Raw genomic sequence first — 55,155 nt, 5'->3', positions numbered from 1 at the left:
CGAACTCGGAAGTGAAACGCAGCTGCGCCGATGGTAGTGTGGCTCAAGCCATGCGAGAGTAGGTCATCGCCAGGGTTTACACCCAAAACCCCGCTGCTCACGCAGCGGGGTTTTTCTTTGTGCTCAGGAAATACCGGTAGTGCCGGCCGCTGGCCGGCAGGCGCGTTGATGAAACCGCCGCGAGCGGCGGCGCCAACCAAGGTTGGCGACTACCGATGGCAGAGTGCCAACCAAGGTTGGTACCCACCAATGGTGTGGAGCGCAAAAAAAGCGGCGCCCTGTCGGGCGCCGCTCAGGCTTGAACCATGATCAGTCGAGCATGGCTCGACTTACTTGGCCGGGGCCTTGTCCTTCATCATCGCGTCGCGGGCAGCCTTGAACGGGTTGCCTTCGTACCAGTTCGGCCAACGATCACCACCGGCCAGTTCCTTGCCCACGCCGTACATCAGCTGCAGGTCTTCCACGGTGCCGTCCAGCTTCCAGGTGGCCGCATCGAACTCGTCCTTCGGGCCGTGGTAGCGGTTGGCGCCGTAGTCGGCTGCAGCCTTGCGGCCCGCGTCCACGCCACCCTCGCGCAGGTCTTCGCCACCATCGGCGTACAGGGCCGGAACGCCTGCCTTGGCGAAGTTGAAGTGATCGGAACGGAAGTAGAAGCCGCTCTGCACCGAGGTCTCGCCGTGCAGGGTACGGTCCTGGGCGGCAGCCAGCGGCTTGAGGATGTCCTCCAGCTCCGAGCTGCCGAAGCCGGTGACGGTCACGTCCTTGGCACGGCCGGCTACCGACATCGCGTCGATGTTGATCACACCGGCGATCTTGTCCAGCGGGAAGGTCGGGTGGGCGACGTAGTACTTCGAACCCAGCAGGCCGGACTCTTCCAGGGTCACGGCCAGGAACACCACCGAACGTTCCGGCTTCGGCTCCTGGTGGGCCATGGCTTCGGCCACTTCGAGAATGCCGGCCACGCCGGTCGCATTGTCGACCGCGCCGTTGTAGATGTTGTCGCCGGTCTCACCCTCATGCTTGCCCAGGTGGTCCCAGTGCGCCATGTACAGCACGGCCTCGTCAGCCCGCTTGCTGCCCGGCAGCACGCCCACCACGTTGCGCGACTGCTTCTGCGCGATCTGGCTCTTCAGGTCGACCGCAGCGGTCGCCTTCAGCGGCACCGGCTTGAAGCCACGCTTGCTGGCGTCCTTGTAAGCCTGTGCAAGGTCCAGGCCGGCACCGGCGAACAGCGCCTTGGCGGCGTCGGCACTCAGCCAGCCCTGCACCGGGATACGTGCTTCCGGGTCATCCTTGGCCGGCAGGTCGTACTGCGGGCCGGCCCAGGAGTTCTTCACCACGTCCCAACCATAGGAAGCGCCGGCGGTGTCGTGCACGATCAGTGCAGCAGCGGCACCCTTGCGCGCGGCCTCCTCGAACTTGTAGGTCCAGCGGCCGTAGTAGGTCATGCGCTTGCCGTCGAACAGCTTCGCGTCATCAACATGGAAGCCCGGATCGTTGACGAACATGACGACCGTCTTGCCCTTCCAGTCCTGGCCGGCGTAGTCGTTCCACTTCTGCTCCGGCGCGTCAACGCCGTAGCCGACGAACACCAGGTCGCTGGCATCGACCTTCACCTCGGCCTGGCCGGTACGGGTGCCGACCACCATGTCGGTGCCGAACTTCAGCTCGGTGGTCTTGCCGCCCTGGGTGATCTTCAACACGGTCGATTCGTCGGCCGTGGTCTCGGTCATCGGCACATCCTGGAACCAGCTGTCGCCGTTGCCGGGCTGCAGGCCGATGCGCTGCATCTGGTCGCGGATGTAGTTGACCGTCAGTTCCTCGCCCTTGCTGCCCGGGGCGCGGCCTTCGAACTCATCCGAAGCCAGGGTCTTGACCATCTCGGCGAAATCGCCGGCGTTGATCTCCGGGGAGAACTGATGGGCGGCCGGCTTCGCAGCGGCGGTGTCGGTGGCCGGCGCGGCGGCCGGCGTGTCTTCGCCTTTGCAGGCACTGAGCGCGGCCGCAGCGGCCAGGCACAGGAGGAGTTTGCGGGGCATCATCGATTCCTGGGAAACAAAGGGCGGCCGCACGTCTTGTACGACCGGTATCAGCGAGTATCACCGAACCCGAAGGCCGGTGCGCTCAGTCCGCGGGGGCGGTTTCGGTATCGAACGGGATCGGCTCGGCGCCGGTGACCGGCCCGATGCGGGCGGTGCGATGCACGTACAGCACCACTTCGCGTTCGAACTGCAGGGAGCCGTTGACCATCGCATTCGGTCCGATGATCACGCGCGGCTTGCGGCTGGCGGTCAGCGAGACGCTGAAGTTCGGTTTGCGCACGTGCACGCCGCCGTTGACCTGCGAGCCGATGCCCACGGTGATGTCACCGTTGACGGTCTCGACGTCCTTGCCGACGCGGCTTTCGACCAGACCGATGCCGCCGTTCACGGTTTCAACGCCGCCTTCGACCTCGCTGCCGCGGTCGGTGAAGATGCTGCCGTTGACAGTGCTGACGCTGCCGCGCGCGATGACTTCGCGGCCCAGGCGCACACCGCCGTTGACTGTTTCGATCTTGCCGGTGCGTGCGCGGTCGGCGACCTTCACCCCGCCGTTGACGGTATCGATGCTGCCGGTCTCGACGCCTTCACCGACGCGGATACCGCCGTTGACGGTATCCAGCTTGCCGTAGCGTTGGCCGGCTTCGGCGCTGATGCTGCCGTTGACCTTGCTGATGTTCTCCTGGGCACAGACTGGCCCGGTGGCCAGTAGTACGCCCAACAGCAGCGGAATGGAAAGAGCTTTCATGGGGACCTCGATGGATGTGCGGCTGGCAGGCCGCGTGCGGAGATGTCACCATTCCCCGGTAGCCCCTGCAACTGCCTGAAGTCACTGGAAAGCCCTTGCGCGACAACGCCTTGCCATCACGCCGACATCACATCGCCGCCTTGCGCGGCGGGCGCTGCCTGCTGTTGGGGCTGGCGATCGCCCTGGCGCTGCCGCTGCCGGGCGCCGCGCAGACCACGCGCGAGACCGAGCGCAAGCTGCAGAAGCTGCGCAGTGAGCTGAAGGGCGTGGCGCAGGAGCGTCGGCAGATCGAGGGCCAGCGCGGCCAGGCCTCACAGCAGCTGCGTGAGGCAGATGAAAAGGTGGCCCGCACCGGCCGTGCGTTGGCGCAGACCGAAACCGCGCTGCGCGAGCAGGGAAGGGCCCTGGCCGAGGCCGAACAGCGCCGCAGCACGTTGCAGGCCAACCTCGCCCAGCAGCACCGCGAGCTGGCCGGCCTGCTGCGCGCGGCCTACCAGCTGGGCAACCATGCACCGTTGAAACTGCTGTTGTCGCAGGACACGGTGGCCGATGCCAACCGTGCCCTGGCCTACCACCGCTACCTGCAGCGCGAGCGGGCACAGCGCATCACCACGCTGACGGCTGACCTGAAGGAACTGGAAGCGCTGCAGGCGCAGATCGCCGAGCGCAAGCAGAAGCTGCAGGGCGCGCAGCAGGACCAGAAGCAGCAGGCAGCGGCCCTGGAAGTCGATCGCCGCGATCGCGCAAAGACGGTTGCCTCGCTGGACGAGCGCTTCAAGGACCAGCGCGAGAAGGAACAGGCGCTGGGCCAGGATGCCAAGGCGCTGGAAACACTGCTGGCCAATCTGCGTGCGGCCGCCGCCCGTGCCGAGGCCGAGCGTCGCGCGGCTGCACGCCGTGCGGCCGCGGAGAAGGCGGCCGCCGAACGTGCCGCACGCCAGGCAGCGGCACAGGGACGGCCGCCACCGCCCACCAAGGTTCCGCCGGCGGTGGCGTCCGCACCGGCCCCGAAGGTCGGTGGCCTGGGCTGGCCGTTGTCCGGCAACCTGTTGGCGCGCTATGGCGGCAAGCTGCCCGATGGCCGCACCAGCAGCGGCGTACTGATCGGTGCGCCGGCCGGCAGCACCGTCACCGCCGTGGCCGACGGCACCGTGGTGTTCTCCGACTGGATGACCGGCTACGGCATGATCCTGATCGTGGACCACGGCAACGGCTACATGAGCCTGTACGCCCACAACGACACCCTGCTGAAGGATGCCGGCGCGCGGGTCAGCCGCGGCGATGCGGTGGCCAAGGTCGGCAATTCCGGTGGCCAGGGCGTGACCGCGCTGTACTTCGAGCTGCGCCGGGGCGGGCAGCCGGTCAACCCCGACAGCTGGCTGCAGCGGCGCTGAATCCGGCGCTGTCGCGTGGCGGGCGGATTCAACGGGAATTTAGCTGTGCTTCGCGCATAATCGACGCATGTGCCTTGGGCACGATGCCAACGTCGACAGGAGTGATCCATGCGCGCAGCCCGTACCGCCACCCTCTTGCTGGCCCTGTTGCCAGCGCTGTCCTGGGCGCAGCAGACCGCGCCCGCTCCGAGCCAGGAAACCAGTGGGCAGGCAGCGAACAGCGAGGAGGCGGTGACCTCGAAGGTGCCGCTGGAGGAAATCCGCCGCTTCGTGGCCGTGTACAACGCGGTGCGTGCCGCCTATGTCGACCCGGTCGATGACAAGAAGCTGATGCAGGCGGCGGTGCGTGGCCTGCTGCTCGACCTCGATCCGCACAGCACCTACTTCAACAAGGAAGACGCGCAGGCCTTCGACGAGCAGGCCAATGGTGCCTACGAAGGCATCGGCGTGGAACTGCAGCAGCAGCCGGACAACGCCAGCATGAAGGTGATCTCGCCGATCGACGACACGCCGGCGGCCAAGGCCGGCATCCTCGCCGGTGACCTGATCATCGCCATCGACGGCAAGCCGATCAGTGCGATCGATGCCAGCGAACCGCTGCGCGGCCCGGCCGGCAGCAAGGTAGTGCTGACCATCGTGCGCGAGGGCAAGCCGAAGCCGTTCGATGTCAGCCTGACCCGCCAGACCATCCGCGTGACCAGCGTGCGCAGCCGCCTGCTGGAGCCGGGTTATGGCTACATCCGCCTGAGCACCTTCCAGGCCGATACCGGTTCGGACTTCCAGAAGCACGTGCAGCAGCTGCAGAAGCAGTCCGGTGGCCAGCTCAAGGGTCTGGTGCTGGACCTGCGCAGCAACCCGGGTGGCCTGCTGACTGCTGCGGTGCAGGTGGCCGATGATCTGCTCGACAAGGGCAACATCGTCAGCACCCGCGGTCGCATCAGCATCAGCGATGCCCGTTTCGACGCGACCCCGGGCGATCTGCTGAAGGGCGCACCGGTGGTGGTGCTGGCCGATGCCGGTTCGGCCAGTGCATCGGAAGTGCTGGCCGGTGCGCTGCGCGACAACAAGCGCGCGCGCGTGGTCGGCAGCCGCACCTTCGGCAAGGGCTCGGTGCAGACCGTGCTGCCGCTGGACAACGGCGATTCGGTGAAGCTGACTACCGCGCGCTATTACACGCCCAGCGGCAAGTCGATCCAGGCCACCGGCATCGTGCCGGATGTCGAACTGAAGCCCGCCGCCACGCCGGCCGAGGATGCACTGCCGGCCAGCCTGAGCGACTACAGCGAAGCGACCCTGCCGGGCCATCTGCGCGGCGACGACGAAGGCACCGAGGGCTACCACGCCGGTGCGGTGCTGCCGGGCGATGGCCCGATCAACGACGCGCTGGCCGAGCTGAAGAACCCGGGTTCGGTGGCTGCGCGGTTGAAGGCCGAAGCGGCCAAGGCGGAGGCTGCCAAGGCCGCGAAGGCTGCAGCGGCGAAGCCCGAAGCCAAGCCGGAGCCGAAGGTCGAACCGAAGGCGGACAGCACGCCGGAAGCCAAGCCCGCCCCGGTTCCGGCCAAGCCCTGATTCTGCAGAGTCGAGCCATGCTCGGCTGATCTACGAACGAGCGGCTGAGCGTGGAGCCGGCCAGCGGCCGGCACGACCCGGTGTCAGAAGCCGTGGCGCTTGCGCAGGCGGCGGGCGATGGCCGCCCGCACGTAGACCCCGTACACCACGCCGAACACGAAGCCGCCGATGTGCGCCCACCAGGCCACCATGCCGAAGCTGGGGCCGATATGGGCGAATACGACCTGCAACGCGGCCCAGACACCGATCAGCAGGTAGGCCGGGGCGCGCACGAACTCCAGGAACAGGCCGAGCGGGATCACCACGCCCAGCCGCGCGCCCGGGAACAGGGCCAGGTAGGCGCCGATCAGTGCGGACACCGCACCGCTGGCACCGATGATGATCTGGTCCGGGCTGCCCATGGTGTAGATCGCCACCAGATTGGACACCGCACCGCCGACCAGGAACAGCAGCAGCAGCCGCCACGGGCCCAGCACCCGCTCGGCGGGCAGGCCGAAGATCAGCAGGAACACCAGGTTGCCCAGCAGGTGAGACCAGTCGGCATGCAGGAACAAGGCGGTGAACAGGCGCAGCACGCTGCCGTCCTGCAGGGTCGCCCACCAGTCCAGCGGGTGGGTCAGGCCGGTGGACAGGGCGCCCCAGTCCAGCCAGAGGCTGCCGCGGGCATCGTCCGGACGCGAGATCGACCACAGGAACGCCAGCCACAGTGCCGCAAACAGCACGGGCGTGGCCCAGCGCAGGGCCGCCTTCTTGCGCGACGGGAGGGAGACGAACATGGGCACTAGCCTAGCGTGCGGGCGCTTGCGGCGGGGATTGTCCTGTTCAGCTTTTGGGACGAAAAAACCGCCACTGCTGTTATTGTTTCATTAACAGCTCTGGGTAATACTCGCATACGGCGTCGTATGTCGGGAGGGGAATCCGGCGCGCTCCGATGGGTCTCAGGACCTGCCGGGCGCAGGCGCACTCAGAGCAACATCACCGCTTACCGGAGAGAGAACTACGATGCAAACCGCTTCCACCATTGCCCGTCTGACCCTGCTGGCCGTCGGCGTTGCCGGTGCGCTGGCCGCCGCCGACGCCAACGCTGCCGCCTTCCAGCTGAAGGAAAACAGTGCCAAGGGCCTGGGCCGCGCGTTCGCCGGCTCCACCTCGGCCGAGGGCGACGCCTCGGTCATCGCCACCAACCCGGCCTCCATGCGCCTGCTCGACGGCACCATGCTGCAGGGCGACGTCAGCGCCATCAGCTTCGGTGCCAAGTTCCGTGGCCAGGGCAAGTACGCCAACGGCGCTCCGATTTCCGGCGGCAACGGCGGCGACGCCGGCATGATCGCCCCGGTCCCGGCGGCCTACTTCCACCTGCCGTTCGGCGAGAAGGAGAACATGCACTTCGGCGCCTCGCTGACCGTGCCGTTCGGCTTCAAGACCGAATACGACCGTGACTGGGTCGGCCGCTACAACGGCGTCAAGACCGAGCTGCAGGCGATCGACCTGGGCGTGGCGTTCTCCTACGACGTCAACCCGTACCTGTCGTTCGGTGCTTCGGTGTTCGCCGAGCGTCTGAACGTCGACCTGACCAGCGCCGTCGATACCGGCACCGCGATCAACGCCAGCGCCCAGCAGAAGGCTGCCGCTGCCGTTCTGGCTGCCGGTGGCACCGCCGCCCAGGCTGCTGCCGCCTCGCGTCAGGCCGCTGTCGCCATGGCCCAGCAGGGCTTCGCTCCGGGCACCGCCGATGGCTTCCTGCGCATCAAGGGTGACGAAGTGTCCATGGGCTACACCCTGGGCATGACCGTCAGCCCGGTGGAAGGCACCAACATCGCCTTCAGCTACCGCTCGCAGGTCAAGCACAAGATCAACGACGGCAAGGCCGACTTCACCATTCCGGGCAACGCCGCAGCCTTCCTGGCCGCTGCCGCTCCGGGCACCTTCATCGACAGCAAGGGTCGTGCCTCGATCACCCTGCCGGCCAGCGCCACCGTCAGCTTCACCCACCGCGTGAACGACCAGTGGAAGATCATGGCCGACGTCTCGCGTACCGCCTGGAGCAAGTTCGACCAGGTTGCCGTGCAGTATGACTCCAACCAGCCGGACAGCGTGCTGCCGTTCCACTACCGCGACACCACCTTCGCGTCGATCGGTACCGAGTACCGCATGAACGAGAAGCTGACCCTGCGCGGCGGTCTCGCCTACGACCAGACCCCGACCACCGACGCCCACCGCGACGTGCGCGTGCCGGACACCACCCGCAAGTGGCTGTCGCTGGGTCTGACCTACGCGGCTTCGGAAAAGATGGAATACAGCGTGGGCTACACCCACCTGTTCACCAAGGATCCGAACATCACCTCGACCTCGGCCACGGCCAACACCGTGACCGGCAAGTACAAGGTCAGCGGCGACGTGCTGGCGGCTTCGATGCAGTACAAGTTCTGATCCAGGCGATTGCCTGACGCAGGACGAAGGAGGCCCCGCGCAAGCGGGGCTTTCTTTTTGTGGGGTGGCTCGGGGCATCCACGCATGGCGTGGATCTACCGGATTGTCCACGCAGCGTGCGGATCCATGACAATAGGGCGATGAACCTGTCCGATCCGAACTTCCAGCTGGAGCTGGCTGCCAACATCGCCGTCGCCGGCTCGATCCTGCTGGCCGGCCGCAACAACGTGCACACCTGGTGGCTGGGCATCGTTGGCTGCGCCTTGTTTGCCGCTGTGTTCGAACGATCGCACCTGTACGCGGACATGGTGCTGCAGTTCTTCTTCATCGCCATCAGCGTGCTGGGCTGGTGGCAGTGGCTGCGTGGCGACCATGGTGCGCCGCTGCCGATCACCGCGCTGCGGCCGCGGGCATGGGCCTGGCTGGCGCCGCTGGCGGTGGTGGCCACGTTCGGCTACGGCTGGATGCTGACCCGGCTGACCAACGCCTATGCGCCCTACATCGATTCGGCGGTGCTGGTGTTGAGCGTGATCGCGCAGATCCTGATGATGCGACGCAAGCTGGAATCGTGGTGGGTGTGGCTGCTGGTGAACACCGTTGCGGTGCCGCTGTACTACAGCCGTGGCCTGCACCTGACCTCGATCTTGTACGTGGGCTTCTGGATCAATGCGCTGGTGGCCCTGCGCCATTGGCGGCACCTGATGCGCGACGAGGCCAGGGCGGCCGATGCCGCTGCCTGAGCGCGTTGCGCGCGGCCTGGTAGTGGGCAAGTTCTGCCCGCTGCATCTCGGCCACGAACGCCTGATCGACTTCGCCGCCACGCGCTGCCAGCAGCTGCTGGTGATCGGCTGGTCGCAGCCGGGCTTTGCCGGCTACAGCGCCGAGCGCCGCGAGCGCTGGCTGCGTGCGCGTTTCCCGCAGGCGACGGTGGCGGTGCTGGATGACGCGCGACTGGCGGCATTGTGCATGCAGCATGGCTTGCCCGTGCGAGCGCTGCCGCAGGACAGTGATGACGAACACGTGCAGCGGGACTTCACCGCCTGGCTGTGCCTGAACCTGTTCGGTGGGCCGGTGCAGGCGGTGTACACCGGTGAGGACTACGGCGACGGTTTTTCCGATGCGCTGGCAGCCTGCTTCAACGCACCGGTGCGACATGAACGGCTGGAACGCTGGCTCGATGTCGGCCAGGCCAGTGGCACCCAGCTGCGCGCCGATCCGCATGCGCATCGCCATGGCCTCGCACCGCAGGTGTATGCCGGCCATGTGCAGCGCGTGGCGTTCATCGGTGGCGAGTCCAGCGGCAAGACCACGCTGGCGCGCGTGCTGGCCGAGCGCCTGCAGACCGCCTGGGTGCCGGAGTACGGCCGCACCCTGTGGGAGCAGCAGGGCGGAGAACTGACGCCGGACGATCTGCTTCGCATTGCAATGACACAGCCACAGCACGAAGAGGAGGCCGCGCGGCGCGCGCATCGCTGGCTGTTCTGCGATACCACGCCGTGGGTGACGCTGGGGTACAGCGGCTGGATGTTCGGCACGGCACCGGAGCCGCTGCGGCAGGCGGCACGACGACGCTACGACCTGCTGTTCCTGTGCGCACCGGATATTCCGTTCGACCAGGACGGTACGCGTGTGGGCGAAGCCTTCAGGGCGCAGCAGCATGCGTGGTACCTGGCGCAGCTGCAGGCAGAGGGTGTCGAGTACGTGCTGCTGGAAGGCGATCTGGAGATGCGCATCGCACGGGTGCAGGGCGAGCTGGCGAAGCGGGCGGACAACCGGTTCAGTGTCGCCTCGCCTCTGTAGCCGAGCCCATGCTCGGCGCTACAGGAAAAAAAGCGCACACAAAAAACCCCGCTTTCGCGGGGTTTTTCGTTCACTGCAACTACTGGGCGATCAGTCGCCCAGGGTCAGCAGCGAGGCGTTGCCGCCGGCGGCGGTGGTGTTCACCGTCACCGTCTTTTCGGTGGCGAAGCGCAGCAGGTAGTGCGGGCCGCCGGCCTTCGGGCCGGTGCCGGACAGGCCCTGGCCGCCGAACGGCTGCACGCCGACCACCGCGCCGATCTGGTTGCGGTTGACGTAGACGTTGCCGACATGGACGCCGTTGCTGATGCGGTCGACGGTCTCGTCGATGCGCGAATGCACGCCCAGGGTGAGGCCGTAGCCGGTGGCGTTGATCTGGTCGATCACCGCGTCGAGCTGGTCGCCCTTCCAGCGGATCACGTGCAGGACCGGCCCGAAGATTTCCTTGTGCAGCTGGCCCAGGTCCTTCAGTTCGTACGCACGCGGCGCGAAGAAGGTGCCGTTGGCCGCTTCGGCGGACAGTTCGGCGGCGGCGATCAGGCGCGCTTCGCGGTCCATGCGTTCGGCGTGGTCCTGCAGGATCTTCAGTGCATCGGCGTCGATCACCGGGCCGACGTCGGTGGACAGCAGGCCCGGATTGCCGACCTTCAGTTCCTTCATCGCGCCGGCCAGCATGGTCATCACCTTGTCGGCGATGTCGTCCTGCACGAACAGCACGCGCGCGGCCGAGCAACGCTGGCCGGCGGAGGTGAAGGCCGAACCGATCGCGTCCTTGACCAGCTGTTCCGGCAGCGCCGAGGAGTCGGCGATGAAGGCGTTCTGGCCACCGGTCTCGGCGATCAGCACACCGATGGCGGCGTCACGCGCAGCCATGGCGCGGTTGATCGCACGTGCGGTGTCGGTGGAGCCGGTGAAGGCCACGCCAGCCACGCGCGGGTCGGCGGTCAGCGCGGCGCCGACGGTGGCACCGTCGCCCGGCAGGTACTGCACCACCTCGGCCGGCACGCCGGCGTCGTGCAGCAGCTTCACCGCGTAGTAGCCGATCAGGTTGGTCTGCTCGGCCGGCTTGGCGATGACGCTGTTGCCGGCGGCCAGTGCAGCAGCGACCTGGCCCAGGAAGATCGCCAGCGGGAAGTTCCACGGGCTGATGCAGACGAACACGCCGCGGCCATGCAGCTGCAGCTCGTTGGACTCACCGGTCGGGCTCGGCAGCTTCTCGGCGTGGCTGAACTGCTCGCGCGCCTGCTTGGCGTAGTAGCGCAGGAAGTCCACCGCTTCGCGCACTTCGGCGATGCCGTCGGGCAGGCTCTTGCCGGCTTCCTTCACGCACAGCGCCATGAACTCCGGCATGCGCGCTTCCAACTGGTCGGCGGCGTGCTCGAGGATGGCGGCGCGGCTGGCGGCCGGGGTGCGGTTCCAGGCCGGCTGCGCGGCCACGGCATTGGCCAGGGCCTTCTGCACGGTGGCGGCATCGGCGGCCAGCCACTGGCCGACCACTTCACGGGTGTCGGCCGGGTTGGTCACCGGCAGCGCGGCGCCGGCCGGGTTGGCACCCGGCACCAGCGGAGCGGCCTGCCAGGGCTTCACAGCCGCGTTGATCTGCTCGGCCAGGGCGCGCAGTTCGTTGTCGTTGGCGAGGTTGGCGCCCATGGAGTTCTTCCTGTCGTGGTTCTGGCTGCGCAGCAGGTCAACCGGCAGCGGGATCTTGGGATGCGGAATCGATTCGAACGAAGCAACCATCTCGACCGGATCGCGGATCAGGTCGGCGATCGGCACGCGCTCGTCGGTGATGCGGTTGACGAAGCTGGAGTTGGCGCCGTTTTCCAGCAGGCGACGCACCAGGTACGGCAGCAGGTCTTCATGCGAACCGACCGGCGCATACACGCGGCAGGGCAGGTTCAAGCGGTCGGCCGGCACCACTTCGGCGTACAGGTCGTCGCCCATGCCGTGCAGCTTCTGGTGCTCGTACACGCCGCCATTGGCGATGCTGCGCACGGCCGCGATGGTGTGTGCGTTGTGCGTGGCGAACATCGGGTAGATCGCGTCGGCATGGGTGAACAGGCGCTTGGCGCAGGCCAGGTAGGAGACGTCGGTGTTCTGCTTGCGGGTGAACACCGGGTAGCCCGGATAGCCTTCGATCTGCGCGCGCTTGATCTCGGCGTCCCAGTAGGCGCCCTTGACCAGGCGCACCTGCAGGCGGCGACCGGCGCGGCGCGCCATGTCGGCCAGGTGGTCGATCGTGTACGGCGTGCGCTTCTGGTAGGCCTGCACGACCACACCGAAGCCATCCCAGCCGGCCAGCGACGCATCGGAGAACACCTGCTCGATGATGTCCAGCGACAGTTCCAGGCGGTCGGACTCTTCGGCGTCGACGGTGCAGCCGATGCCGTAGCTCTTGGCCAGCTGTGCCAGTTCCAGCACGCCCGGCACCAGGTCCTTCAGCACGCGCTCGCGCTTGGCGTGCTCGTAGCGCGGGTACAGCGCCGACAGCTTGATCGAGATGCCCGGGGCGTTGTTGACGTCGCCATCCGGACGGCCGCCGCGTGCCTTGTGATCGCCGCCGATGGCGTGGATCGCACGACGGTAGTCTTCCAGGTAGCGCAGCGCGTCCTTCATGGTCAGCGCGCCTTCGCCCAGCATGTCGAAGGAGTAGCGGTAGCTGGCGTTGTCGCCCTTGTGCGAGCGCGACAGCGCTTCGCTGATGGTGCGGCCCATGACGAACTGGTGGCCCATGATCTTCATCGCCTGGCGCACGGCCAGGCGCACCACCGGCTCACCGACGCGGCCGACCAGGCGCTTGAACGCGCTGGGCGCATCGGCGCGGGTGGCGTCGTTCATCTGCACCAGCTTGCCGGTCAGCATCAGGCCCCAGGTGGAGGCGTTGACCAGCACCGAGTCGCTGCCGCCCAGGTGCTTTTCCCAGTCGGCATCGGCCAGCTTGTCGCGGATCAGCTTGTCGGCGGTGTCCTGGTCCGGAATGCGCAGCAGCGCCTCGGCCACGCACATCAGCAGCACGCCTTCCTCGCTGCCCAGGTCGTACTGGCGCATGAAGGCTTCGATCGCGCCCTGGTCCTTGGCACGCACGCGCACGCGGCCGACCAGGTCGGCGGCCAGCGCCTGTACCTTGGCCTGCTCCTCGGCGGGCAGGCGGGCCTGCGCCAGCAGCTCGCGCACGTGGCTGGCCTCGTCCTTCAACCAGCCATCGGTGATGGCCTGGCGGAACGGGTTGGGGGGCGCCGGCAGTTCCGGCGACAGCAGCGCGCCGGGACGCAGGGCGTCGCTGGCGGCAGGGGAGGAGGAAGGTGCGTTCATGCCGGTCCGGCCAGTGGAAAACTTGGCGATTTTAATCATTTTTGCGGGTTGCGGAAGTGCCCCTCAGCCACCTTCGTGAAGCGCTGATAGCCCCTAGCTGCGGTGGATTCAGCGTGTTCAGCAAGCTCGGCAGAATTTGTGCTGAATTCGTCATTCGTGCCGCCGACCTCATGCTGTGTTGCAGCATGGGAAAAAGTGTGAATGCACCCTTGCTACCGGCGAGAGGGCGGGGCTACCATCGAGACGTTTCCCGCGGCAGGAACGCGGTTGCGACATGATCGAGGTGCTTCCAGCTCCGGATGGGTCAGGTACGCAGCTGCGGCTGCGTCCCCCACGGGCGCTCGATGCCCGGCAGTTCGTCCTGTTGTTCACCGTGTTGTCGGGTGCGATGTGGCTGGTGTCCGCCCTCGGGTGGTTGGCCGGCAATGCATTCGCCCCCCTGTTCGCGCTGCTGTACAGCCTGGTGCTGGCGGCGGCACTGCGTGCCTTGTGGCGCAGTGGTGAACGGCAGGAGGAGATCCGGGTAGTGCCGGCGTACGTGGAGGTCATCCCCGTACCCGGTGGATCGCCGGTGTTCCGGGCGCACCCCCACTGGGTGCGCCTGCTCACCGACGATGAGAGGGTCCGGCTGGCATCCAGCGGCCGGCAGGTGGAGGTGGGGAGTTTCCTCGCGCCGGCCGAACGTCAGACGCTTGCAGAGACACTTGAAAGCTTGCTCGCCGCCAGCGATGGCGGCAACCGACGACGCTAAGGGTCTAGGCAATGAAGCAAAGCAGCAGGTGGGGCACGAAGTGCGTTGCAGCGGTCACCGCCATGGTGGCCGGGGGACTGATGCCGGCGTTGGCCTGGGCCCAGGCGGCCGATCCCAAGCCGTGGCAGCTGAACATGGGCAAGGGGGTGACCCAGACCTCGCGCCTGGCCTGGGAATCGAACAATCTCTCGTTGATCATCTGCACGGTGATCGGCGTCATCGTGTTCGGTGCGATGGCCTACGCCATCTTCAAGTTCCGCAAATCCAAGGGCGCGGTCGCCGCCACCTTCAGCCACAACACCAAGGCCGAGGTGATCTGGACGGTGATCCCGGTGATCATCCTGATCGTGATGGCCTGGCCGGCCACGGCCAACCTGATCAAGATGTACGACACCCGCGATGCCGAGATGACGGTGAAGGTCACCGGCTACCAGTGGATGTGGAAGTACGAATACCTCGGCGAGAACGTCACCTTCACCAGCCGCCTGGACCGCGAGTCCGACCGCGTGCGGCAGAGCGGCATCGTGCCGACCCGCGAAAGCCATCCGCACTACCTGCTGGATGTCGACAACCGCCTGGTGCTGCCGGTCGATACCAAGGTGCGCTTCGTCATCACCTCCGATGACGTGATCCACGCCTGGTGGGTGCCGGCGCTGGGCTGGAAGCAGGACGCCATCCCCGGCTTCATCAATGAAGCCTGGACCAGCATCGAGCAGCCCGGCGTGTACCGGGGCCAGTGCGCCGAGCTGTGCGGCAAGGACCATGGCTTCATGCCGATCGTGGTCGAGGCGGTGTCCAAGGAAGAGTTCAAGCAGTGGCTGGCGCAGCGCAAGCCGGCGCCGCCCGCCGAGCCGGCAACGCCTGCGGCACCTGCCGAACCGACTGCACCGACGGGAGAGGCACCTGCAGCGCCTGCCGCTGCTGAAGCCGGCAGCGCGCCTGCCACCGCGGCCAGCGGAGCGTGATGTAAAGCCCGCGGCCGTTCGCGGCCGTGGTGACAACCGATTCTGAGAGGTGTTTTGCAATGGCGCACTCGGCAGTTGGGCACGACGATCACCATCACCAGCAGAGTTTCTTCGAGCGTTGGTTCTTCTCGACCAACCACAAGGACATCGGCACGCTGTACCTGGGTTTCAGTTTCATCATGTTCATCATCGGTGCGGCGATGAGCGTGGTGATCCGCGCCGAGCTGGCACAGCCGGGCCTGCAGTTCGTCAAGCCCGAATTCTTCAACCAGATGACCACCGTGCACGCGCTGGTGATGATCTTCGGTGGCGTGATGCCGGCCTTCGTCGGACTGGCCAACTGGATGATTCCGTTGCAGATCGGCGCGCCGGACATGGCGCTGCCGCGCATGAACAACTGGTCGTTCTGGCTGTTGCCGGTGGCCTTCAGCCTGCTGCTGCTGACCCTGTTCCTGCCCGGTGGTGCGCCGGCCGGCGGCTGGACGCTGTACCCGCCGCTGTCGCTGCAGGGCGGCTACAACGTTGCGTTCAGCGTGTTCGCCATCCACGTGGCCGGCATCAGCTCGATCATGGGTGCGATCAACATCATCGCCACCGTGCTCAACATGCGCGCGCCGGGCATCGACCTGCTGAAGATGCCGATCTTCTGCTGGGCCTGGCTGATCACCGCCTTCCTGCTGATCGCGGTGATGCCGGTGCTGGCCGGCGCGGTGACCATGCTGCTGACCGACAAGTTCTTCGGCACCAGCTTCTTCAATGCCGCCGGTGGCGGTGACCCGGTGATGTACCAGCACATCTTCTGGTTCTTCGGCCACCCCGAGGTCTACATCATGATCCTGCCCGCCTTCGGCGTGGTCAGCGAGATCATCCCGACCTTCAGCCGCAAGCCGCTGTTCGGCTACCAGGCGATGGTGTACGCCACCGCCGCGATCGCGTTCCTGTCGTTCATCGTCTGGGCCCACCACATGTTCACCGTGGGCATGCCGCTGGGCGGCGAGATCTACTTCATGTTCGCCACCATGCTGATCTCGATCCCGACCGGCGTGAAGGTGTTCAACTGGGTCAGCACGATGTGGCGTGGCTCGCTGACGTTCGAGGCGCCGATGCTGTGGTCGGTGGCCTTCGTCATCCTGTTCACCATCGGTGGCTTCTCCGGCCTGATGCTGGCCATCGTGGCCGCCGACTTCCAGTACCACGACACCTACTTCGTGGTCGCGCACTTCCACTACGTGCTGGTGACCGGCGCGGTGTTCGCGCTGATCGCGGCGGTGTACTACTGGTGGCCGAAGTGGACCGGGCGGATGTACAGCGAGAAGTGGGCCAAGGTGCACTTCTGGTGGTCGATCGTGTTCGTCAACCTGCTGTTCTTCCCGCAGCATTTCCTCGGCCTGGCCGGCATGCCGCGCCGCATTCCCGATTACAGCGTGGCCTTCGCCGACTGGAACCTGATCAGCTCGATCGGTGCGTTCGGCATGTTCGTCACCCCGTTCATGATGGCCGCGATCCTGCTGTCCTCGCTGCGCAACGGCGAGAAGGCCGAGGCCCGATCGTGGGAAGGTGCGCGCGGCCTGGAATGGACGCTGCCGTCGCCGGCACCGGCGCATACCTTCACCACGCCGCCGACCATCCGCCCGGGGGATCTGGCGCATGACGACATCACGCATTGAGGTGGGGCATGCATAACGAGAGCCCGCTCCCGATCGGTAGCGTCGAGCCAGGCTCGACTGACGAAAAGCAGCCGAGCATGACTCGGCTCTACAACAAGGAAGAGCAGCCGACCAGCGGTCGGCTCTACCACGGCGACAGCCAACGCCAAGGCATCGAACAGCAGCGCCAGCGTGCGAAGCGCACGGCGATGTGGGTCGGCGCCATCGCCGTGCTGGTCTACGTCGGCTTCATCCTCAGCGGGGTGATCGGCCGATGAGCGAGGCACCGGCCAGCACGCCGTCACCCAGCGCCGGGCTGCCGCGCCTGATCGGCGTGGCGGTGGCGGTGTTCCTGCTCACGTTCTCGCTGGTACCGCTGTACCGCATCGCCTGCGAAAAGGTGTTCGGCGTGCGCCTGGAACGCGGTCCCGGTGGCGAAGCGAGTGCCGGCGCGGCGGCCGGCAAGCGCACCGTGCGCGTGGAGTTCGATGGCGGCGTCAACTCGCGCCTGCCCTGGTCGTTCCATCCCGAACAGTTGACCATGGACGTGGTGCCGGGCGAGCTCAACGAGGCGCTGTACTTCGCCCGCAACGACAGCCAGCAGGCGGTGGTCGGCAGCGCGGTACCGTCGGTGGCGCCGGCGCGTGCGTCGGGCTTCTTTAGCAAGACCGAGTGCTTCTGTTTCACCGCGCAGACGCTGCAGGCCGGCGAGAAGCGCGACATGCCGGTGCGCTTCATCGTCGATCCGGACCTGCCGCCGGAGATCAAGACGATCACCTTGTCCTACACCTTCTACCGCAACGACGCGCTGTCCGATCGGCTGGCTCCGGCCGCCACCTCGGAAGGCGCGCACGCCGCACCCTGACCCGGATACCGACATGGCCCAGACACCGACCGATGCCAACGTGTACTTCGTCCCGGCCCAGAGCAAATGGCCGTTCGTGGGGTCCATCGCGATGATGGTGACCATGGTGGGCGTGGCCAGCTGGCTCAACGATGCCAGCTGGGGACGCTGGACGTTCTACATCGGCATCGCGATGCTGGTGCTGACCCTGTTCTGGTGGTTCAGCGACGTGGTGCGTGAGTCGCAGGCGGGCAACTACAACCACCAGGTCGATGGCTCGTTCCGGATGGGGATGATCTGGTTCATCTTCTCCGAGGTGATGTTCTTCGGTGCCTTCTTCGGTGCGCTGTTCTACACCCGCAACCTGGGCCTGTCGTGGCTCAGCGGCGAAGGCCGCGGGGTGATGACCAACGAGCTGCTCTGGCAGGGCTATTCCGCCGGATGGCCGACCAATGGCCCGGCAGCGATCGGTGGCGCGTTCCAGACCATCCCGGCCTGGGGCCTGCCGCTGATCAATACGCTGATCCTGCTGACCTCCGGCGTGACCCTGACCATCGCCCATCACGCGCTGAAGGCGGGCAACCGTCGCCAGCTGCTGATCTGGCTGGGCCTGACCGTGGTGCTTGGCCTGGGCTTCCTGACCCTGCAGGCGGAGGAGTACATCCACGCCTACAAGGAACTGAACCTGACGCTGGGCTCGGGCATCTACGGTTCAACGTTCTTCATGCTGACCGGCTTCCACGGCGCGCACGTGCTGCTGGGCACGATCATGCTGATCGTGATGTGGCTGCGTTCGGCCAAGGGGCACTTCACCCGCGACAACCATTTCGGTTTCGAAGCCGCCGCGTGGTACTGGCACTTCGTCGACGTGGTGTGGCTGATGCTGTTCCTGTTCGTCTACGTGCTTTGATCAGGCGCGCATCGGTGGTGTCAGCCGCCGATGCCGTGCGGTTTGATCCAGCCCATGTAGATGCTCACGATCACCAGCAGGATCAACGCCACCGACACCGCGATGCGGCGGGTCAGTGCGTTGACCGTGCGCTTGGTCTGGCCGCGGTCGACCAGCAGGTAATACAGGCCGGCGCCCAGATTCCAGACGATGACGATCAGAAACGCGATTACCAGCAGGGTCTTCAGCGAATCACTCATGCGCGGCTCGAGGGCAGGGTGGATGGGCCTATCTGACCGCGTTTGCGCGGACTTGTCATGATGCGCCAGCACACGCGCGTGATCGGATGGCTGCTGGCGGTGCTGGCGATGGCCGGTTTCAGCACATTGGGGCTGTGGCAACTGCAGCGCATGCATGCCAAACAGGCAATGTTGGATGCGCAGGGTCCAGCTGTGGCGCAAGCGCTTCCGTTGTCGCAGGCCCTGGCGGCGCCCGGCGCCTTGCACGGCGTGGCCGACCACGGCCGCTTCCTGCCCGGCGTGGTGCTGCTCGACAACCAGACCCGGCATGGCCGCGCCGGGGTGAAGATCTATCGCCCGTTCCGCAGTGACGATGGCAGCGTGCTGCTGGTCGATCTCGGCTGGCGTGCGCTGCCGCCGGATCGCACGTTGCCGGATGTGCCGGCGCCGCCTTCACCGGTGGCCGTGCGTGGGTTGCTGGCACCGCCGCCGTCGGCGGGACTGGCACTGGGCCCGGCGTTCTCCGCCACTGGCGAGGCCGGGCGTTGGCTGGCCAGTCGCTTGCCCGCCGAAGGCCTGGCGCGCGCGCTGGGGCTGCAGGCGTTACCCGAACGCGTCCTGCGCCTGGATCCGGCACTGCCATTCGGCGATGAGCGTGACCTGGACCTGCTGCCGAACACGCTGCCGCCGCAGCGTCACCTGGGCTACGCCGTGCAGTGGTTCGGCCTGGCCCTGACCGTGCTGGTCGTTGCGCTGGTGCTGGAGCGGCGCAGGAGACGCCCCATGGCCCGGTAGTGCCGGGCGCTGGCCGGCATCCCCTCGGATTCCTGGATGCCGGCCAGCGGCCGGCACTACCGGGGCACCCCACCCGCATCCCTTGCCCAACCATGAGAAAATGCCCCGCATGAACACTGCTACGTCCCCGCAGGCGCGCGGCTCCGGCCGCCGGACCCTGGTGCTGCTGTTTGCCGTGTTCTTCGGGGCGGTGGCGCTGGCCGCGGTACTGCGCTTCTCCGGCTGGCAGCCGACCGGGCACCGCAACGCCGGCCAGCTGCTGAAGCCGCCGGTGGACCTGCGCCAGCAGGCGCCGACCCTGGCCAGTGGCCAGCCCTATGCCTGGAATCCCGAGGCCCGCACCTGGCGCCTGCTGGTGGCGCCGGCCGGTGCCTGCGACGCGCAGTGCGTCACTTTGTCGCAGGGACTGGGCAAGGTGTGGCAGCTGTTCGGCCATAACGCCGATAATGTCGAAATCCTGTGGCTGGGAACGCCACCGGCGTCGATCGCCTCGCTGCCCGCGCTGCGGCCGCTGGCTCCGTCGCCAGCACTGCGCGCGGCCCTGCCCGGCGTCGACGATCCGGCTGGCCTGCCGGTCTACGTGATCGATCCGAACGGCTTCGTGATCATGCGTCATGCCCCGGGCACCGACCTGGGTGGCCTGCGCAAGGACATGGCCACGTTGCTGAAACTGAAGTGAGTCCCGTTTGATGAGCCTTTCCGCGCGTCCGGCGCTGCACCGCAATTTCCACCGCCTGGCGTGGTTCGCCATGATCATGACCGCGAGCACGATCATGTTCGGCGCGTTCGTGCGCCTGTCCGATGCCGGCCTGAGCTGCCCGGACTGGCCGACCTGCTATGGCCAGGCCACCTGGCCGCAGCACGTGGAAGAGACCATCGGCCACCCGGCGGCGGAGATCCGCCCGCTGGAGACCCACAAGGCCTGGCGTGAGCAGGTGCACCGCTTCCTGGCTGGCGCGCTGGGCATCGAGATCCTGACCCTGGCCCTGTTGGCCACGCGCAAGCGGCGATTCGGAAGTACGGCGGTGGTGACCGCCTGCGTGCTGGTGGCCGCCGGCATACCGCTGTACATGATGGGCTGGCATGGCACGGCCAGCGTGCTGGCGTTGATCGGTGAGGCGATCCTGCTGATCGCCGCGCTGCGCTGGAGCAACATCGACCTGGCGCGCGCTGCATTGCTGACCCTGGCGGTGGTGATCTTCCAGGCCTTGCTGGGCATGTGGACGGTGACCCTGCTGCTCAAACCCATCGTAGTGATGGGCCATCTGCTCGGTGGCATGCTGATGTTCGGCCTGCTGGTGTGGATGGCCTGGCGCGCGACGCACATGCCGATCACCCTGGCCGAGGCGCCGAAGCTGAAGTGGCTGCTGCGCATCGGCGTAGCGGTGCTGGTCACCCAGATCGCGCTGGGGGGCTGGGTCAGCGCCAATTACGCGGCGCTGGCCTGCGGCGGTGGCAGCGCCTCGCTGGACAACTTCCCGCGCTGCGCCAACCAGTGGTGGCCGCAGCATAACTTCGTCGAAGGCTTCACCCTGTGGCGTGGCATCGGCGTGGATTACGAAGGCGGCGTGCTGGATGGCGCCTCGCGCATCGCCATCCAGATGGCACACCGCCTGTTCGCGGTGGTGGTGGCCCTCTACCTGCTGTGGCTGGGTGTGCGCCTGTTCCGGTTGCCGAGCATGCGTGGCTGGGCCAGCGCGCTGATCGCGCTGCTGGTGCTGCAGGTCACCCTTGGCATCCTCAATGTGAAGCTGGCGCTGCCGTTGGAAGTGGCGGTGGCCCACAACGGCGTGGCCGTTGCCCTGTTGTTCGTGCTGGTCAGCCTGCTGGCCCGCCTGCGTGCCCCGGACTGATTCCATGTTTTCCAATTACCGCCAGTACTGGGACCTGACCAAGCCCAAGGTCGTTGCCCTCATTGTCTTCACCGCCCTGGTCGGCATGGTCCTGGCCATCCCCGGCGTGCCCAGCTGGGAGCAGGTGCGCGCCGGCGTGCTCGGCTTCCTGGGCATCTGGCTGGCGGCCTCGGCCGCCGCCGCGATCAACCAGTTGCTGGATGCGCACATCGATGCGCAGATGGCCCGCACCTCATGGCGCCCGCTGGTGGTGGGCAAGGTCAAGCCGTGGCAGGTGCTGGTGTTCGCCGGCGTGCTGATCGTGCTGTCGATGACCATCCTGGTGCTGTGGGTGAACCTGATCACCGCGGTGCTGACCTTCGCCTCGTTGATCGGCTACGCGGTGATCTACACCGTGTACCTCAAGCGTGCGACCTCGCAGAACATCGTCATCGGTGGCCTGGCCGGCGCGATGCCGCCGATGCTGGGCTGGGCCGCGGTGACCGGCATGCAGGGCTCGTCGGACTGGGCGTACTCGTCGCTGCTGGTGCTGATCATCTTCATCTGGACCCCGCCGCACTTCTGGGCGCTGGCGATCTTCCGCCGCGAGGACTACGCCAAGGCGGAGATCCCGATGCTGCCGGTGACCCATGGCGTGGTGCACACCCGCAAGCAGATCATGGTGTATTCGGTGGTGCTGGCGCTGGTCTGCCTGCTGCCGTACCTGGTGGGCATGAGCGGTGCGTTCTACCTGGGCGGCGCGATCGTGCTCAACGCCGTGTTCCTCTGGTACGCCTGGCGCATGCTGGACCCGCCGGACGAGCTGTTCTCGATGAAGATGTTCTATTACTCCATCGTCTACCTGATGGCGCTGTTCGCCTTCCTGCTGGTGGACCACTGGATCCTGCCCTGGTTGTAAGGGGCGGGTGCATCCACGCATGGCGTGGATCTCCTGTAGAGCCGAGCCCATGCTCGGCTGAGGGTTGATCTGCGCCAGCTGCGTCGCCATTGCTGTTTCTGACCCCAAGGAAAGGAAGGCGCAGGGATGCATTCGATCTTCCGCTGGACTGCGGCGCTGCTGCTGGCGCTGGGCATGGCCCTTAGTGCGCATGCCGATGACACCGCCGCGCAGATCCGCCAGCATGCCGGTGACCATCGCCTGCTGGTACTGGGCGAATTCCACGGTACCCGCGAGACCCCGCTGCTGGTACGCCAGCTGGTGGACGACTACAGCCGCACCGGCCCGGTCGTGCTGGCGCTGGAACTGCCACGCGGCGAAACCCCCACGCTACGCGATTACCTGGCTTCCGACGGCGGCGAACAGGCACGCCGGCAGCTGCGCGGGCGTGCCTTCTGGAGCGTGCGCGATGACCAGCACGATGGCCGTCGCAGCCGCGACATGCTGGCGATGATCGAAAGCCTGCGTGTGCTGAAGTCGCAGGGGCGTGTGATCGAAGTCGTTGGCTATGACGTCAATGCCAGCAAGGGCGGCAACCAGGCACGCGATGACCGCATGGCCGCCGAGTTGCGGCGCCTGTACCGGCGCCTGCCGGCTGACGCACGCATGCTGGTGCTGACCGGTAACGTGCACGCCCTGCTGCAGCGGCCGGGCGGTGCGCCGCCGGAAATGCAGACCCGGCCGATGGCATCGGCGTTGCGTGATCTGGACATCTACAGTGTGCGGCTGGGAGCACAGCGTGGTGAGACTTGGGCGTGCCTTGACCGATGCTCGGCCAGGGCATTGCCGGAACAGGCGGCGCGAGGGCCGCGGGTGGATACTCATGCGGGCCGGCAATACGACCTGTGGGTGTGGATGCCGCAGCTGAGCGTCGGCACGCTGGCAGAACCGTGAATCCACGCGTGGCCAACCATCAGCCGAGCTTGGGCTCGGCTCTACAGTAGATCCACGCCATGCGTGGATGATTTCCCGGTCGGGTCAGGGCTTGCGCCTGGCATACCGCTGCGCGATCACACCGCAGACGATCAGCTGGATCTGGTGGTAGATCATCACCGGCAGCACGATCGCACCGAGACTGCCACCGGCGAACAGCACCTTGGCGATCGGCACGCCGGTGGCCAAGCTCTTCTTCGAGCCGCAGAAGACGATGGCGATCTCATCCTCACGGTTGAAGCGAAGGCGGCGGGCGATAAAGGTGATCAGCGGCATGGCGATGCCCAGCAGCACGGCGGCCACGACCGCCACGGCCAGCAGCGAGAGCAGCGGCGTCTTGCTCCACAGGCCCTCGGTGACGGCTTCGCCGAACGCCGAATACACCACCAGCAGGATCGTGCCCTGGTCGGTATAGCGCAGCAGCGCGCGCTGCTTCTCCACCCAGCCGGCAATCCACGGCCGCAGCAGATGGCCGGCCACGAACGGCACCAGCAGCTGCAGCATGATGCCGCCGATCGCGTGCAGCGGGTCATGCACGCCGCCGGAGGTACCGGCCAGCGCGGTCAGCAGCAGCGGCGTCAGGAACACGCCGAGGATGCTCGACAGCGACGCGCTGCATACCGCGGCAGGCACGTTGCCGCGTGCCATCGAGGTGAACGCGATGGACGACTGCACGGTGGAGGGCAGGGTGCACAGGAACAGCACGCCCAGGTATAGCTCGGGGGTCAGCAGCCAGCCCGACAGCGGCTTGAACATCAGCCCCAGCAGCGGGAACAGGATGAAGGTGCAGGCCAGGATGGTCAGGTGCAGCCGCCAGTGCAGCATGCCGCCGATGATCGATTCGCGCGGCAGGCGTGCGCCATGCAGGAAGAACAGCGCGGCAATGGCGACGGTGGTGACATCGTCGAGCACGATGGCGGCGGCGCCCTTCATCGGCAACAGCGAGGCCAGGCCGACGGTGCACAGCAGGGCGAGGGTGAAGTTGTCCGGTCGCAGGCGCGACCACCAGCGGGTCATGGTGGGCAGAGTCCTTGGTGCGGAGGGTTCAGGGCGAGGTGACCGGTGTGGCCAGGCGCTGGCGGGTGGCGGCTTCCAGCGACTTCAGGCCGGCACGCTGGCCGAGCTGCAGGGCCTGTTCCGGGCTGGCGTGTTCGTAGCGTGCATTGACCAGGCCGAGCACGGCGCCAGCGCGGTTGCCGGACGCACAATGCAGCAGCACCGGCCCCTGGCTCTGCTGCAGTGCCTGGTGCACGGCACGCACGTTGGCGGCATCGAGCCCCTCGGCGCCGGCCACGGGAATGCGCACGTAGCGCAGGCCCAGTGATTCGGCCACGCGGGTTTCGTCGAAGCCCCGGTCCTCGCCGGGCTGGCGCAGGTCGATCACGGTGCGCACGCCCTGCGCGGCCAGGGCCTGCAGCTGTGCGACGCTGGGTTGGCCGCCGGCATACAGGCCGGGGCGGACTTCGTTGAGGGGCGCGTCTTCGGCCAGGGCCGTCAGTGGCAGGCAGAGCGACAACAACAGCAGGCAGGTCAGGCGCAGCAGCATGGTCCTCTCCGGGAAAATGTTCTGCCGCTACAGGCGCAGTCCGGCGCGGGCCTTCAGCAGCTCGCGCAGTTCGTACTTGTCAGTATCGTCCAGACCCTGCTGCCGCTGCTTTGCCAACAGCTCTTCCAGACGTTGCACCAGCAGCTGTTTCTCCAGCTGGGCGACGGCATCGTGCAGTTCCTGGGTCCAGCTCGCATCGTCGCCCGGCATTGTCTGCGCGGCCAGGGTATGCAGCGACGCTTGCTCCTCACGCCCGTCGAAGTGCTCCAGCAGGGCGCCGGTGCTGATGTCCGGGCGCTGTTCGACCAGGCCCAGCAGCTCCAGCAGCAGCTCCACGCCGGGCAGGCGCAGGCCCTGGAAGTGGTGCTTGCCGCCCAGCGTCAGTGCCAGCGACGGCTGCTGCAGCAGTACGGCGATCGCGCCGCGTACCAGGCTGCGCTTGGCCACGGGCTGGATCGTTCGCGAGGGCTGGCGCTGCGGCATCGGCGCGCGTGCGGCCTGGGCGTTGCCGCCAAGGCCAGTCAGCTGCGCCAGCTGCTGCTTCATCAGATCGCCGAAGGCGCCGTCGGGAATCTGCGCCAGCATCGGCTTGGCCCGCTCGGCCAGGCGTGCCTTGCCATCGAGCGTGCCCAGGTTGATCTCGCGGGTCAGTTCATCGAAGAAGAACTGCGACAGCGGGGTGGCCTGCTTCAGGCGTTCGTTGAAGGCCTCGGCGCCTTCCTTGCGCACGATGGTGTCCGGGTCCTCGCCATCGGGCAGGAACAGGAAGAAGGCCTGGCGGCCATCCTTCATGCGCGGCAACACCGACTCCAGCGCCTTCCAGCCGGCGCGGCGGCCGGCGGCGTCGCCGTCGAAGCAGAAGAACACATCCGGTGCGTTGCGGAACAGCAGCTCGGCATGGTCCGGCGTGGTCGCGGTACCCAGTGTTGCCACCGCCTGGGTGACGCCGAACTGGAACAGCGAGACCACGTCCATGTAGCCCTCGACCACGATCAGCCGCTCGATCTTCTGGTTGGCCTGGCGCACCTGCCACAGGCCGTACAGCTCGCGGCCCTTGTGGAACAGCGCGGTCTCGGGTGAGTTGAGGTACTTGGGGCCGTCGTCCTTCTCGAACACGCGGCCACCGAACGCGATCACCCGGCCACGGCGGTCGAAGATCGGGAACATCACCCGGTCGCGGAACTTGTCGTAGACGTGGCCGCGATCGTTCTTGGAGAACAGGCCGGCGCGGTCGAGCAGCTTCATGCGCCGCTCGTCCTTGCCCAGCGCATCGCGCAGGCCGCTGTAGCCATCCGGTGCGTAGCCGATCTGGAAGCGCGCGCGGTTCTCTTCGTCCACGCCACGGCCATCCAGGTAGCTGCGGGCCTTGTCGCTGCCCTGCAGGTTGTTCTGGAAGAACTTGGTCGCAGCATCCAGCGCCGAGTACAGCTCGCGGCTGTCGTCCTGCTGCTGCGGGCTGCGCGGGTTCTCGCTGCGCGGCACTTCCATGCCCGCGCGCTTGGCCAGCTCATCCACCGCATCGAGGAACTCGAGGCGGTCGTAGTTCATCAGGAAGCTGATCGCGGTACCGTGCGCACCACAGCCGAAGCAGTGATAGAACTGCTTGGTGGGGGAGACCGTGAACGACGCCGATCGCTCGTCATGGAACGGACAGCGCGCCGCGTATTCCTTGCCCTGGCGCTTCAACGGCACGCGGCTGCCCACCACCTCGACGATGTCGGAGCGGGCCAGCAGGTCGTCGATGAAAGCGTCGGGGATACGGGCCATGGGCAACAGGGCAGGGCGCGGCCGCCAGGGCGCGCAGCGGGGGGCGGCGGATTCCCCTAGTTTACCCGCTGGCGCCGCCGGGACCGGCCTGTTCGGCTTCGACCCCGGCCTTGGCCAGCTGCGCCCGTGCATGCTGACGCTCGTCGATCACTGCGGTCATCAGCGCGCCGACGAAGAATACGGCGGTGGCGTAGTAGATCCAGACCAGCGAGATCACCAGCGCGCCCATTGAACCGTAGGCGCTGCCCGGAGCCACGGTGGCGATGTAGACGCCAATCCCGTAGCGGCCGAGGGTGAACAGGATCGAGGTGATGGCACCGCCGATGAAGGCCTGGCGCCAGGCCACGCGGCGGTCGGGCAGGTAGTGGTAGAGGAAGGCGAAGGCCAGCGTGTACAGCAGCAGCGAGGTCAGGTACCCGATCGCCGGCAGTACCGAGGGCAGCTGCGCGAATACCACCTGCAAGGCGGTAGTGGCGGTCATCGACAGGATCAGCAGGAAGCCCAGCGCCAGCACCACGCCGAACGAGAACACGCGCTTGCGCAACCAGGCCTTGACGCCTTCCAGGCGTTGGCCGCTGGTGTGGAAGATCCGGTTCAGCGCGTTCTGCAGCTGGGCGAACACCGCCGTGGCGCCCACGAACAGCAGCAGCGTGCTCCACAGGCCGGCCAGTGAACCGACGCTGGGCTGGCTGTTGGCGTTGTGCAGCACGGTGTCGGCGACGCTGGCCACACTGCTGCCAGCGACCGAACCGATCTGGCTGATCAGCGTCTGCTGCGCCGGTGGGTACAGCGAGGCGGTCAGCCACAGCAGCAGCACCAGCAGCGGTGCCATCGACAGCAGGGCGTAGAAGGAAACCGAGGCGGCCTGGGTCAGCACGTCGATTTCGACGAAGCGCTTGGCCACCGCCATCGGGAAGCTGTCCTGCAGCTTTCCCAGGCGGGATCGGACAGCAGGCAGGAAGGCGCGGGGATGGGGCATCAGCGGACAACGGTGAGGGACGGGAGAGTGTTTTTCTAGCAAATCACGACGTCATGCGGGGTGAAGCGCCTATTCAGCACCTCGTTCCGTGAGCGTCCGCGCTATCCTTTTGCCGGACCGAAGGCGCGCAAGGGGGTTGCCGTCGCGGTATCCGGGGCCGGCTGCCGCAGCGCAGGGCCACGACATTCCAATTTCTCTACAGAAGGACGCGTTATGAAAGGGATGGTCTACACCACGATGGTGTTGCTGGCGACCGTGAGCGGCTCGGCTGCCGCAGCATCGGCCGCCTGTGAGAAGGCATTCAAGACGGTAGGGGATCCGCGCAACGGCGCGATGTACATGGCCGACATCACCGTGCCGGGGCTGAAGGTGCAGAGCGCGCTGGACCAGCTGCGGCAGATCGGTGCGGAGGATGAATTCGAAGTGGGCGGGCAGCTGGTGGAAGGCAATACCGGCAACCAGTACCTGATCCAGACCAAGGGGCTGCGTACGCCGCTGGTGCTGATCGGCACCGCCGACCACACCGGCCGGGTCACCCTTGCGACGAAGCTGGCGCGTGGCCAGACGATCGGCCAGGAGGAGGCGCGGCAGTCGATGTGCGCCATGCTGGACAAGCTGAAGGGGGGCAGCCAGGGCGAAGCGCTTGCCGCGGCGGCGCGCTCGAAGCAGCCGATGCCTGCGCCGGAAGAGGTGGCCGCGCCGGACCTGTCCAAGAAGATGGGCAAGGAAGTGCGCAGCACGATGGCGGCCTACAATGCCGCCGGCAGCTTCAAGGACCTGATGCTGGGAACCACCACCAACAAGGAAGACCTGGGCGATCGTTCGGCCACCTTCCTGCCGCTGTACGCGAAGTACATCGGCCGCCGATACCGCATCGACGGGCAGGTATATACGGTCAATCGGAACAGCTACTCCACCCGCCCGGGTGAAGTGGGGTCGATCAATTACCTGGTGACGCCGGAACGCGGCCTGCTGCGGATCCGCCAGAACGACTCCTTCAACAACAACAACTACACCATCCGCTGCGAGTTCGCGCCGGACCAGGCTGCCAACTTCAGCATGCTGCGCGAGCGTGACTGGGCAAAGCTGGAAGGCGAGGTGAGCTCGCTCGAGGGCAGCTCGATGACCCTGCGCAACTGCCGCCAGGTGTAAGCGGCAGCGCCACCACGTGCCGTCATGACAAGGCCCGCATTTGCGGGCCTTGTCGTATCCGGCAGGTGCGGCGAGGTTCAGCCGGCCAGCTGCTGCTTGACCAGCTTGGACACCAGGCCCATGTCGGCCTGGCCGGCCAGCTTGGGCTTCAGGGCGCCCATCAGCTTGCCCATATCGGCCGGGCCGGAGGCGCCGGTCTCGGCGATGGCGGCCTGGATGGCGGCGACGATCTCGGCTTCGCCCATCTTGGCCGGCAGGTAGGCTTCGATGACCACGATCTCGGCGCGCTCGATCCCGGCCAGGTCTTCGCGGTTGGCGGCTTCGAACTGGCTGACCGAGTCCTTGCGCTGCTTGACCATCTTGTCGAGCACGGCGATCACGGCGGTGTCATCCAGCTCGATGCGCTCGTCCACTTCGCGCTGCTTGATGGCGGCGTTGATCAGGCGGATCACGCCCAGCTTGTGCTTCTCGCCCGCCTTCATGGCGGCCTTCATGTCTTCGGTGAGCTGCTGCTTCATGCTCATGAGGAACCTCGTGGTGGTAGGTGGGGCGGGGCGGATGCCCGAACCCGGAAACGCAAAAAGCCGGCGACGCTCGCGCGTGCCGGCTTCGGCTCCATCGCGACGGGCAGGCCCGCCGCAATGAAGATGCGTCCGATCAGTACAGGCGCTGACGCTTGGTGACGTCGCGCGACGAGCGGCGCAGCTGACGCTTCACAGCAGCGGCGGCCTTGCGCTTGCGCTCCTGGGTCGGCTTTTCGTAGAACTCGCGCTTGCGGGTTTCGGCCAGCACACCGGCCTTTTCGCAAGTGCGCTTGAAGCGGCGAAGAGCAAACTCGAAGGGCTCGTTCTCGCGGACTTTGACGCTGGGCATGGAATCTCCGGGACACAGTAGAACCGGGTCACGCCCGGCGAGCCGCACATTATAGCGGCGAATCAACAAACTGCAAGCGGCCAACCCTGAATACGGGCCGGGGGTTCGAAAGCAGTGAGATCTGCACGTCCCCCGAGGGGGCGGCAGGGGCGTCATAATAGCAGGCATGCGAGTCCTTGGCATCGAATCTTCCTGTGATGAGACCGGCGTGGCGGTGTATGACACCGACCTGGCCGGCAGCGCGGCCCTGCGCGCCCATGCGGTCTACAGCCAGATCGCCCTGCACGCCGAATACGGTGGTGTGGTGCCCGAACTGGCCAGCCGCGACCACGTCCGCAAGCTGCTGCCGCTGGTGCGACAGACCCTGGCCGACGCCGGCCTTGGCGTGGACGACATCGACGGCGTGGCCTATACGGCCGGGCCCGGCCTGGTCGGGGCACTGCTGGTCGGCGCGGGCGTGGCCCGTTCGCTGGCCTGGGCGCTGGAGGTGCCGGCGGTGGGCGTACACCATATGGAAGGCCACCTGCTGGCGCCGTTGATGGAAGACGATCCGCCGGAAGCGCCGTTCGTGGCGCTGTTGGTGTCCGGTGGGCATACCCAGCTGGTGGCGGTGGACGCGATCGGCCAGTACCGCCTGCTGGGCGAGACCCTGGACGATGCGGCCGGCGAGGCCTTCGACAAGACCGCCAAGCTGATGGGCCTGCCGTACCCGGGCGGCCCGCAGCTGGCCAGGCTGGCCGAGCAGGGCACGCCGGGGGCCTACCGCTTCGCGCGGCCGATGACCGACCGCCCGGGGCTGGATTTCAGCTTCTCCGGCCTGAAGACCCAGGTCCTGATGGCCTGGCGCGACAGCGACCAGAGCGAGCAGACCCGCGCCGACATCGCCCGGGGCTTCGAAGACGCCGTGGTCGAGACCCTGTCGATCAAGTGCGAGCGCGCGCTGGAAGCGGCCGGAACCAATGTGATCGTGGTGGCCGGCGGTGTCGGTGCCAACACGCGCCTGCGCGCCCGCCTGCAGCAGATGGCCGAGCGCCTCGGCGGACGGGCCTGTTTCCCGCGGCCGGCGTTGTGCACCGACAACGGCGCGATGATCGCCTTCGCCGGCGCGCTGCGGCTGCAGGCCGGCCAGCACAGCCCGCCGAAGGTGGACGTCACCCCCCGCTGGGACATGGCGACCCTGCCGGCGGTCTGAGTTCCAACGGCCGCTCCCTGTAGCGACGAGCCATGCTCGCCTGCGCGTGATCCAGGCTACGCACGCGCGCCCAACGGCGACGCTGCCAATACCGTCGTCGCCCGCTCATGGCGCTGCAGCCACCCCAGGGTGTGAGGGCAGCGGGCGTGGATCAGCCGTCCGATCGCGGCCAGGTCGGCACCGATGTCGCGTTCCAGGATGGGTTCGTGGTGGGCGATCCGATTGCGCAGGAGGCGGATGCGGTCGAGGTCGGCATGGATGGACCGACGCAGGACGGACAGCGGCACCGAGGGTGCGTGTGGCAGCGCCAGGCCCATGGTCCCGGCCCAGATCGAATGCTCGAACCGTCGAGCGAACAATTGCTGCCAGAAGCCGAATCGCAGTTTGGCGATGACCTCCGGTACATCCCGCGGAGCTCCGGCGCTGCCGCGGACATCGCATAGCGAGGCAAGGGCGCCTTCGGCAGGAAGGCTACGCAGCAGCGCTGGATGCCAGGGCCAGCATCGACCATAGCGATGCACCAGCGCCGTAGCGGCTGCATTGCGGATCACGACTTCACAGATATGCAACGGTGGCGGGAGAGCAGCACACATCTGCATGTTCCAGGCATAGAGCGTGGCTGGATCGGCTGCGCAACGAGAAGCGATGCGCTCGTAGGTCGACCATCTCTGCCGGGATGGCGCTGCCTGCAGGATCCTGCTTTCCTTCATCAACTCACTCCCAGGGAACGTGGTTTCACCTTGACCCTGGGAACGAGGCAGGAACATCAGAAAACGGCATCATGATCGTCGGTGTTTTTTCGTGGATCGGCTCGGTTTTTCACCCGGTCGTCTGCCGTGACGCATTTGCCAATTGACTGGTCTGGGGGGCACTCCTAACCTTGCGGCGTGTGCTCCGGGACTCGCGGCTGGATTCCAGCTTCCCCTGGGGACGTTGAGAGGTAGCAAAGGGCCCCGCTAGCAGGGCCCTTTGTCTTTTCTGAAGCCGTGTCCCTGCCGGCTGCTCATCGCCCGTTCCGGGCAGGCTCACCGCCGTGCCGTTACCATGGCCCCCTGTACTCGGGCTGGTAAGCGCAATGGACAAGGTTTTCATCGAGGGGCTGACGATCGACGCCCTGATCGGTATCTACGATTGGGAACGACGGATCCGCCAGGACCTGGTGTTCGACCTGGAAATGGGCTTCGACAACCGTCGTCCCGCGGCCTCCGACGACATCGCCCACACCCTGAACTACAAGGCGGTGAGCAAGCGCCTGGAGCAGTTCGTGCGCGAGTCGGAGTTCGGCCTGGTGGAAACCCTGGCCGAGCGCTGCGCACGGATCGTGCTGGACGAATTCGACGTGAAGTGGCTGCGCCTGAAACTGAGCAAGCCCGGCGCGGTGCGTGGCGCGCGCGCGGTGGGCGTGATCATCGAGCGCTCGCGGGACTGATCCGGTAGTGCCGGCCGCTGGCCGGCACCCCCAACAACAACGACAACGCAAGGAGACAACTGATGGTGGACGCGGTGGTGGCGGTACAGTGGCTGGAACGGCTGCAGAACACACTGGAACCCTATCCCGGCGCCTACCTGGCGTTGATGATCTCAGCCCTGCTGATCGCCGCGGGCCTGGCCAACTGGGTGACCAAGCGCATTCTCGTGCGCGGCCTGCGGCGCCTGCTGCAGCGCCTGCCCGGCGCCGAGTCCGGGCGCGGCAGCCACCTGATGCGGGTGATCTCGCGCCTGTCCAACGTGGTGCCCAGCCAGGTGATCGCCTCGGGCATCACCCTCATTCCCGATCTGCCGCCAGGCCTGGTCAACGTCATCATCAAGCTGTGCATCGTATGGGCCGTACTGACGGTGTCGATGGCGTTCTCGCATGCGCTGGACGCGGCCAACAGCCTGTACGAACGCAAGCCCGATGCGCGCAACAAGCCGATCAAGGGCTACCTGCAGGTGGTCAAGATCGTGGTGTTCGTGGCCGCCGGCCTGTCCATCATCGCCACCCTGCTGGGGGTGAAGCTGGGCCCGCTGGTGACTGGCCTGGGCGCGGCCACGGCGGTGCTGATGCTGATCTTCCAGGACACCATCCTGTCGCTGGTGGCCAGTGTGCAGATCAGTGGCGATGGCCGCGTGCGCATCGGCGACTGGATCGAGATGCCCAGTCAGAACGCCGACGGTGACGTCATCGATATCGCGCTGCATACCGTCACGGTGCAGAACTTCGACAAGACCATCACCACCATCCCGACCAAGAAGCTGGTGACCGAGTCGTTCAAGAACTGGCGCGGCATGCAGGAGGCCGGTGGTCGCCGCATCAAGCGCGCGCTGTACCTGGACCAGCACAGCGTGGGATTCCTGGACAAGGGCGACCTGGTCTTCCTCGGCGAATTCGCATTGCTGCGTGACTACCTGCAGGAGAAGGAGCAGGAGCTCGGCCAGTGGAACGGGCGCCTGCGCGAGCAGGGCGTGGCCGAGGTCAACAGCCGCCGGGTGACCAACCTGGGCACCTTCCGTGCGTATGTGGAGCGCTATCTGCGCAGTCACCCGGGCATCCATACCGACATGACCCTGCTGGTGCGACAGCTGCAGCCGACCACCGAGGGCCTGCCGCTGGAGCTGTACTGCTTCACCCGCAGCACTGCCTGGGGCGAGTACGAGGCGGTGCAGTCGGACATCTTCGACCACCTGCTGGCGATCCTGCCGGCCTTCGGCCTGCGGGTGTTCCAGGCCTCCAGCGACGCCATGTTGATGGCCGGGCAGCGCCAGTTGGCCGGCTCGGAGTAAGCTGCGATGCCTCCGGCCGGACCGTACGGATCCGGCTGGAGCCTGAAACTGAATGACGAAACCTCTCGCCAAATGGCTCGGGATCGCTAGAATGCCGGGCTTGTAAACGTTTTCATCAAGGACTGCTGGTGGCCTCCGATCGCATCGAATCCCTCATTGCCCAGATGACCGTCGAGGAAAAGGTCGGCCAGCTGGGTGTCTTCGCGGACATGGTCCGCCCGTTCGCCCCGGACGTGAACCCGGAAGCCAACGTGCGCAATGCCGACCAGGTGCTGCAGCAGGTACGCGAGGGCAAGGTCGGTTCCCTGTTCAATGGCGTGGGCGCCGAGCTGGGCCGCCGGATCCAGCAGGTCGCCACCGAAGAGAGCCGCCTGGGCATCCCGGTGATCCTGGCCGCCGACGTCATCCACGGCATGCGCACCGTGTTCCCGATCCCGCTGGGCGAGGCCGCCAGTTTCGAGCCGGCGCTGGCCGAGCGCACCGCACGCGCCACCGCCATCGAAGCCACCGCTGCCGGCCTGCACTGGACCTATGCGCCGGCGGTGGACATCGCCCGCGACCAGCGCTGGGGCCGTGGCGCCGAGGGTGCCGGTGAGGACGTGGTGCTGGGCTGCGCGTTCGCCGCCGCCCGCGTGCGCGGCTTCCAGGGCAGCGACCTGCGCGCCGACGATTCGTTGCTGGCCACGCCGAAGCACTTCGCCGCCTACGGTGCGGTGATGGCCGGCATGGAATACAACATGGTGGACATCTCGCCGCAGACCCTGCGCGACGTGCACCTGCCGCCGTTCAAGGCCGCCTTCGACGCCGGCGCGATCACCGTGATGTCCTCGTTCAACGACATCAACGGCGTGCCGGCCAGCGCCAATGCCGAGCTGCTGACCGACATCCTGCGCGGTGAGTGGAAGTTCCCGGGCGTGGTGATCTCCGACTACACCGCCGACATGGAACTGGTCGCGCACGGCTATGCCGCCGATGACCGCGATGCTACCGCCAAGGCGTTCACCGCCGGTCTGGACCTGAGCATGCAGAGCGGTTTCTACGCCGAGCACCTGCCGGGCCTGGTCGAGAGCGGCGAGGTGCCGATGGCGGTGCTGGATGAAGGCGTGCGCCGCATCCTGTGGCTGAAGGAAACCATCGGCCTGTTCGACGACCCGTACCGTTCGCTGGACCCGGCGCGCGAAGCCGATACGTCGCACCTCGCCGCGCATGACGCACTGTCGCGCGATGCCGCGCGCCGTTCGATCGTGCTGCTGAACAACCGCGACAACGTGCTGCCGCTGCAGAAGCGCGGGCAGAAGATCGCGCTGATCGGCCCGTTCGTGCAGGATCGCGAGAACATCGAAGGCTGCTGGACCCTGTTCGGCGACAAGCAGCGCTACGTGGACCTGGAAACCGGCGTGCGTGCCGCCATCGGCGACGAGGCGTTGCTGGAGATCGTGCCGGGCTGCGAACTGGAAACCGCGATTCCGGGCGGCACCGAAGCGGCCGTGGCCGCCGCGCTGCGCGCCGATGTGGTGGTGCTGGCGCTGGGCGAGCCGCAGCGCTACAGCGGTGAAGCGCAGTCGCGCGTGGAGATCACCCTGCCGCCGGCCCAGCAGGCGCTGGCCGAGGCGGTGGCGATGACCGGCAAGCCGCTGGTGGTGCTGCTGCGCAATGGCCGCGCGCTGGCGCTGCAGGGCGCGGTGCGCAATGCACAGGCGGTGGCGGTGACCTGGTACCTCGGCACGCAGACCGGCCATGCGGTGGCCGATGTGCTGTTCGGCGACTACAGCCCGTCCGGGCGGCTGCCGGTCAGCTTCCCGCAGGTGTCCGGCCAGCAGCCGTATTTCTACAACCACCCGCGCACCGGTCGCCCGGAACTGCCGACCATGTCGGAGTTCAAGGCCCGCTGGCGCGAGATCCCGAACGAGCCGCTGTATCCGTTCGGGCATGGCATCGGCTACACCACCTTCGCCTACGGCGTGCCGCAGCTGAGTGTGGGCCAGCTCGGCTGGGACGACAGCCTGACCATCACCACCACGCTGACCAACAGTGGCGACGTGGCCGGTGAAGAAGTGGTGCAGCTGTACATCCACGACCGCGTGGCCAGCCGCGTGCGTCCGGTGCGCGAACTGAAGGACTTCCGCAAGGTGGCACTGCAGCCGGGCGAGTCGGCCGAAGTGGTGTTCACCCTGACCCGCGAGCAGCTGGCGTTCACCGGCCGCGACGGCGTGCTGCGTGCCGAGCCGGGCCAGTTCGACCTGTGGGTCTGCGCCTCGTCGGCGGCAGGTGAAGCCGTGCAGTTCGAACTGCTGAAGGCCTGATCGAGAAAAAGGGGACGGAGGGGATTAAGTCGTTAGTGGCACAAACGACTTAATCCCCTCCGTCCCCTTTTTTGTTGTCCTCACTGGCACGGCGCTACCATCGGTGTTCTTGAACCGATGGATGCCCGCGCATGCGCACGATCGCTGTGTTGATTCCCGCCCTGTTGCTGGCGGCCTGTTCGCAGCCGGCGCCGCCGGCCGAGCCTGCGGTGGATGCACCGCCGCCGATGGAGGCCAGTGCTGCGGCGCCGCCCGCGGCTGAACCGGCGAAGGCTGCTGCTGAGCCGGCCGGCGCCGCACCGGCGGATGTGTCCGCAGAAGACGCGCGTGCACGCATCGAGACCCTGCTTGGTGATGCCGCGCAGTACGAGAAGGTGTTCAACGCGTTCAAGACCGCCGTGGTCGGCGGTGATCGTGCTGCGGTGGTGGAGGAAGTGCGCTTTCCGTTGAACATCAGCGGCGGAAAGAAGATCACCGGCCCCGGTGAGTTCCAGCGCAACTACGAGAAGATCATCACCCCGGCGGTGGTCAAGGCGGTGTCCGGGCAGGACTTCGGCAAGGTGTTCGTCAACCAGCAGGGCGTGATGATCGGTGACGGGCAGGTGTGGTTGAACGGGCAGTGCCTGGACCAGGCCTGTGCGCAGACCGAGGTGAAGGTCATCACCATCCAGTGAACGCAGACGGCCCCGCGTGCGGGGCCGTTGCGGGCAAACGTGCCGGCCAGCGGCCGGCACTATCGGGGCATCAGGTCTTCGGCGTGAGCTTCAGCAGGCGCGCCTTGCTGCCATCTTCCAGCAGCCACAGCGCGCCATCCGGGCCCTGTTCCACTTCGCGGATGCGCTCGCCCATGTTGAAGCGCTCGGCTTCGCGCGCGCTGTCACCATCGAAGGCCACGCGCACCAGCGAGGTGGACGACAGGCCGCCGATGAAGCCGCTGCCCTTCCACTGCGGGAACAGGGTACCGCTGTAGATCACGAAGCCGGCCGGCGAAATCACCGGCGTCCAGGTCACCTTCGGGGCGGCGAATTCCGGCCGGGTATCGTGATCGGGAATCGGGCGGCCGTCGTAGTGGTTGCCATTGGAGACGATCGGGTAGCCGTAGTTGGCGCCGCGCACGATCAGGTTCAGTTCGTCGCCGCCAGCCGGGCCCATCTCGTGCGCCCACAGCTTGCCGTTGGCATCGAAGGCCATGCCGAGGATGTTGCGGTGACCCAACGACCACACCTGCGCGGCAACCCCGCCCTGCGAGGCGAACGGGTTGTCGGCGGGCAGGCTGCCATCGTCGTTGAGGCGGATGATCTTGCCGAGGTTGCTGCCCATGTCCTGCGCCGGATCGAATTTCTGGCGCTCGCTGGAGCTGATCCACAGCTTGCCGTCCGGACCGAAGGCGAGGCGATGGCCGTAGTGGCCCTCACCGCTGACCTTGGGGCTTTGCCGCCAGATCACCTTCAGGTCCTTCAGCTGGCCGGCACCATTGGCGTCCAGCGCCAGCGTGGCCCGGGCCACGGCGGCACCACGGGTATCCAGCGTGCCTTCCTCGGCGTAGCTGAGGTAGATCACGTGGTTGCGGGCGAACTGCGGATGCAGGATCACGTCACCGAAGCCGCCCTGGCCGCCATAGGCGACCTTGGGAACGCCGGTGATTTCGTGCTTCTGGCCGGTGGCCAGGTCCAGATGCTGCAGCTTTCCACGCTTCTCGGTAACCAGCAGGCTGCCGTCGGGCAGGAAGGTCATCGCCCACGGTTGGTCGAAACGGCTGACTTCGGTGGCGGTGAACGGACGTTGGTCGGCGGCGGTGGCCGGAGCGGCCTTGGCGGCCGGTGTCGTCTCCGGACCGGCAGCATTGCAGGCGGAGGTGGCGAGGATCGGCACCAGGCCGAGGGCGAGCAGCAGGGGCGTGCGGGTCATGGGTATCTCCAGTGCGGGGATGCGGATGGCCGGGCTGTCCCTTGTATACCACTGCAGCGGTGACCGTCGTGGCCCGAAGGTCCTGCGCCCCCTGTGCGGCGGCCGTGGGATCGTCTAGGGTGGGCACGCCCGGGCAAAGCGTGCCCGCCTGCCTGCCAAGGACCTGCAATGAACACTGCCATGCCCCACAAGCCGTCCACCGCCTTCATCGCCGCCTCGTGGGTGGCCCTGCTGCTGGGTGCGGCGGCCTACCTGATCGGCCTGTTCAATGCCGCCACGATGGCGCTCAACGAGAAGGGCTACTACCTGACCCTGCTGCTGTTCGGCCTGTTCGCGGCGGTGTCGCTGCAGAAGAGCGTGCGTGACCGCGTCGAGGGCATTCCGGTGAGCGCGCTGTATTACGCACTGTGCTGGTTCGCGCTGCTGTCGGCGCTGATGCTGCTGCTGGTTGGGCTGTGGAATGCCACCCTGGCGTCGAGCGAGAAGGGCTTCTACGGCATGGCGTACGCGCTGTCGCTGTTCGGTGCGGTGGCGGTGCAGAAGAACACCCGCGACCTGATCGCCGCCGGTGGCGGTGAGAGCAAGCGCAGCGCGGCCGTGCCGCCGCTGCCGGAACAGGAGTGATCGATCCGGTGTAGAGCTGAGTCATGCCCGGCTCAGTCGAGCATGGCTCGACTCTACAGACGAGGTGCGAGAGCCGAGCGTAGGCTCGGCTCAACAGGGGCTTGCGCTACCGCGTTAGACGCGGATCCGCCCGCTGCGCTTCCTCCCAGCCACGACGCGCCGCATTGCGTGCCTGCGCCCAGTCCAGGCGGCTGCGGCCGCGTTCGCTGGCCCAGCGTGATTCCAGTTCGCGTTCCACTTCCTCGTAGGCGCGGATCATGTCCTGCGCACGTGCGGTGTGGCCGATGCGGTAGGCCGGCTCATAGTCCTCGAAGAACAGCTGGTCGTCGTAGTACGGTTCGGCCGTGTAGCGTTCGCGCCAGTAGTTGCTGACCGCATCGCGCGGTGTGCTGTCGTCCGGTACGCGGCCGGGAATCTGGTACTCGGTCATGGAAGGGCTCCGTTGTGGACGAAGCCTGATCGTGCCTGCACCGCGGTTAACGGCCCGGTCCGGCAGCGTGATCGCCAGATCAATCCACCGGGCATGGCCCGGCGCTATCGATCACCCGGCGTCGGCATCCTTGCGCGGCAGCTTGTAGATCACCGCGCCGATGGCAAACGCCACCAGCGCCGCGGCGATGTTCTGCCAGCTGGCACTGGCGAACAGCGCAATGCACAGCAGCAGCGCCAGCACCGGAATCAGCGGGCCACCGGGCAGCTTCAATGCACCGGGGCGGTCGGCGTAGCGCTTGGCCAGCACCAGTACTGCAGCGGCTGTACCGATGTAGGCGAACAGGCGCGTGGTCATCGACAGCAGTGCCAGCTGCACGAACGAACCGGACAGGGCCAGGCCCAGTGCGATCAGGCCCTGGCACAGGATCGACGCGGCCGGCGTGTGGAAGCGCGGATGCACCTGCGCCAGGATCTTCGGCCCGTAGCCATCGCGCGCCAGCGCGAACAGGAAGCGCGGGCCCATCATCATCGTGTTGCTGTTGGTGCCGAGGATGGAGATGGTCGCGCCGATGGTCAGGATCAGCGCCAGTGCCTCGCCACCGAAGCCGGCGGCGGCATCGGCCAGCGGTGTGGCCGAGCTGGCCAGGCCGGCCAGCGTGCCCTGCGCCACCACCTGCACCGCGCCGTAGATGACGGTGACGGTGATGATCATGGTGATCAGCGCGAACGGAATATCGCGGCGCGGATTGCGGTACTCGCCCGCGGCGGCCGGGATGTTCTCGAAGCCGGCGTAGGCGTACAGCAGCAGCAAGGCGGCTTCGCCCATGCGCTGCAGGTCATGCGGGTCCGGGCGCTGGCCGGAGAAGGCCAGCTGCGGATCGATGTAGAACGCACCGATGGCCACGAACAGCAGCAGCGGCAGCATCTTGCCGATCACCAGCACCACGCCGGTACGCGCGGCCGAGCGTACGCCGATGATGTTGACGCCGGTCAGGAAGCCCAGCGACACCACGATCACCGCGATGCGGCCCATGCCGGCGCCGGCCCACGGCCAGAAGCGCGCGACGGCATCGGCCAGCGCGTTGCTCAATGCGGCCGCCGAGCTGATGCGGGTCAGCCAGATCATCCAGCCGATCTCGAAACCGGCGAAGCGGCCGAAGGCTTCGCGGGCATACAGGTAGCTGCCTCCGGGTTCATCGAAGTAACTGGCGGCCTGCGCGTAGCAGAGCACCAGCAGCGCGACGACGATGCCGGCGGCGACCACGCCCCACAGGCTGAAGGGACCGAGCAGGGCGACGGTGGCGGCCGGCAGCAGGTAGATGCCGCTGCCGATCACATCGTTGATCGACAGGCCGACGATCTGCCAGCGGCTGACCGCGCGCTGCAGCTGCGGTTCGTCCTGCGCGCTCAACGGGCGTCTCCGCGCAGTGCGGGCAGCTGCCATTGCGCCTGTAGTCGCTTGTACTCGGTGCGTGGCAGCAGCACGAAGCGCGGCGTATCCTGCGGCCGCAGCCAGTCCAGCAGGGCCTGCATGCGCGCCTGCGGCATGGCGGTGCAGCCGGCGGTGGCCTCACCCGGCTGGCGCCACAGATGGGCGAAGATGCAGCTGCCCTTGCCGGGCTGGTTGCCCGGGTTGTGGGCAATCACGAAGCCCTGTTGATAGCGCACGTCGCCCTTGTTGTGCAGGTCCAGCCGCATCGGCTCGGTGGAGCCCTTGACCGCTGCACTGCCGACCTTCTTTTCATCCACGATGCGGTTGTAGAACGGCGAGCCGGGCACATCCATGCAGTAGCTGCTGTCCAGCATCGGCTGGTAGGGCATGGCGGTGCCGGGGCGTGTAACGGCATAGCCGAACGCGCTGCCCAGCGCGAACACGCCGGCCGGGCTGCGGCCATCGCCTTCCTGTTTCTGCGGGCCGTCGGTCTGCGCCGGATGCAGGCCCAGGCCCCAGGCGCTGCCGGTACGGCCGAGCGCCACCGGGAACGCCTGCCCATGTGCATGCCAGCCCTTGCCATCACGCACATAGGCCTGCAGTTGTCCCTCGGTGCTGTCCCAGCTTTCGCTGGTGACCACGATCAGCTGGCGCGCGCCATCCAGTGGCGCGGCGTGGGCGGACATCGCCGCAGAAAGCAGCACGGCAGTAGCGAGGCGGACCAGCGATTTCATCAACGTGCGCTCCGGTCAGGAATCCAGCAGGTGGTCGATCCGCTCCAGGTTCACCGCGAGCTGCTGCTGGCGATCCGGATTGGCGTGGCAGAGCAGCACGAACAGGAAATCGAGCAGCGCGTGCATGGCGCTACGGTACAGCAGCTGCGCGACCTGCGGCGTGCGGTCGTGCGCACACACCACCAGTGTTGCATCAGCATGCGCGCGCAGCGGGTTGGCGGTGTGGCGGGTAATGGAAATCACCTTGCCACCCATGTCCTGGAACTGCCGCGACAACTGTGAAAGCTGCGGCAGGTTGCCGAACTCGGAGAACACCAGCAGCGCATCGCCGGGACGTGCGGCCGACAGGTTGGCCAGCATCAGGATCGGGTCGGTATGCGGCACCACCAGCAGGCCGAGCAGCGACAGCCGCATGGCGAACTCGCGGGCGAACAGGCCGTCGTCACCCAGGCCGTACACGAACAGCTTCGGCGCGCCGTCGAGCAGCTGCACGATGCGCTCGATTTCCCCGCGTGGATTGGCCTGTCGGGTTTCCTCTTCGGCTTGTGCCTTGCTGCGGCGCAGGGCCTCGCCCAGGCGCAGGTAGTCATCGCCGCTGTCGGGTTCGCTGGGCGCCTGCTGCGGGTCGGCACCGGCGCGAGCTACATCCTGGCCGATGGAGTACTTCAGGTCCGGGTAGCCCTTGAAGCCGAGCTTCTGGCTGAATTTCACCACGCTGGACTGGCTGATGCCCAGCGCGCTGGCCAGCTGCTGGGACGAGTAGTCGCGCAGCAAGTGGGCGTTGTCGAGGATGAAGTCGGCGATGCGGCGCTCGATGGCCGACATCTGCCCGCGCTCGGAACGGATCTTCAGCAGGGGCGGCATGCGGGGTGTCCGGGTGTCTGCAAAGGCGCTGCGGTTGGCAGCGTAGAGCGTGTCATGGGAAGGGTCGGGCGGGTGCCAGCAGCGAAGAGGATATGGAGTGCGGTTGTTGCCTTTGACGTTGAGTCCGCCTTCAAGCGAGCCGAGCACCGCAGGTCCGGCGAGGGCGAAGAGGCGCGGGTGTCTGAGCGCAGCGAGTTCCGCGCCGTCCCTCGGCGGGCCGAGGAGCGCAGGGCACCGACGTGCGCAGCACGTCGGCTCGCGGCCGGCGGAGCGCTTCTTTTGGTTACTTTTCTTTCCGCAGAAAGAAAAGTAACGTCCGACCAGGCATCAGGTAAGGACGGCCCTTGTAGAGTCGAGCCATGCTCGACTGCGCGGGTCACCCCAGCATCTCCAGCCCACGCACTTCGGTGATGCCCAGCCCCGGTACGTCGCTGATGCTGATCTCCGATTCGTTGAAATGCACGCCCCCGCTGACCGGGTCGAACTGGCCCAGCGAGGGGCCATCCAGGTCGACCTTGGTGATCACATCGCTCTTGGCCACCGCCAGATGCACGGCGGCAGCCACGCTGATGCTGGATTCGATCATGCAGCCGATCATGCACGGCACGCCGTAGATGCCGGCGATGTCGGCAATGCGGATCGCGTTGGACAGGCCGCCGGTCTTCATCAGCTTGATGTTGATGATGTCGGCCGCGCGCTGCTGGATCAGGTCCATCACCTGGCTTGGGCTGAACACGCTTTCGTCGGCCATCACCGGCGTGTTGACGCGATCGGTGACGTACTTCAGGCCGCTGATGTCGGCCGCCTTCACCGGCTGCTCCAGCAGCTCCAGTACCACGCCGGCTTCCTCCAGCGTGCGCATCGCATGCACCGCCTGCTTGGCGGTCCAGCCCTGGTTGGCATCCAGCCGCAGCAGGGCGCGGCCCTCCACCACAGCATGAATCGCCTTGACCCGTTCGATGTCCAGGCCGATGTCCTTGCCGACCTTGATCTTCAGCGACTCGAAGCCGCGCTCGATCGCCGACAGCGAATCGGCCACCATCTTGTCGATGTAGTCCACGCTGATGGTGATGTCGGTGGTGATCACCGGGTCGCCGCCGCCGAGCATCTGGTACAGCGGTGCACCGTGCAGCTGCGCCCACAGGTCGTACAGCGCGATCTCCACCGCGGCCTTGGCGCTGGTGTTGCGCTCCATCGCGGTCTGCACCAGACCGCACAGGCGATTGAGGTTGGCCACGTCCTGGCCGATCAGGCGCGGCGCAATGAAGTGGCGGATCGCTTCGATGATCGAGCCGTGCGTATCACCGGTGATCACCGCCGTGGCTGGGGCTTCACCGTAGCCGGTGTTGCCGGTGTCGGTGCGGATCAGCACCACCACGTCTTCTACGGTTTCCACCGTGCGCAGGGCAGTCTTGAACGGTGTTTTCAGCGGCACGCGCAGCATGCCCAGTTCGATGGCAGTGATCTTCATTCAGGGGGTCTTGGCACGCAGGCGTTGGATGTTGGTGATGCGGTCGATGTAGCGGACGCTGTCGCTGGCCATCATCGGCTCCAGCGGGGTGACCGAAACACCATTGAGGTGGGCCTGCACGCGCTTGCCGTCAGCACCGAACCAGCTGCCGCCCGCCGTATCGTGGATGACCCAGGTGCGGCCGTCGACGTGGCCAATGGCCATCATCACGTGGCCGGGGATGTAGACCAGATCGCCCACCTGCAGGTCGGTGACGGCGCGGTCGCGCACCGCCTTGCCGTCCTTGCCGGTGAATGGCACGCGGTCCAGCGCCGGGCTGACCGCCTGCGCGCTGGTATTGCGCGGCAGCAGCACGCCGAAGCTGCGATAGATCTCGGAAACGAAACCGCTGCAGTCGCGGGTGTCGTAATCGTGGCCCCAACCGTAGCGTTCACCGAGGAATTTGAAGGCCTGCTGCAGCAGCAGGCGCGGGGTCAGTGGCAGGTAGTCGGCGGCGGTGTCCTGCGAGCGCGGCAGCAGGGCCGGTATCAGCTTCAATCGACCATCGGCCTCGCGTACCGGCAGCTGCACCACCCACGATGCATGCGCCTGCTGGCCGTTCACTGGCTCTGACGCCGGCCAGTCGGCCAGCACCGGCAAGCGCATGCCCATGTCCAGCTGCAGGCGCGAGACGCGCGGTTCTTCCGGGGTGTAGGCAGTCTGCGCGGTGGCGCCGGTGATGATCCGGTAAGGTCCCTTCGCGCCGTAGCCGAGCACCGTGGCTTTGTCGTCGCTGGCGATGGCATCGGCCTCGATCCATGCGCTGTAGCGCTCACTGTGCACGAACAACCAGCGGCCGTCGGCGCTGCGATGGACCACGGCAACCTTGTCGCCGGGGAACAGCGCCGACTCCTGGAAGCGGTCGATGTCGGTGTCGCCGACGCTGCTGAAGACGCGTTCGCGGGTGGGGAAGGTGCGCAGTGCGGCGCGCTTTACCACCAGCCCGTATTGCGGTGCCACCTGCGTGGGAATCGCATCCAGGCCGAGGTTGGCTTCGATCGTGCTGCGCAGTGCCGGCGTGATGGCCTGGCCCTTGTCATTGTAGAGGGCACGCGTGGGCCAGCTCGACAGCGCGGTGATGCTGGCGCGCACCGCCGCCGCATCCAGCTGGGCTGGCAATGCGGCGATGTCCTGGATGTGGCTGTCCTGTGCCCGCATCCGCGCGTTCTGTGCCTCGATCTGGCTGCGGTCCAGGATCGGTGCATCGGCGTTGTCCAGGCGCGCGGTCCAGTACTGCGGGGTGAGGTAGGCCTCGTGCAGGCCGATCACATAGGGCAGCGGCGCGCCCGGGTCGGGCGGCGGGGCCGCCTGTGCAAAGGCCGGTGCGGCCAGCAGGCACAGGGCCAGGGTCAAGCGGCGTGGCCAATGCCGATGCCGTTCGCGGGAAGCCAGGATCATGCGCTGCACACCCTCCTCGAATGCCTGTTGGAATATTTATTCCTTTTGGCATCGAAAGCAAGAATAAATTATTGACCGGCATCCCGGCCCGTGTTACACAGCCGTTACCACCCGCGCTGGGGAAGTGTCGCTGTGGATCCTGCCGTTCGCAAACCACGTCTGCCTGCCACTGCCGGCCTGTGTGCCGCGCTGCTGCTGTGGGCGTGGTCGGCGGGAGCGGAGCCGCCACCCTCTGCCATCCAGTTTGCGCGGGTCGTGCAGATGATCGACGCGGGACGGTTCTCCGAAGCCGGCAGCGAACTGAACACCTGGTCGGCTGCGGACGCGGCGGAGCCTGGCGTCAGTTTCGACGACATCGCGTTCCAGGAAGAGCGCATGCGCCGCATCCGCCTGGATTTTTCCCTCGACGAAGCCGCCGCCAAGTCTGCCGTGCGCCGCTGGATTCCCGACCTGACCGACGAGGAATTCGCACGCTGGGACCAGCTTGGACTGATCGAACACCTCGACATCGATGGCACGCGCTGGTACTTCAAGCGCGCACCGTCGAACCTGTTCCTGCTCAGCGACGAAGCACGTGGACGCCGCCGCGCGGATGCACCGATGCCGGCGCCGGGCCCAAACGAGGTGCTCAACGCGCACCACGCACGCGTGCTTGCCGCAGCGGAACAAAGTGGCCGGGCGTCGGTACTGCCGCAGCGCATTGAATTCACCCAGTCGCTCACGGTGAAAGCCGATGCGGTGCCGACCGGCGAGACCGTACGCGCCTGGATTCCGTACCCGCGCGAGATCCCGGGCCAGCAGGAGCGGGTGCAGTGGCTGGGCAGCACCCCGGGCAAGGCGCGCGTGGCACCAGCCAGCACCCTGCAGCGTACCGCCTATCTGGAAGCCAAAGCGGTGGCCGGGCAGCCGACCCGCTTCGAGGTCCGCTATGCGGTCACGATCCTGGCCCGGCATACCGCAATCGATCCGGCCAAGGTGCAGCCGACACCGGCCGATCCGGCACTGAAACCCTACCTGGCCGAGCAGCTGCCGCACGTGCGCTTCACGCCGGCGCTGAAGCTGTTCTCCGACCAGGTGCTGCAGGGGGAAACCCGCCCGTATGAAGTGGTGCGCAAGCTGTTTGCTGCCGTGGATCGCATTCCATGGGCCGGTGCGCGCGAATACTCCACGATCAGCAACATCAGCGATTACGCGCTGCATGCCGGGCATGCCGACTGTGGGCAGCAGACCCTGCTGCTGATCGCGCTGCTGCGCCTGAACGGCATTCCTGCACGCTGGCAGTCGGGCATGGTGTTCTCCGGCGATGGCAGTGGTTACAACAACCTGCATGACTGGGGGCAGGTCTACCTGGCGCCGTATGGATGGCTGCCGATGGACGTGACCACCGGCGCACTGGCCAGCGACGTGCCGGCCCTGCGCGATTTCTACCTGGGTGGCCTCGACGGCTACCGCATCGCCTTCAACGATGATTTCGGCCAGGCCCTGGTGCCGGCCAAGCAGCACTTCCGCTCGGAAACGGTCGACTCGCAGCGCGGCGAGGCCGAGTGGGCAGGCGGCAACCTGTACTTCGACCAATGGAGCTACGACTTCCAGTGGCGGGTACTGCCAGCCGGGCAACGCTAGCGCGACACATCGCACTCCACACCATTCAATTCTTGCAGGAGAGAGCAGGGGATGAAGGCTTACAGCATCAAGCGGGCGGCGTTGTGCGTCGCCCTTGGGGCGTGTCTGGGCATGATCGCGCCCAGCGCATTCGCACAGGATGGTTCGGTGGTTGGCCGGTTGGTCACCGATTCGGGCCAGCGCCTGGACGCCGCCACGGTAACCGTACGCAATCCGGCCACCGGTTTCTCGCGTTCGGTGAAGGCCGACGCCAACGGCAGCTACCGCATTCCACAGTTGCCGGTAGGCACCTACACCCTGGAGGTGGCGGTGGCTGGCGGCGCGCCTGCGCAGGTGGGCGAGGTGACGGTGTCGCTTGGCAACGCCACCACGGTCAATGTGCCCGTCTCTGGCATCAGCACGCTGGGTGCCGTGCAGGTGCGCGCGCCACAGGTCATCTCGATGGTCGACGTGACCTCCACCGATTCGTCCATGAACCTCAGCCGCCAGGACATCGAGCGGCTGCCGGTCGACCAGGACCTGAAATCAGTGGCGATGCTGGCCCCGGGCGTGGTCTCGGGCAAAGGCTCGCTGGGTGCGCAGGGCATCTCCTTCGGTGGTTCGTCGGTGGCCGAGAACGCGGTCTACATCGATGGCCTGAACGTGACCGACTTCTACAACCGCGTCGGCTTCTCATCGGCGCCGTTCGCGTTCTTCCAGGAATTCCAGGTGAAGACCGGTGGCTACTCGGTGGAGTTCGGCCGTACCACCGGCGGCGTGATCAACGCTGCGACGCGCTCGGGCAGCAACGATTTCCACGCTGGCGTCGAGTACACCTTCGAGCCGCGTGCCTGGCAGTCCAGCAAGAACGATCACTACACCGCTGACGGCACGCCGTACATCATCGGCAGCCAGGACAAGCACACCACCAACCGGCTCAACGTGTGGGGTTCGGGTGCACTGGTACAGGACCGCCTGTTCTTCTTCGGCATGTACGAGATCCGCGACAACCGCGCCCAGTACACCAACAACGATGGCAACGTCTTCAACCAGGGCAGCACCGACGATCCGTTCTGGGGCGGCAAGCTGGACTGGCAGATCAACGACAACCACCGCCTGTCGCTGATGGGGTTCTCGGACAAGGACAACTGGGCCTACGACGTCTACGGCTTCGACCTGGCCAAGGGCGAGCCCACTGCCAAGACCAACGAGATCTACACCACCAACGGCGGCAAGAACTGGGCCGCTTCCTACAACGGCCAGCTCACCGAAGGGCTGTCGGTGCGTGCGATGTATGGCAAGAACCAGCGCTATGCCTCGCAGCGCAGCATGACCGACCTGGAGTGCAACCGCGTGGTGGCCGAGAGCGGACTGGCTCCGGCAGGCGTACCGCTGGGTTGCACCACCAACTCCACCGTGCAGTCGCGCGTGGATGATCGCGAGCAGGCGCGGCTGGATTTCGAGTGGCAGCTGGGGCCCCATCTGCTGCGCTTCGGTGTGGATCACGAGAAGAACGTATCCACCTATGATCGTTACTATCCCGGCCCGGGCGCGTTCTACTACAACGTCTACAAGACCACGCCGGGTTCGATCCTGGAAAACGGTGGGGTGGTACCGGCAGGCACCACCGCCTATGTACGCGCGCGGCGCAATGAAGTGGGGGGTGAGTTCGAGAGCACCAACGCGGCGTACTACCTGGAAGACAACTGGTCGGTCACCGACAACCTGCTGCTGAACCTCGGCATCCGCATGGAGACCTTCGACAACAAGGACGCCGAAGGCCGCAGCTACATCAAGATGGACAACATGTGGGCGCCGCGCGCCGGCTTCGCCTGGGACATCAAGGGCGATGGCGCGATGAAGCTGTTCGGCAACATCGGCCGCTACTACCTGCCGGTGGCCAACGTGATCAACATCAAGCAGGCCGGTGGGCTGCTTGATGAGCGCACCTATTACGCTTTCAACGGCTGGGACATCCGCGAGATCAACGGCAGCCGCTACGCCGTGCCGCGCACCGGTGCGCAGATCGGGCCGGTGGACAACTCGCAGGGCGATGGCACGGTCGGTGACCTGCGCTCGGAAGTGGACCGCGACATGGACCCGGTCTACCAGGATGAACTGATCCTGGGCTTCCAGCAGATGCTCAACGAGCGCTGGTCCTATGGGGTGCGTGGCATCTACCGCAAGCTGCACAACGCCATCGATGACATGCACATCACGGCCAGCGCGCAGTGCGGCAATGCCGAAGTGGGCTGGGTGATGGCCAACCCGGGCAGGAAGGTCACCGTGTGGGGTGATACCAACTGCGACGGTGTCTCCGATGGTTGGTTGACCGTGGACATCAGCAAGGAGGGCTTCGCCCAGTACGACGACAAGGGCAACTACATCGGCCAGATCGGCTGGGACAAGCCGCGTCGCGACTACAAGGCGCTGGAACTGCAGCTGGACCGTGGCTGGGACGGCACGTGGGCGATGAATGCCTCGTACACGCTGGCGTACGGGCGCGGCAACGCCGAAGGCCCGGTCAACTCCGATACCGACTTTGCCGATACCGGCCGCACCGAGAACTTCGATGATCCGTGGGTCAACCGCGGGGGCTACGGCTACCTGGCCAATGATCGTCGCCATCAGTTGAAGCTGCGCGGCAGCTACGCGATTACCGAGAACCTGCTGGTCGGCGCCACCCTTGACGCCCGCTCCGGCGGTCCGATCACGGGGTTTGGCGTGGGTAACCCCAGCGGCAATACCAAGCCCTTCCACAGCTACTACATCTGCGTGCAGAACTGCACCTCCAGTGTTCCTTCCGAGCGCGTCTACGAGCATTCCCCGCGCGGAGGCTACGGGCGCATGCCGTGGACCTACGAACTGGGTGCGAACATCACCTGGAACAAGCAGTTCGGCGAGGCCGACCTGAAGGTGAAGCTGTCCATCTACAACCTGACCAACCAGCAGAAGAAGATGTCGGTGGACCAGGAGAAGGAGAACGCCATTGGGCACATCAGCGACACCTTCCTGTGGCCGACCAGCTTCCAGTCGCCGCGCTATGCACAGCTGACCGTAAGCCTGAGCTACTGAGGCACCCTCCCGCGCCATCCCGATGGGTGGCGCGGGGGCTGGGTCATACGCCGTGAGGAACGCCCATGCACCCCCTGTTGATCCTCGCAGCGGCACTGGCCGCACCCTCCGCTTCGGCGGTCGATACCGCATCCATCGATGCCGATGTCGCCGCCGTGGTCCGGGCCGAGCATCTCCCCGGGCTGGCGATGGCGGTGGTCGAGAACGGGCAGGTGGTCTATCGCCATGCCGAAGGCGCGCGCGGTGATGGCGGCCGCATCGACGAGGACACGCTGTTCAAGATCGCCTCCAACAGCAAGGCGATGACCGCCGCACTGCTGGCGCGACTGGTGCAGCAGGGCAGGCTGCGCTGGGACGATCCGGTGCAGCGCCATCTGCCGGGCTTCCGCATGCACGATGCATGGGTGGGGCAGCAGATGCAGGTGCGCGACCTGCTGATCCACAACAGCGGTCTCGGCCTGGGTGCCGGTGACCTGATGCTGTGGCCGGAACCGAACACGTTCTCCCGCGCCGACATCATTGCCGGGCTGGCGCACCTGAAGCCGGTCAGCAGCTTCCGCAGCCACTATGCCTACGACAACCTGATGTACGTGGTGGCCGGCGAAGTGGCCGCCGCGGCCGCTGGCAAACCCTATGACCAGCTGATGCGCGAGCAGGTGTTCGAACCACTCGGCATGACGCGCTGCCAGGTGGGGGCCTGGTCGCTGAAACGCGTGGGCAACGTCGCGCAGCCACATGCCTGGCGTGGTGATCGCAACGAGGTGGTGAACGCCGACGGTGCCATCAGCCCGGACCTGCCGTCGATGGCGGCCGGAGGCATCCGCTGTTCGCTGCGCGACATGACGCGCTGGATGCAGGTACTGCTGGATCCTGCCGTGGTGCCGGACTGGTTGGATAGTGAACAGCGCAGCACGTTGTGGACATTGCACATGCCGATGCCGCTGGGTGAGCGCCAGCGGCGCTGGGACAACGCGCATTTCTACGGCTACGGCTATGGCTGGCGCGTGTCCGACATGGACGGGCAGTGGAAAGTAGCGCACACCGGCACGCTGTCTGGCATGTACTCGTCGCTGGCGCTGCTGCCCGACCGGAAGGTGGGCGTGGTGATGCTGATCAACGGCGAAGGCGAGGACGCGCGCACGGCCCTGATGCAGGCCACGCTGAAGCGCTTCACCACACCCGACGATGCGCGCCCGGCGATGGCGTACCTGGCCGAGCTGAAGGCTGACCAGGCAACGCGGGCGGCGACCGGCCATTCGCGGCCGTCCACCGCTGCGGCGCAGGAGACGAGCCGCACGGATCTGCCACGCTGGCAGGGCCGTTACCGCGATCCGTGGCTGGGCCCGGCCTCACTGTGCCCGGGCGCGGACGGCCTGCGCTTCAGCGTGGACAAGTCGCCCCGGCTGCAGGCCACGGTGCTGCAGTTGCAGGGGCGTTGGCTGCTGCGCTGGGATACGCTGGGCGAAGACGCACAGGCCTGGCTGCAGCCCGGTGACGGTGCGCCGCCCACACTGGACCTGCGCGCCATCGACCCGGACATCGACTTCAGCTATGACTTCCAGGACCTGCATTTCACTCGTACTGGCGACTGCGCTGGCAGCGAGCGCCAGCGCCGCTGAGCCGCCGCGCGTTTCGCCGGCCACCGATGCCGCCAGCGCCGGTATGGTCGAAATCCGGTCGCTGGCACCGCACATCGACATGGACATCCGCTACGCCAGCGCCAACAACTTCACCGGCGCGCGCGTACCGGGTTACGAGGCGCCCTCGTGCTTCCTGCTGGCGCCGGTGGCCAAGGCGCTGGCGCAGGTGGAACAGGACCTGCGCGCGGATGGGCTTGGCCTGCGGATCTACGACTGCTATCGCCCGGTGCGCTCGGTGCAGGCCTTCATGGCCTGGGTGAACGACCCGCGCGAGCGCTCGCGCAAGGCTTTGCAGTACCCGGATCTGGACAAGCCGCGGCTGCTGGCCGACGGCTACATCGCCGAGCGCTCCGGCCACAGTCGCGGTGCCACGGTCGATCTCGGCCTGCTGGATTGCCGTAGCGGCCGCTGCTCGCCACTGGACATGGGGACCGACTTTGACTTCTTTGGGCCTCGCGCGCATACGCAGACGAGCGGGTTGAGCGACGTGCAGCAGGCGAACCGCCAGCAGCTGGTGCGCGCGATGGCGCGCCGTGGTTTCGTCAACTATCCGCAGGAGTGGTGGCACTACACCCTGCAACCCGAACCGGATCCCGGCACCGCGTACGACGTCCCCGTGCGGTAGGGACATCGGCAGAGGGGCGCCGCTGTTGGTAGGTGTCGACCTTGGTCGACACGGTAGATCCACGCCATGCGTGGACGCCTTTCGTTCAATCATCGGAGTACTCGATTTCGATGGAGATTTCGTCCACGCATGGCGTGGATCTACCAGAAACCGGATTGGCGCGATGGCGCGCAGCAGGGCGCCGCCCTGCCGATACCCTTACACTGGCCGCCATCCCACCGTTGCCCACCCGATGAACCTTCCCCTGCACTTCGGCCTGCTCGGTACCCTCGAAGCGGGCGCCATCGCCCTGCTGGTCGGGCTGCTGGTGTACTTCCTGTGGTCGCAGCTGTGCCGGCTCCTGCACTGGACGGTCGGCCACGCGATCGGCTGGTCGTGCGTCATCTCGGTAGTGATCTCCGCCGGCATCGATGCCTGGAAGCTGTTCTACATGGGCATCGTGCGCCTGGAGTCGCCGCTGTACGCGCGCCTGTTCCTCGCCACCATCCACGATCCGAACGAACTCGGCAGCCGTGTAGTGCTGGAAATCGCCGGCGCGCTCGCTGGTGTTGCCCTCGGCTGGGTGGTGTTCAGTTCGCGGTCATCGGCGCAGAACGTCGACTGACGCAGGTTTTTCGTTCGCTGCCGGTTAAATCCGGCAGCGCTGAATGCGCATCTTATGCGCTGCTCACTTGCTGCTAACCACCGCGCTAAAGCATGCGTGGAGGTGAGTGGTTAATCGTGCGTGTTGACGCCGGTCGCGGGGCAAAATCGATTCAGAAAAGCGGTGGCAGGGTAGGTGCCGTGCGGAGACAACACGCCGCGCAACACCACCCAATTGGTAGGAGACACCCCTGATGACTATTCGCAACCGCAAGCCCCTGATCGCCCTGATCGTCGCCGCCGGCAGCGTGCTGGCCATTCCGGCGATGGCCCAGTCGGCCAAGCAGCAGGCCGCGCAGGCACAGAACGAGGCCGCGCAGGCGCAGCAGTCGGCGGCACAGGCAGGGCAGGCGGCTGACCAGGCGACCAATGCGGCCGCAGCGGCCTCGGCACAGGCCAATGGCGGTGGCCAGACCTGGGCCAGCATCGATACCGATGGCAACGGCACCATCAGCAAGACCGAGGCGCAGGTGAATGCCGGGCTCGCCCAGGTGTTCGACCAGGCCGATACCAACAAGGACGGCGAGTTGAGCACCGACGAGTACAAGGCCTACGTGGCCGCCCAGCAGGCCGGTGCAGGTGCCGGCGCGGCGCAGGGCCGCTGATCCACGCCTGATTCGGGAAGACCGGTGCATGGGGACCCGGGCGGCTGCGGCCGCCCGGGTTTTTGCTGTATTGACGGCGCCCGCGGCGGGCTCGACCATCCGCACATGGCAACCCTCAAAACCCATTTCGAGGCCATGGCACGCTACAACGCCTGGGCCAACCAGCGCCTGTACGCCGCCGTGGAGGCGTTGCCCGAGGAGGACTACCGCAGGCCGTGCGGCGCGTTCTTCGGCTCCGTTGAAGGGACGCTCAACCACCTGCTGGTGACGGATCGCATCTGGCTGCGCCGGTTGGCCGGGCAGGGCGATACCGGATATGCGCTCGATACGCTGCTGTTCACCGATTTCACCGCGCTGCGTCAGGCGCGGATCGAGGAGGATGCCGGCATCGTCGCGTTCGTGCTCGGGCTGTCCGACGCAGCCTTGGCGACCCGTGTCGCCTATCGACGCGTGTCCACGCCCGAACCGCAGCTGCAGCGGGTGGACGCCGGGCTGGCGCACTGGTTCAACCACCAGACCCATCACCGCGGCCAGGTACATACCCTGCTGACCCAACTGACCGGCCAGGCCCCGGCACTGGACCTTCTGGTCTACCAGCGCCAGCACGGCGACTGAGCGTGCCCGGTGTCCCACGTGCCGGGACGGCGGTATCCTTGTGCGATGACTACCCCCACGCCTGCGCCGTCGCGCGCCATCGGCCTGGTCGGTTTTGACGGTGACGATACGCTGTGGAAGAGCGAGGACTACTACCGCAAGGCCGAGCAGGATTATCTTGACCTGCTGTCGCGCTACGTCGACGTGCATGACACGCAGACCGCGCGCCACCTGCTGGAAGTGCAGCAGCGCCACCTGGGCACCTTCGGCTACGGCGTGAAGAGCATGACGCTGTCGATGATCGAAGCGGCCATCGACATCACCGGCCAGCGCATCGAGGCCAAGGACATCCAGCGCATCCTGGATATCGGCCACGACACCCTGCGCCACCCGGTCGACCTGATCGACGGTGTGCGCGAAGCGGTGGCGGCCATCGCCGAGCACTACCCGGTGGTGCTGATCACCAAGGGCGACCTGTTCCACCAGGAAGCGAAGATCAAGGTCGCCAACCTGGCCGAGCTGTTCCCGCGCATCGAGATCGTCTCCGAGAAGGACCCGGAGACCTACGCCCGCGTGCTGGCCGAGTTCGACCTGCCGATGCAGCGCTTCGTGATGGTTGGCAACTCGCTGCGTTCGGACATCGAGCCGGTGGTGACTCTGGGCGGCTGGGGCGTGCATACCCCGTACGCGGTGACCTGGGCCCACGAGACCCAGCACGGCGTGGCCGACGATGAACCGCGCATGGTCACCGCCGATACCGCCCACGACTGGCCGGCTGCACTGGCGGCGATCGAGGCCAAGGCCGCTGCGGCGGCCTGACAGGGCGCGGCGGCTGCGGCAGAATCGGGGCATGAACGTCCGACTGCGCGCGCTGTTGTTGTCCCTGCTGCTGGTGCCGGCCACCGTGCTGGCCCAGCAGACCGCCGAGCGCTCGGCGGCCTACACGGTGGAAACCGGTGACCGCTGGGTTGATGCCCAGCTGCAGGACATCAACCACTACGCCGAACGCTACCCCGACGCCTTCCTCGACGAAGTGTCGCGCTATGCCGAGGTGCCGCGCGGTTACATCAGCGCGCTGTTCACCACCCATGGCTGGCAGGCCGGGGATATCTACTTCGCCTGCTTCTGGGCCAAGGCCAGCGGCCAGACCTGCCGCGACAGCGTGCGCGCCTTCAGCCAGGACCCGGCGGGCGGCTGGGAGGCGGTGGTGAAGCGCATGCCGACCAAGCCGGACAACCTGCACTACCGCGCCGTGCGCCATGCCATCGTGGCCAGCTACCAGCACTGGGACCGGCCGATCACCCTGGATGCCACCCTGAGGCGCCAGCTCAAGCGGTAGTGCCGGTCGCTGGCCGGCAACTGCATCATTCCAGGCATCCAGAGGTTGCCGGCCAGCGGCCGGCACTACCGATTTCCGTCATGTTGCTCTGCATATCGCCGCCGCCGCGCGCTCCGGCGACAATACAGGTTCGAGCTGTTCCCCGTTCCCGTAATCGAGTGACTGATGAGCGCCTCTTTCGTTTCGCCTGATGTGATCCGCCGCCTGTTCGCGCAGGCCATGTCCCGCATGTACCGCACCGAAGTGCCGCTGTACGGCACGCTGGTGGAACTGGTGGAGCGGATCAACGCGCAGGTGCTTGACCAGGACCCGGCGCTGGCTGCGCAGCTGCAGCGCAACGACGAGCGTGCGCGCCTGGATGAAGAGCGCCACGGTGCGATCCGCGTCGGCACCGTGCAGGAACTGGCCACGCTGC

52 protein-coding genes (1 of these 52 running past the window's edge) are annotated in these 55,155 nt (G+C 66.8%); 33 read left to right on the top strand and 19 right to left on the bottom strand.

Going from position 1 to position 55,155, the window contains the following annotated elements:
- Window positions 1-329 precede the first annotated feature (329 nt).
- Window positions 330-2,039 carry a M28 family metallopeptidase gene (locus VPH47_RS19565; RefSeq protein ID WP_368851553.1) on the bottom strand — a complete coding sequence of 570 codons (1,710 nt, stop codon included), beginning with the start codon at window positions 2,037-2,039 and terminating at the stop codon, window positions 330-332.
- An 85-nt stretch (window positions 2,040-2,124) separates the two neighbouring features.
- The gene (locus VPH47_RS19560) at window positions 2,125-2,787 is read right to left on the bottom strand and encodes a hypothetical protein (RefSeq protein WP_368851552.1); all 663 of its coding nucleotides are present in this window, start codon (window positions 2,785-2,787) and stop codon (window positions 2,125-2,127) included.
- A gap of 95 nt (window positions 2,788-2,882) precedes the next feature.
- On the opposite strand from VPH47_RS19560, the gene VPH47_RS19555 reads away from it, so the two are divergent.
- A complete protein-coding gene (locus VPH47_RS19555; RefSeq protein WP_180859637.1) occupies window positions 2,883-4,181 on the top strand; it encodes a murein hydrolase activator EnvC in 1,299 nt (432 codons plus the stop codon).
- A gap of 108 nt (window positions 4,182-4,289) precedes the next feature.
- On the top strand, window positions 4,290-5,750 hold the full coding sequence (locus VPH47_RS19550; RefSeq protein ID WP_153856993.1) for a S41 family peptidase: 1,461 nt from the start codon (window positions 4,290-4,292) through the stop codon (window positions 5,748-5,750).
- An 83-nt stretch (window positions 5,751-5,833) separates the two neighbouring features.
- Here the strand turns inward: VPH47_RS19550 and VPH47_RS19545 are convergent, their stop codons facing one another.
- Entirely contained in the window at window positions 5,834-6,526 is a 693-nt protein-coding gene (locus VPH47_RS19545) for a rhomboid family intramembrane serine protease (RefSeq protein WP_019662230.1), read from the bottom strand.
- A gap of 226 nt (window positions 6,527-6,752) precedes the next feature.
- Between VPH47_RS19545 and VPH47_RS19540 the strand changes: the two genes are divergently transcribed.
- The 3 genes from VPH47_RS19540 to VPH47_RS19530 all read left to right on the top strand — a co-directional run bounded on the left by VPH47_RS19540 (window position 6,753) and on the right by VPH47_RS19530 (window position 9,980).
- Window positions 6,753-8,180: an outer membrane protein transport protein gene (locus tag VPH47_RS19540; protein ID WP_153856994.1), complete on the top strand. Its 1,428-nt coding sequence runs from the start codon at window positions 6,753-6,755 to the stop codon at window positions 8,178-8,180.
- Window positions 8,181-8,320: 140 nt separating this feature from the next.
- A complete protein-coding gene (gene pnuC / locus VPH47_RS19535) occupies window positions 8,321-8,920 on the top strand; it encodes a nicotinamide riboside transporter PnuC (protein ID WP_153856995.1) in 600 nt (199 codons plus the stop codon).
- Complete coding sequence (locus tag VPH47_RS19530; protein WP_368851550.1) at window positions 8,907-9,980, top strand: AAA family ATPase; 1,074 nt, start codon at window positions 8,907-8,909, stop codon at window positions 9,978-9,980. Before pnuC ends, VPH47_RS19530 begins: the two co-directional genes overlap by 14 nt.
- Before the next feature lie 90 nt (window positions 9,981-10,070).
- On the opposite strand, the gene putA is transcribed toward VPH47_RS19530, so the two are convergent.
- On the bottom strand, window positions 10,071-13,289 hold the full coding sequence (gene putA, locus VPH47_RS19525) for a bifunctional proline dehydrogenase/L-glutamate gamma-semialdehyde dehydrogenase PutA (RefSeq protein ID WP_368851549.1): 3,219 nt from the start codon (window positions 13,287-13,289) through the stop codon (window positions 10,071-10,073).
- Window positions 13,290-13,563: 274 nt separating this feature from the next.
- Here putA and VPH47_RS19520 point away from each other — a divergent pair, with 274 nt between their 5' ends.
- The 6 genes from VPH47_RS19520 to VPH47_RS19495 all read left to right on the top strand — a co-directional run bounded on the left by VPH47_RS19520 (window position 13,564) and on the right by VPH47_RS19495 (window position 18,405).
- Window positions 13,564-14,040: a DUF2244 domain-containing protein gene (locus VPH47_RS19520; protein WP_004153894.1), complete on the top strand. Its 477-nt coding sequence runs from the start codon at window positions 13,564-13,566 to the stop codon at window positions 14,038-14,040.
- Between the two features lie 11 nt (window positions 14,041-14,051).
- The gene (gene coxB, locus VPH47_RS19515; RefSeq protein WP_153856998.1) at window positions 14,052-15,005 is read left to right on the top strand and encodes a cytochrome c oxidase subunit II; all 954 of its coding nucleotides are present in this window, start codon (window positions 14,052-14,054) and stop codon (window positions 15,003-15,005) included.
- A 59-nt stretch (window positions 15,006-15,064) separates the two neighbouring features.
- Window positions 15,065-16,672 (top strand): cytochrome c oxidase subunit I, encoded by a 1,608-nt coding sequence (gene ctaD, locus VPH47_RS19510; protein WP_004153896.1) that lies wholly within the window; start codon window positions 15,065-15,067, stop codon window positions 16,670-16,672.
- A 77-nt stretch (window positions 16,673-16,749) separates the two neighbouring features.
- Window positions 16,750-16,929: a hypothetical protein gene (locus tag VPH47_RS19505; RefSeq protein WP_368851548.1), complete on the top strand. Its 180-nt coding sequence runs from the start codon at window positions 16,750-16,752 to the stop codon at window positions 16,927-16,929.
- Entirely contained in the window at window positions 16,926-17,516 is a 591-nt protein-coding gene (locus VPH47_RS19500) for a cytochrome c oxidase assembly protein (RefSeq protein WP_149909064.1), read from the top strand. The genes VPH47_RS19505 and VPH47_RS19500 overlap by 4 nt, the downstream gene beginning before the upstream one ends.
- A 13-nt stretch (window positions 17,517-17,529) precedes the next feature.
- Window positions 17,530-18,405 (top strand): cytochrome c oxidase subunit 3, encoded by an 876-nt coding sequence (locus VPH47_RS19495; protein WP_005407793.1) that lies wholly within the window; start codon window positions 17,530-17,532, stop codon window positions 18,403-18,405.
- Window positions 18,406-18,425: 20 nt separating this feature from the next.
- Here the strand turns inward: VPH47_RS19495 and VPH47_RS19490 are convergent, their stop codons facing one another.
- Window positions 18,426-18,644 carry a twin transmembrane helix small protein gene (locus tag VPH47_RS19490; RefSeq protein WP_005412025.1) on the bottom strand — a complete coding sequence of 73 codons (219 nt, stop codon included), beginning with the start codon at window positions 18,642-18,644 and terminating at the stop codon, window positions 18,426-18,428.
- Between the two features lie 57 nt (window positions 18,645-18,701).
- Here VPH47_RS19490 and VPH47_RS19485 point away from each other — a divergent pair, with 57 nt between their 5' ends.
- The 5 genes from VPH47_RS19485 (at window position 18,702) to VPH47_RS19465 (ending at window position 23,102) form a co-directional block, all read left to right on the top strand.
- Window positions 18,702-19,418 carry an SURF1 family protein gene (locus VPH47_RS19485; protein ID WP_368851547.1) on the top strand — a complete coding sequence of 239 codons (717 nt, stop codon included), beginning with the start codon at window positions 18,702-18,704 and terminating at the stop codon, window positions 19,416-19,418.
- 109 nt (window positions 19,419-19,527) lie between these two features.
- On the top strand, window positions 19,528-20,097 hold the full coding sequence (locus tag VPH47_RS19480; protein ID WP_368851546.1) for a hypothetical protein: 570 nt from the start codon (window positions 19,528-19,530) through the stop codon (window positions 20,095-20,097).
- Between the two features lie 10 nt (window positions 20,098-20,107).
- Complete coding sequence (locus VPH47_RS19475; protein WP_049421194.1) at window positions 20,108-21,271, top strand: heme A synthase; 1,164 nt, start codon at window positions 20,108-20,110, stop codon at window positions 21,269-21,271.
- Between the two features lie 4 nt (window positions 21,272-21,275).
- The gene (gene cyoE, locus VPH47_RS19470; RefSeq protein WP_014035731.1) at window positions 21,276-22,169 is read left to right on the top strand and encodes a heme o synthase; all 894 of its coding nucleotides are present in this window, start codon (window positions 21,276-21,278) and stop codon (window positions 22,167-22,169) included.
- Between the two features lie 126 nt (window positions 22,170-22,295).
- Window positions 22,296-23,102 carry a calcium-binding protein gene (locus VPH47_RS19465; protein ID WP_368851545.1) on the top strand — a complete coding sequence of 269 codons (807 nt, stop codon included), beginning with the start codon at window positions 22,296-22,298 and terminating at the stop codon, window positions 23,100-23,102.
- Between the two features lie 84 nt (window positions 23,103-23,186).
- Here the strand turns inward: VPH47_RS19465 and VPH47_RS19460 are convergent, their stop codons facing one another.
- The 4 genes from VPH47_RS19460 to VPH47_RS19445 form a co-directional block, all read right to left on the bottom strand.
- Window positions 23,187-24,158: a bile acid:sodium symporter family protein gene (locus tag VPH47_RS19460; RefSeq protein WP_049396182.1), complete on the bottom strand. Its 972-nt coding sequence runs from the start codon at window positions 24,156-24,158 to the stop codon at window positions 23,187-23,189.
- 28 nt (window positions 24,159-24,186) lie between these two features.
- Window positions 24,187-24,687: a sulfur transferase domain-containing protein gene (locus tag VPH47_RS19455; protein ID WP_368851544.1), complete on the bottom strand. Its 501-nt coding sequence runs from the start codon at window positions 24,685-24,687 to the stop codon at window positions 24,187-24,189.
- 27 nt (window positions 24,688-24,714) lie between these two features.
- The gene (gene dnaG, locus VPH47_RS19450) at window positions 24,715-26,454 is read right to left on the bottom strand and encodes a DNA primase (RefSeq protein WP_110710830.1); all 1,740 of its coding nucleotides are present in this window, start codon (window positions 26,452-26,454) and stop codon (window positions 24,715-24,717) included.
- A 61-nt stretch (window positions 26,455-26,515) separates the two neighbouring features.
- A complete protein-coding gene (locus tag VPH47_RS19445; protein ID WP_153857005.1) occupies window positions 26,516-27,433 on the bottom strand; it encodes a YihY/virulence factor BrkB family protein in 918 nt (305 codons plus the stop codon).
- A gap of 213 nt (window positions 27,434-27,646) precedes the next feature.
- Here VPH47_RS19445 and VPH47_RS19440 point away from each other — a divergent pair, with 213 nt between their 5' ends.
- Window positions 27,647-28,585, top strand: a complete 939-nt coding sequence (locus tag VPH47_RS19440) for a hypothetical protein (protein WP_228756498.1) — start codon at window positions 27,647-27,649, stop codon at window positions 28,583-28,585.
- 77 nt (window positions 28,586-28,662) lie between these two features.
- Here VPH47_RS19440 and VPH47_RS19435 read toward each other — a convergent pair whose 3' ends face one another.
- Both VPH47_RS19435 and rpsU read right to left on the bottom strand, forming a co-directional pair.
- Window positions 28,663-29,109 (bottom strand): GatB/YqeY domain-containing protein, encoded by a 447-nt coding sequence (locus VPH47_RS19435; RefSeq protein ID WP_110710833.1) that lies wholly within the window; start codon window positions 29,107-29,109, stop codon window positions 28,663-28,665.
- Window positions 29,110-29,242: 133 nt separating this feature from the next.
- A complete protein-coding gene (gene rpsU / locus VPH47_RS19430; protein ID WP_002808376.1) occupies window positions 29,243-29,458 on the bottom strand; it encodes a 30S ribosomal protein S21 in 216 nt (71 codons plus the stop codon).
- Window positions 29,459-29,624: 166 nt separating this feature from the next.
- Here rpsU and tsaD point away from each other — a divergent pair, with 166 nt between their 5' ends.
- The gene (tsaD, locus tag VPH47_RS19425) at window positions 29,625-30,650 is read left to right on the top strand and encodes a tRNA (adenosine(37)-N6)-threonylcarbamoyltransferase complex transferase subunit TsaD (protein ID WP_197612562.1); all 1,026 of its coding nucleotides are present in this window, start codon (window positions 29,625-29,627) and stop codon (window positions 30,648-30,650) included.
- Window positions 30,651-30,706: 56 nt separating this feature from the next.
- Here tsaD and VPH47_RS19420 read toward each other — a convergent pair whose 3' ends face one another.
- Window positions 30,707-31,360, bottom strand: coding sequence for a hypothetical protein (locus tag VPH47_RS19420; protein ID WP_368851543.1), 654 nt, complete (start codon window positions 31,358-31,360; stop codon window positions 30,707-30,709).
- A gap of 365 nt (window positions 31,361-31,725) precedes the next feature.
- Here VPH47_RS19420 and folB point away from each other — a divergent pair, with 365 nt between their 5' ends.
- The 4 genes from folB (at window position 31,726) to VPH47_RS19400 (ending at window position 36,390) form a co-directional block, all read left to right on the top strand.
- Window positions 31,726-32,079 (top strand): dihydroneopterin aldolase, encoded by a 354-nt coding sequence (folB, locus tag VPH47_RS19415; protein ID WP_110710836.1) that lies wholly within the window; start codon window positions 31,726-31,728, stop codon window positions 32,077-32,079.
- A 62-nt stretch (window positions 32,080-32,141) separates the two neighbouring features.
- Complete coding sequence (locus tag VPH47_RS19410; protein ID WP_368851542.1) at window positions 32,142-33,413, top strand: mechanosensitive ion channel family protein; 1,272 nt, start codon at window positions 32,142-32,144, stop codon at window positions 33,411-33,413.
- A gap of 128 nt (window positions 33,414-33,541) precedes the next feature.
- Entirely contained in the window at window positions 33,542-35,716 is a 2,175-nt protein-coding gene (locus tag VPH47_RS19405; protein ID WP_368851541.1) for a glycoside hydrolase family 3 N-terminal domain-containing protein, read from the top strand.
- A gap of 131 nt (window positions 35,717-35,847) precedes the next feature.
- Window positions 35,848-36,390, top strand: coding sequence for a hypothetical protein (locus VPH47_RS19400; protein ID WP_197612560.1), 543 nt, complete (start codon window positions 35,848-35,850; stop codon window positions 36,388-36,390).
- Window positions 36,391-36,460: 70 nt separating this feature from the next.
- Here VPH47_RS19400 and VPH47_RS19395 read toward each other — a convergent pair whose 3' ends face one another.
- Window positions 36,461-37,624, bottom strand: coding sequence for a PQQ-dependent sugar dehydrogenase (locus tag VPH47_RS19395; protein ID WP_153857008.1), 1,164 nt, complete (start codon window positions 37,622-37,624; stop codon window positions 36,461-36,463).
- A 168-nt stretch (window positions 37,625-37,792) separates the two neighbouring features.
- Here VPH47_RS19395 and yiaA point away from each other — a divergent pair, with 168 nt between their 5' ends.
- The gene (gene yiaA / locus VPH47_RS19390; protein ID WP_180848047.1) at window positions 37,793-38,248 is read left to right on the top strand and encodes an inner membrane protein YiaA; all 456 of its coding nucleotides are present in this window, start codon (window positions 37,793-37,795) and stop codon (window positions 38,246-38,248) included.
- A gap of 106 nt (window positions 38,249-38,354) precedes the next feature.
- Here the strand turns inward: yiaA and VPH47_RS19385 are convergent, their stop codons facing one another.
- The 6 genes from VPH47_RS19385 to VPH47_RS19360 form a co-directional block, all read right to left on the bottom strand.
- Window positions 38,355-38,678, bottom strand: a complete 324-nt coding sequence (locus VPH47_RS19385) for a hypothetical protein (RefSeq protein ID WP_368851540.1) — start codon at window positions 38,676-38,678, stop codon at window positions 38,355-38,357.
- A 111-nt stretch (window positions 38,679-38,789) separates the two neighbouring features.
- The gene (locus VPH47_RS19380; RefSeq protein ID WP_164162246.1) at window positions 38,790-40,091 is read right to left on the bottom strand and encodes an APC family permease; all 1,302 of its coding nucleotides are present in this window, start codon (window positions 40,089-40,091) and stop codon (window positions 38,790-38,792) included.
- Window positions 40,088-40,846 (bottom strand): L,D-transpeptidase, encoded by a 759-nt coding sequence (locus VPH47_RS19375; protein ID WP_164162247.1) that lies wholly within the window; start codon window positions 40,844-40,846, stop codon window positions 40,088-40,090. Before VPH47_RS19375 ends, VPH47_RS19380 begins: the two co-directional genes overlap by 4 nt.
- 15 nt (window positions 40,847-40,861) lie before the next feature.
- Window positions 40,862-41,710, bottom strand: coding sequence for a MurR/RpiR family transcriptional regulator (locus VPH47_RS19370; protein WP_094000606.1), 849 nt, complete (start codon window positions 41,708-41,710; stop codon window positions 40,862-40,864).
- A 376-nt stretch (window positions 41,711-42,086) separates the two neighbouring features.
- Entirely contained in the window at window positions 42,087-43,181 is a 1,095-nt protein-coding gene (locus VPH47_RS19365) for a dipeptide epimerase (RefSeq protein ID WP_368851539.1), read from the bottom strand.
- Window positions 43,182-44,618, bottom strand: a complete 1,437-nt coding sequence (locus tag VPH47_RS19360) for an SH3 domain-containing protein (protein WP_368851538.1) — start codon at window positions 44,616-44,618, stop codon at window positions 43,182-43,184.
- Between the two features lie 132 nt (window positions 44,619-44,750).
- Here VPH47_RS19360 and VPH47_RS19355 point away from each other — a divergent pair, with 132 nt between their 5' ends.
- From VPH47_RS19355 to VPH47_RS19310, 10 genes are all read left to right on the top strand, one after another.
- Window positions 44,751-46,241 (top strand): transglutaminase-like domain-containing protein, encoded by a 1,491-nt coding sequence (locus VPH47_RS19355; RefSeq protein WP_368851537.1) that lies wholly within the window; start codon window positions 44,751-44,753, stop codon window positions 46,239-46,241.
- Between the two features lie 51 nt (window positions 46,242-46,292).
- Window positions 46,293-49,295: a TonB-dependent receptor gene (locus tag VPH47_RS19350; protein ID WP_368851536.1), complete on the top strand. Its 3,003-nt coding sequence runs from the start codon at window positions 46,293-46,295 to the stop codon at window positions 49,293-49,295.
- Window positions 49,296-49,360: 65 nt separating this feature from the next.
- The gene (locus tag VPH47_RS19345; RefSeq protein ID WP_368851535.1) at window positions 49,361-50,914 is read left to right on the top strand and encodes a serine hydrolase domain-containing protein; all 1,554 of its coding nucleotides are present in this window, start codon (window positions 49,361-49,363) and stop codon (window positions 50,912-50,914) included.
- A complete protein-coding gene (locus VPH47_RS19340; RefSeq protein WP_197612555.1) occupies window positions 50,847-51,560 on the top strand; it encodes a M15 family metallopeptidase in 714 nt (237 codons plus the stop codon). The genes VPH47_RS19345 and VPH47_RS19340 overlap by 68 nt, the downstream gene beginning before the upstream one ends.
- Window positions 51,561-51,792: 232 nt before the next feature.
- Window positions 51,793-52,164 (top strand): hypothetical protein, encoded by a 372-nt coding sequence (locus tag VPH47_RS19335; protein ID WP_368851534.1) that lies wholly within the window; start codon window positions 51,793-51,795, stop codon window positions 52,162-52,164.
- A gap of 232 nt (window positions 52,165-52,396) precedes the next feature.
- Window positions 52,397-52,807: an EF-hand domain-containing protein gene (locus tag VPH47_RS19330; RefSeq protein ID WP_368851533.1), complete on the top strand. Its 411-nt coding sequence runs from the start codon at window positions 52,397-52,399 to the stop codon at window positions 52,805-52,807.
- A gap of 105 nt (window positions 52,808-52,912) precedes the next feature.
- Entirely contained in the window at window positions 52,913-53,422 is a 510-nt protein-coding gene (locus VPH47_RS19325) for a DinB family protein (protein WP_049400072.1), read from the top strand.
- 45 nt (window positions 53,423-53,467) lie between these two features.
- Window positions 53,468-54,220 carry an HAD family hydrolase gene (locus VPH47_RS19320; RefSeq protein WP_164161726.1) on the top strand — a complete coding sequence of 251 codons (753 nt, stop codon included), beginning with the start codon at window positions 53,468-53,470 and terminating at the stop codon, window positions 54,218-54,220.
- Window positions 54,221-54,251: 31 nt separating this feature from the next.
- Complete coding sequence (locus tag VPH47_RS19315; protein WP_368851532.1) at window positions 54,252-54,740, top strand: hypothetical protein; 489 nt, start codon at window positions 54,252-54,254, stop codon at window positions 54,738-54,740.
- A gap of 165 nt (window positions 54,741-54,905) precedes the next feature.
- Window positions 54,906-55,155: the 5' portion of a VOC family protein gene (locus tag VPH47_RS19310; protein WP_368851531.1), read on the top strand. 1,115 nt of this gene lie beyond the right edge of the window; only the first 250 of its 1,365 coding nucleotides appear in the window; the start codon lies at window positions 54,906-54,908; its stop codon lies beyond the right edge, outside the window.

Source organism: Stenotrophomonas sp. WED208, assembly GCF_040984485.1.
Lineage (GTDB): Bacteria > Pseudomonadota > Gammaproteobacteria > Xanthomonadales > Xanthomonadaceae > Stenotrophomonas > Stenotrophomonas riyadhensis.
Note: the sequence above shows the minus strand (reverse complement) of the source record. Positions and strands in the feature narration are given on the sequence as shown.

What these genes read in the sequence shown, in the direction of transcription:
- VPH47_RS19530 (WP_368851550.1), top strand. Translation starts at nt 8,907, where the DNA reads ATGCCGCTGCCTGAGCGCGTTGCGCGCGGCCTGGTAGTGGGCAAGTTC.
- dnaG (WP_110710830.1), bottom strand. Translation starts at nt 26,454, where the DNA reads ATGGCCCGTATCCCCGACGCTTTCATCGACGACCTGCTGGCCCGCTCC.
- VPH47_RS19365 (WP_368851539.1), bottom strand. Translation starts at nt 43,181, where the DNA reads ATGAAGATCACTGCCATCGAACTGGGCATGCTGCGCGTGCCGCTGAAA.
- VPH47_RS19435 (WP_110710833.1), bottom strand. Translation starts at nt 29,109, where the DNA reads ATGAGCATGAAGCAGCAGCTCACCGAAGACATGAAGGCCGCCATGAAG.
- VPH47_RS19330 (WP_368851533.1), top strand. Translation starts at nt 52,397, where the DNA reads ATGACTATTCGCAACCGCAAGCCCCTGATCGCCCTGATCGTCGCCGCC.
- VPH47_RS19335 (WP_368851534.1), top strand. Translation starts at nt 51,793, where the DNA reads ATGAACCTTCCCCTGCACTTCGGCCTGCTCGGTACCCTCGAAGCGGGC.
- VPH47_RS19565 (WP_368851553.1), bottom strand. Translation starts at nt 2,039, where the DNA reads ATGCCCCGCAAACTCCTCCTGTGCCTGGCCGCTGCGGCCGCGCTCAGT.
- cyoE (WP_014035731.1), top strand. Translation starts at nt 21,276, where the DNA reads ATGTTTTCCAATTACCGCCAGTACTGGGACCTGACCAAGCCCAAGGTC.
- VPH47_RS19440 (WP_228756498.1), top strand. Translation starts at nt 27,647, where the DNA reads ATGAAAGGGATGGTCTACACCACGATGGTGTTGCTGGCGACCGTGAGC.
- VPH47_RS19550 (WP_153856993.1), top strand. Translation starts at nt 4,290, where the DNA reads ATGCGCGCAGCCCGTACCGCCACCCTCTTGCTGGCCCTGTTGCCAGCG.
- VPH47_RS19500 (WP_149909064.1), top strand. Translation starts at nt 16,926, where the DNA reads ATGAGCGAGGCACCGGCCAGCACGCCGTCACCCAGCGCCGGGCTGCCG.
- VPH47_RS19485 (WP_368851547.1), top strand. Translation starts at nt 18,702, where the DNA reads ATGATGCGCCAGCACACGCGCGTGATCGGATGGCTGCTGGCGGTGCTG.
- VPH47_RS19340 (WP_197612555.1), top strand. Translation starts at nt 50,847, where the DNA reads ATGACTTCCAGGACCTGCATTTCACTCGTACTGGCGACTGCGCTGGCA.
- VPH47_RS19370 (WP_094000606.1), bottom strand. Translation starts at nt 41,710, where the DNA reads ATGCCGCCCCTGCTGAAGATCCGTTCCGAGCGCGGGCAGATGTCGGCC.
- VPH47_RS19325 (WP_049400072.1), top strand. Translation starts at nt 52,913, where the DNA reads ATGGCAACCCTCAAAACCCATTTCGAGGCCATGGCACGCTACAACGCC.
- VPH47_RS19400 (WP_197612560.1), top strand. Translation starts at nt 35,848, where the DNA reads ATGCGCACGATCGCTGTGTTGATTCCCGCCCTGTTGCTGGCGGCCTGT.
- VPH47_RS19345 (WP_368851535.1), top strand. Translation starts at nt 49,361, where the DNA reads ATGCACCCCCTGTTGATCCTCGCAGCGGCACTGGCCGCACCCTCCGCT.
- ctaD (WP_004153896.1), top strand. Translation starts at nt 15,065, where the DNA reads ATGGCGCACTCGGCAGTTGGGCACGACGATCACCATCACCAGCAGAGT.
- VPH47_RS19375 (WP_164162247.1), bottom strand. Translation starts at nt 40,846, where the DNA reads ATGAAATCGCTGGTCCGCCTCGCTACTGCCGTGCTGCTTTCTGCGGCG.
- VPH47_RS19465 (WP_368851545.1), top strand. Translation starts at nt 22,296, where the DNA reads ATGCATTCGATCTTCCGCTGGACTGCGGCGCTGCTGCTGGCGCTGGGC.
- VPH47_RS19320 (WP_164161726.1), top strand. Translation starts at nt 53,468, where the DNA reads ATGACTACCCCCACGCCTGCGCCGTCGCGCGCCATCGGCCTGGTCGGT.
- VPH47_RS19480 (WP_368851546.1), top strand. Translation starts at nt 19,528, where the DNA reads ATGAACACTGCTACGTCCCCGCAGGCGCGCGGCTCCGGCCGCCGGACC.
- rpsU (WP_002808376.1), bottom strand. Translation starts at nt 29,458, where the DNA reads ATGCCCAGCGTCAAAGTCCGCGAGAACGAGCCCTTCGAGTTTGCTCTT.
- yiaA (WP_180848047.1), top strand. Translation starts at nt 37,793, where the DNA reads ATGAACACTGCCATGCCCCACAAGCCGTCCACCGCCTTCATCGCCGCC.
- VPH47_RS19385 (WP_368851540.1), bottom strand. Translation starts at nt 38,678, where the DNA reads ATGACCGAGTACCAGATTCCCGGCCGCGTACCGGACGACAGCACACCG.
- VPH47_RS19395 (WP_153857008.1), bottom strand. Translation starts at nt 37,624, where the DNA reads ATGACCCGCACGCCCCTGCTGCTCGCCCTCGGCCTGGTGCCGATCCTC.
- VPH47_RS19540 (WP_153856994.1), top strand. Translation starts at nt 6,753, where the DNA reads ATGCAAACCGCTTCCACCATTGCCCGTCTGACCCTGCTGGCCGTCGGC.
- VPH47_RS19420 (WP_368851543.1), bottom strand. Translation starts at nt 31,360, where the DNA reads ATGAAGGAAAGCAGGATCCTGCAGGCAGCGCCATCCCGGCAGAGATGG.
- VPH47_RS19360 (WP_368851538.1), bottom strand. Translation starts at nt 44,618, where the DNA reads ATGATCCTGGCTTCCCGCGAACGGCATCGGCATTGGCCACGCCGCTTG.
- coxB (WP_153856998.1), top strand. Translation starts at nt 14,052, where the DNA reads ATGAAGCAAAGCAGCAGGTGGGGCACGAAGTGCGTTGCAGCGGTCACC.
- VPH47_RS19460 (WP_049396182.1), bottom strand. Translation starts at nt 24,158, where the DNA reads ATGACCCGCTGGTGGTCGCGCCTGCGACCGGACAACTTCACCCTCGCC.
- VPH47_RS19445 (WP_153857005.1), bottom strand. Translation starts at nt 27,433, where the DNA reads ATGCCCCATCCCCGCGCCTTCCTGCCTGCTGTCCGATCCCGCCTGGGA.
- tsaD (WP_197612562.1), top strand. Translation starts at nt 29,625, where the DNA reads ATGCGAGTCCTTGGCATCGAATCTTCCTGTGATGAGACCGGCGTGGCG.
- VPH47_RS19410 (WP_368851542.1), top strand. Translation starts at nt 32,142, where the DNA reads ATGGTGGACGCGGTGGTGGCGGTACAGTGGCTGGAACGGCTGCAGAAC.
- VPH47_RS19455 (WP_368851544.1), bottom strand. Translation starts at nt 24,687, where the DNA reads ATGCTGCTGCGCCTGACCTGCCTGCTGTTGTTGTCGCTCTGCCTGCCA.
- VPH47_RS19495 (WP_005407793.1), top strand. Translation starts at nt 17,530, where the DNA reads ATGGCCCAGACACCGACCGATGCCAACGTGTACTTCGTCCCGGCCCAG.
- putA (WP_368851549.1), bottom strand. Translation starts at nt 13,289, where the DNA reads ATGAACGCACCTTCCTCCTCCCCTGCCGCCAGCGACGCCCTGCGTCCC.
- VPH47_RS19505 (WP_368851548.1), top strand. Translation starts at nt 16,750, where the DNA reads ATGACTCGGCTCTACAACAAGGAAGAGCAGCCGACCAGCGGTCGGCTC.
- VPH47_RS19520 (WP_004153894.1), top strand. Translation starts at nt 13,564, where the DNA reads ATGATCGAGGTGCTTCCAGCTCCGGATGGGTCAGGTACGCAGCTGCGG.
- pnuC (WP_153856995.1), top strand. Translation starts at nt 8,321, where the DNA reads ATGAACCTGTCCGATCCGAACTTCCAGCTGGAGCTGGCTGCCAACATC.
- VPH47_RS19350 (WP_368851536.1), top strand. Translation starts at nt 46,293, where the DNA reads ATGAAGGCTTACAGCATCAAGCGGGCGGCGTTGTGCGTCGCCCTTGGG.
- VPH47_RS19315 (WP_368851532.1), top strand. Translation starts at nt 54,252, where the DNA reads ATGAACGTCCGACTGCGCGCGCTGTTGTTGTCCCTGCTGCTGGTGCCG.
- VPH47_RS19545 (WP_019662230.1), bottom strand. Translation starts at nt 6,526, where the DNA reads ATGTTCGTCTCCCTCCCGTCGCGCAAGAAGGCGGCCCTGCGCTGGGCC.
- VPH47_RS19560 (WP_368851552.1), bottom strand. Translation starts at nt 2,787, where the DNA reads ATGAAAGCTCTTTCCATTCCGCTGCTGTTGGGCGTACTACTGGCCACC.
- VPH47_RS19475 (WP_049421194.1), top strand. Translation starts at nt 20,108, where the DNA reads ATGAGCCTTTCCGCGCGTCCGGCGCTGCACCGCAATTTCCACCGCCTG.
- VPH47_RS19490 (WP_005412025.1), bottom strand. Translation starts at nt 18,644, where the DNA reads ATGAGTGATTCGCTGAAGACCCTGCTGGTAATCGCGTTTCTGATCGTC.
- folB (WP_110710836.1), top strand. Translation starts at nt 31,726, where the DNA reads ATGGACAAGGTTTTCATCGAGGGGCTGACGATCGACGCCCTGATCGGT.